The organism is Brevibacillus migulae (assembly GCF_004521915.1).
Taxonomy (GTDB): Bacteria; Bacillota; Bacilli; order Brevibacillales; family Brevibacillaceae; genus Brevibacillus_F; species Brevibacillus_F migulae.
Window position 1 is genome coordinate 1 of record NZ_SDKD01000017.1, and the last position, 57,050, is coordinate 57,050.

At 46.7% G+C, this 57,050-nt stretch carries 61 protein-coding genes (1 of these 61 running past the window's edge); 55 read left to right on the plus strand and 6 right to left on the minus strand.

Annotated elements, in window-relative coordinates:
- Positions 1-621: 621 nt before the first annotated feature.
- From EIZ37_RS18020 to EIZ37_RS18030, 3 genes are all read left to right on the plus strand, one after another.
- Complete coding sequence (locus tag EIZ37_RS18020) at positions 622-2,172, plus strand: YifB family Mg chelatase-like AAA ATPase (RefSeq protein ID WP_134686168.1); 1,551 nt, start codon at positions 622-624, stop codon at positions 2,170-2,172.
- 330 nt (positions 2,173-2,502) lie between these two features.
- Positions 2,503-3,948 (plus strand): hypothetical protein, encoded by a 1,446-nt coding sequence (locus tag EIZ37_RS18025; protein ID WP_134686169.1) that lies wholly within the window; start codon positions 2,503-2,505, stop codon positions 3,946-3,948.
- 34 nt (positions 3,949-3,982) lie between these two features.
- Positions 3,983-4,570: a PsbP-related protein gene (locus EIZ37_RS18030; RefSeq protein WP_134686170.1), complete on the plus strand. Its 588-nt coding sequence runs from the start codon at positions 3,983-3,985 to the stop codon at positions 4,568-4,570.
- Positions 4,571-4,754: 184 nt separating this feature from the next.
- On the opposite strand, the gene EIZ37_RS18035 is transcribed toward EIZ37_RS18030, so the two are convergent.
- A complete protein-coding gene (locus EIZ37_RS18035) occupies positions 4,755-5,450 on the minus strand; it encodes a hypothetical protein (RefSeq protein WP_134686171.1) in 696 nt (231 codons plus the stop codon).
- Between the two features lie 124 nt (positions 5,451-5,574).
- Positions 5,575-6,669, minus strand: coding sequence for a polysaccharide deacetylase family protein (locus EIZ37_RS18040; protein ID WP_235828095.1), 1,095 nt, complete (start codon positions 6,667-6,669; stop codon positions 5,575-5,577).
- Between the two features lie 371 nt (positions 6,670-7,040).
- Between EIZ37_RS18040 and EIZ37_RS18045 the strand changes: the two genes are divergently transcribed.
- Genes EIZ37_RS18045 through EIZ37_RS18060 form a run of 4 tightly spaced genes read left to right on the plus strand, consistent with a single transcriptional unit; the run spans position 7,041 to position 11,947 of the window.
- Positions 7,041-8,546 (plus strand): spore germination protein, encoded by a 1,506-nt coding sequence (locus EIZ37_RS18045; protein ID WP_134686173.1) that lies wholly within the window; start codon positions 7,041-7,043, stop codon positions 8,544-8,546.
- Positions 8,547-8,581: 35 nt separating this feature from the next.
- Entirely contained in the window at positions 8,582-9,682 is a 1,101-nt protein-coding gene (locus EIZ37_RS18050; protein ID WP_167568977.1) for a GerAB/ArcD/ProY family transporter, read from the plus strand.
- Positions 9,669-10,826, plus strand: a complete 1,158-nt coding sequence (locus EIZ37_RS18055; RefSeq protein WP_134686175.1) for a Ger(x)C family spore germination protein — start codon at positions 9,669-9,671, stop codon at positions 10,824-10,826. The genes EIZ37_RS18050 and EIZ37_RS18055 overlap by 14 nt, the downstream gene beginning before the upstream one ends.
- Before the next feature lie 20 nt (positions 10,827-10,846).
- Complete coding sequence (locus EIZ37_RS18060; RefSeq protein WP_167568979.1) at positions 10,847-11,947, plus strand: GerAB/ArcD/ProY family transporter; 1,101 nt, start codon at positions 10,847-10,849, stop codon at positions 11,945-11,947.
- An 86-nt stretch (positions 11,948-12,033) separates the two neighbouring features.
- Here EIZ37_RS18060 and EIZ37_RS26060 read toward each other — a convergent pair whose 3' ends face one another.
- The 3 genes from EIZ37_RS26060 to EIZ37_RS18070 all read right to left on the minus strand — a co-directional run bounded on the left by EIZ37_RS26060 (position 12,034) and on the right by EIZ37_RS18070 (position 13,255).
- Positions 12,034-12,201: a hypothetical protein gene (locus EIZ37_RS26060; RefSeq protein ID WP_167568982.1), complete on the minus strand. Its 168-nt coding sequence runs from the start codon at positions 12,199-12,201 to the stop codon at positions 12,034-12,036.
- A 352-nt stretch (positions 12,202-12,553) separates the two neighbouring features.
- On the minus strand, positions 12,554-12,781 hold the full coding sequence (locus tag EIZ37_RS18065) for a hypothetical protein (protein WP_134686177.1): 228 nt from the start codon (positions 12,779-12,781) through the stop codon (positions 12,554-12,556).
- A 114-nt stretch (positions 12,782-12,895) separates the two neighbouring features.
- Complete coding sequence (locus EIZ37_RS18070) at positions 12,896-13,255, minus strand: MmcQ/YjbR family DNA-binding protein (protein WP_134686178.1); 360 nt, start codon at positions 13,253-13,255, stop codon at positions 12,896-12,898.
- Between the two features lie 126 nt (positions 13,256-13,381).
- On the opposite strand from EIZ37_RS18070, the gene EIZ37_RS26065 reads away from it, so the two are divergent.
- Positions 13,382-13,549 (plus strand): hypothetical protein, encoded by a 168-nt coding sequence (locus tag EIZ37_RS26065; protein ID WP_167568985.1) that lies wholly within the window; start codon positions 13,382-13,384, stop codon positions 13,547-13,549.
- Between the two features lie 77 nt (positions 13,550-13,626).
- Here EIZ37_RS26065 and EIZ37_RS18075 read toward each other — a convergent pair whose 3' ends face one another.
- Positions 13,627-13,947, minus strand: coding sequence for a DUF3846 domain-containing protein (locus EIZ37_RS18075; RefSeq protein ID WP_134686179.1), 321 nt, complete (start codon positions 13,945-13,947; stop codon positions 13,627-13,629).
- Between the two features lie 159 nt (positions 13,948-14,106).
- Here EIZ37_RS18075 and EIZ37_RS18080 point away from each other — a divergent pair, with 159 nt between their 5' ends.
- The 47 genes from EIZ37_RS18080 to EIZ37_RS18310 all read left to right on the plus strand — a co-directional run.
- On the plus strand, positions 14,107-14,424 hold the full coding sequence (locus EIZ37_RS18080; protein ID WP_134686180.1) for a YbjQ family protein: 318 nt from the start codon (positions 14,107-14,109) through the stop codon (positions 14,422-14,424).
- Positions 14,425-14,441: 17 nt separating this feature from the next.
- Entirely contained in the window at positions 14,442-14,771 is a 330-nt protein-coding gene (locus tag EIZ37_RS18085; RefSeq protein ID WP_134686181.1) for an SCP2 sterol-binding domain-containing protein, read from the plus strand.
- A gap of 414 nt (positions 14,772-15,185) precedes the next feature.
- Complete coding sequence (locus EIZ37_RS18090) at positions 15,186-16,205, plus strand: hypothetical protein (RefSeq protein ID WP_134686182.1); 1,020 nt, start codon at positions 15,186-15,188, stop codon at positions 16,203-16,205.
- A gap of 210 nt (positions 16,206-16,415) precedes the next feature.
- Positions 16,416-17,576: an ADP-forming succinate--CoA ligase subunit beta gene (sucC, locus tag EIZ37_RS18095; protein ID WP_134686183.1), complete on the plus strand. Its 1,161-nt coding sequence runs from the start codon at positions 16,416-16,418 to the stop codon at positions 17,574-17,576.
- A 46-nt stretch (positions 17,577-17,622) separates the two neighbouring features.
- Complete coding sequence (gene sucD / locus EIZ37_RS18100) at positions 17,623-18,534, plus strand: succinate--CoA ligase subunit alpha (protein WP_134686184.1); 912 nt, start codon at positions 17,623-17,625, stop codon at positions 18,532-18,534.
- A gap of 104 nt (positions 18,535-18,638) precedes the next feature.
- The gene (dprA, locus tag EIZ37_RS18105; protein WP_134686185.1) at positions 18,639-19,754 is read left to right on the plus strand and encodes a DNA-processing protein DprA; all 1,116 of its coding nucleotides are present in this window, start codon (positions 18,639-18,641) and stop codon (positions 19,752-19,754) included.
- An 83-nt stretch (positions 19,755-19,837) separates the two neighbouring features.
- Complete coding sequence (gene topA, locus EIZ37_RS18110; RefSeq protein ID WP_134686186.1) at positions 19,838-21,916, plus strand: type I DNA topoisomerase; 2,079 nt, start codon at positions 19,838-19,840, stop codon at positions 21,914-21,916.
- 20 nt (positions 21,917-21,936) lie between these two features.
- Positions 21,937-23,244, plus strand: coding sequence for an FADH(2)-oxidizing methylenetetrahydrofolate--tRNA-(uracil(54)-C(5))-methyltransferase TrmFO (gene trmFO / locus EIZ37_RS18115; RefSeq protein ID WP_134686187.1), 1,308 nt, complete (start codon positions 21,937-21,939; stop codon positions 23,242-23,244).
- A gap of 70 nt (positions 23,245-23,314) precedes the next feature.
- On the plus strand, positions 23,315-24,244 hold the full coding sequence (gene xerC / locus EIZ37_RS18120) for a tyrosine recombinase XerC (protein WP_134686188.1): 930 nt from the start codon (positions 23,315-23,317) through the stop codon (positions 24,242-24,244).
- Positions 24,245-24,248: 4 nt separating this feature from the next.
- A complete protein-coding gene (gene hslV, locus EIZ37_RS18125; protein ID WP_134686189.1) occupies positions 24,249-24,794 on the plus strand; it encodes an ATP-dependent protease subunit HslV in 546 nt (181 codons plus the stop codon).
- A gap of 17 nt (positions 24,795-24,811) precedes the next feature.
- Positions 24,812-26,209, plus strand: a complete 1,398-nt coding sequence (gene hslU / locus EIZ37_RS18130) for an ATP-dependent protease ATPase subunit HslU (protein ID WP_134686190.1) — start codon at positions 24,812-24,814, stop codon at positions 26,207-26,209.
- A 26-nt stretch (positions 26,210-26,235) separates the two neighbouring features.
- The gene (gene codY / locus EIZ37_RS18135) at positions 26,236-27,015 is read left to right on the plus strand and encodes a GTP-sensing pleiotropic transcriptional regulator CodY (protein ID WP_134686191.1); all 780 of its coding nucleotides are present in this window, start codon (positions 26,236-26,238) and stop codon (positions 27,013-27,015) included.
- Positions 27,016-27,359: 344 nt separating this feature from the next.
- Positions 27,360-27,764 carry a flagellar basal body rod protein FlgB gene (gene flgB, locus EIZ37_RS18140; protein WP_134686192.1) on the plus strand — a complete coding sequence of 135 codons (405 nt, stop codon included), beginning with the start codon at positions 27,360-27,362 and terminating at the stop codon, positions 27,762-27,764.
- Between the two features lie 6 nt (positions 27,765-27,770).
- Positions 27,771-28,232, plus strand: coding sequence for a flagellar basal body rod protein FlgC (gene flgC, locus EIZ37_RS18145; RefSeq protein ID WP_134686193.1), 462 nt, complete (start codon positions 27,771-27,773; stop codon positions 28,230-28,232).
- Positions 28,233-28,246: 14 nt separating this feature from the next.
- A complete protein-coding gene (gene fliE, locus EIZ37_RS18150; protein WP_134686194.1) occupies positions 28,247-28,552 on the plus strand; it encodes a flagellar hook-basal body complex protein FliE in 306 nt (101 codons plus the stop codon).
- 31 nt (positions 28,553-28,583) lie between these two features.
- Entirely contained in the window at positions 28,584-30,170 is a 1,587-nt protein-coding gene (gene fliF / locus EIZ37_RS18155) for a flagellar basal-body MS-ring/collar protein FliF (RefSeq protein WP_134686195.1), read from the plus strand.
- 13 nt (positions 30,171-30,183) lie between these two features.
- Positions 30,184-31,197 carry a flagellar motor switch protein FliG gene (gene fliG, locus EIZ37_RS18160; RefSeq protein WP_134686196.1) on the plus strand — a complete coding sequence of 338 codons (1,014 nt, stop codon included), beginning with the start codon at positions 30,184-30,186 and terminating at the stop codon, positions 31,195-31,197.
- Complete coding sequence (locus EIZ37_RS18165) at positions 31,181-32,011, plus strand: FliH/SctL family protein (protein ID WP_134686197.1); 831 nt, start codon at positions 31,181-31,183, stop codon at positions 32,009-32,011. Before fliG ends, EIZ37_RS18165 begins: the two co-directional genes overlap by 17 nt.
- Positions 31,998-33,320, plus strand: a complete 1,323-nt coding sequence (gene fliI, locus EIZ37_RS18170) for a flagellar protein export ATPase FliI (protein WP_134686198.1) — start codon at positions 31,998-32,000, stop codon at positions 33,318-33,320. The genes EIZ37_RS18165 and fliI overlap by 14 nt, the downstream gene beginning before the upstream one ends.
- On the plus strand, positions 33,320-33,766 hold the full coding sequence (fliJ, locus tag EIZ37_RS18175; protein ID WP_134686199.1) for a flagellar export protein FliJ: 447 nt from the start codon (positions 33,320-33,322) through the stop codon (positions 33,764-33,766). Before fliI ends, fliJ begins: the two co-directional genes overlap by 1 nt.
- Positions 33,767-33,780: 14 nt before the next feature.
- Positions 33,781-34,671, plus strand: a complete 891-nt coding sequence (locus EIZ37_RS18180) for a MotE family protein (protein ID WP_134686200.1) — start codon at positions 33,781-33,783, stop codon at positions 34,669-34,671.
- A 57-nt stretch (positions 34,672-34,728) separates the two neighbouring features.
- Entirely contained in the window at positions 34,729-36,123 is a 1,395-nt protein-coding gene (locus tag EIZ37_RS18185; protein WP_134686201.1) for a flagellar hook-length control protein FliK, read from the plus strand.
- A gap of 19 nt (positions 36,124-36,142) precedes the next feature.
- Complete coding sequence (locus EIZ37_RS18190; protein WP_134686202.1) at positions 36,143-36,544, plus strand: TIGR02530 family flagellar biosynthesis protein; 402 nt, start codon at positions 36,143-36,145, stop codon at positions 36,542-36,544.
- Positions 36,545-36,641: 97 nt separating this feature from the next.
- Positions 36,642-37,448, plus strand: a complete 807-nt coding sequence (gene flgG / locus EIZ37_RS18195) for a flagellar basal body rod protein FlgG (protein WP_134686203.1) — start codon at positions 36,642-36,644, stop codon at positions 37,446-37,448.
- 84 nt (positions 37,449-37,532) lie between these two features.
- Positions 37,533-37,751 (plus strand): flagellar FlbD family protein, encoded by a 219-nt coding sequence (locus tag EIZ37_RS18200; RefSeq protein WP_134686204.1) that lies wholly within the window; start codon positions 37,533-37,535, stop codon positions 37,749-37,751.
- 16 nt (positions 37,752-37,767) lie between these two features.
- Complete coding sequence (locus EIZ37_RS18205) at positions 37,768-38,226, plus strand: flagellar basal body-associated FliL family protein (RefSeq protein ID WP_134686205.1); 459 nt, start codon at positions 37,768-37,770, stop codon at positions 38,224-38,226.
- 44 nt (positions 38,227-38,270) lie between these two features.
- Positions 38,271-39,266 carry a flagellar motor switch protein FliM gene (gene fliM, locus EIZ37_RS18210; RefSeq protein WP_134686206.1) on the plus strand — a complete coding sequence of 332 codons (996 nt, stop codon included), beginning with the start codon at positions 38,271-38,273 and terminating at the stop codon, positions 39,264-39,266.
- Positions 39,259-40,569, plus strand: a complete 1,311-nt coding sequence (gene fliY, locus EIZ37_RS18215; RefSeq protein WP_134686207.1) for a flagellar motor switch phosphatase FliY — start codon at positions 39,259-39,261, stop codon at positions 40,567-40,569. Before fliM ends, fliY begins: the two co-directional genes overlap by 8 nt.
- A gap of 32 nt (positions 40,570-40,601) precedes the next feature.
- The gene (locus EIZ37_RS18220; RefSeq protein ID WP_134686208.1) at positions 40,602-40,964 is read left to right on the plus strand and encodes a response regulator; all 363 of its coding nucleotides are present in this window, start codon (positions 40,602-40,604) and stop codon (positions 40,962-40,964) included.
- 3 nt (positions 40,965-40,967) lie between these two features.
- Positions 40,968-41,657 carry a flagellar biosynthetic protein FliO gene (locus EIZ37_RS18225; protein WP_134686209.1) on the plus strand — a complete coding sequence of 230 codons (690 nt, stop codon included), beginning with the start codon at positions 40,968-40,970 and terminating at the stop codon, positions 41,655-41,657.
- A 23-nt stretch (positions 41,658-41,680) separates the two neighbouring features.
- Positions 41,681-42,412 carry a flagellar type III secretion system pore protein FliP gene (gene fliP / locus EIZ37_RS18230; protein WP_407921153.1) on the plus strand — a complete coding sequence of 244 codons (732 nt, stop codon included), beginning with the start codon at positions 41,681-41,683 and terminating at the stop codon, positions 42,410-42,412.
- A 42-nt stretch (positions 42,413-42,454) separates the two neighbouring features.
- The gene (gene fliQ, locus EIZ37_RS18235) at positions 42,455-42,724 is read left to right on the plus strand and encodes a flagellar biosynthesis protein FliQ (protein ID WP_134686210.1); all 270 of its coding nucleotides are present in this window, start codon (positions 42,455-42,457) and stop codon (positions 42,722-42,724) included.
- Positions 42,725-42,729: 5 nt separating this feature from the next.
- Entirely contained in the window at positions 42,730-43,512 is a 783-nt protein-coding gene (gene fliR / locus EIZ37_RS18240; protein ID WP_134686211.1) for a flagellar biosynthetic protein FliR, read from the plus strand.
- Positions 43,509-44,606, plus strand: a complete 1,098-nt coding sequence (gene flhB, locus EIZ37_RS18245) for a flagellar biosynthesis protein FlhB (protein WP_134686212.1) — start codon at positions 43,509-43,511, stop codon at positions 44,604-44,606. Before fliR ends, flhB begins: the two co-directional genes overlap by 4 nt.
- Positions 44,607-44,697: 91 nt before the next feature.
- Entirely contained in the window at positions 44,698-46,680 is a 1,983-nt protein-coding gene (gene flhA / locus EIZ37_RS18250) for a flagellar biosynthesis protein FlhA (RefSeq protein ID WP_235828101.1), read from the plus strand.
- On the plus strand, positions 46,680-48,038 hold the full coding sequence (flhF, locus tag EIZ37_RS18255; protein ID WP_134686214.1) for a flagellar biosynthesis protein FlhF: 1,359 nt from the start codon (positions 46,680-46,682) through the stop codon (positions 48,036-48,038). Before flhA ends, flhF begins: the two co-directional genes overlap by 1 nt.
- Entirely contained in the window at positions 48,031-48,894 is an 864-nt protein-coding gene (locus EIZ37_RS18260) for a MinD/ParA family protein (protein ID WP_134686215.1), read from the plus strand. Before flhF ends, EIZ37_RS18260 begins: the two co-directional genes overlap by 8 nt.
- A gap of 36 nt (positions 48,895-48,930) precedes the next feature.
- Positions 48,931-50,031, plus strand: coding sequence for a protein-glutamate methylesterase/protein-glutamine glutaminase (locus EIZ37_RS18265; RefSeq protein ID WP_134686216.1), 1,101 nt, complete (start codon positions 48,931-48,933; stop codon positions 50,029-50,031).
- A gap of 17 nt (positions 50,032-50,048) precedes the next feature.
- Positions 50,049-52,085, plus strand: coding sequence for a chemotaxis protein CheA (locus EIZ37_RS18270; protein ID WP_134686217.1), 2,037 nt, complete (start codon positions 50,049-50,051; stop codon positions 52,083-52,085).
- A gap of 15 nt (positions 52,086-52,100) precedes the next feature.
- The gene (locus EIZ37_RS18275; protein WP_134686218.1) at positions 52,101-52,580 is read left to right on the plus strand and encodes a chemotaxis protein CheW; all 480 of its coding nucleotides are present in this window, start codon (positions 52,101-52,103) and stop codon (positions 52,578-52,580) included.
- 1 nt (position 52,581) lies between these two features.
- Complete coding sequence (locus tag EIZ37_RS18280) at positions 52,582-53,217, plus strand: chemotaxis protein CheC (RefSeq protein ID WP_134686219.1); 636 nt, start codon at positions 52,582-52,584, stop codon at positions 53,215-53,217.
- On the plus strand, positions 53,204-53,689 hold the full coding sequence (locus EIZ37_RS18285; protein ID WP_134686220.1) for a chemotaxis protein CheD: 486 nt from the start codon (positions 53,204-53,206) through the stop codon (positions 53,687-53,689). The genes EIZ37_RS18280 and EIZ37_RS18285 overlap by 14 nt, the downstream gene beginning before the upstream one ends.
- Before the next feature lie 4 nt (positions 53,690-53,693).
- The gene (locus EIZ37_RS18290) at positions 53,694-54,071 is read left to right on the plus strand and encodes a hypothetical protein (RefSeq protein ID WP_134686221.1); all 378 of its coding nucleotides are present in this window, start codon (positions 53,694-53,696) and stop codon (positions 54,069-54,071) included.
- Positions 54,072-54,088: 17 nt separating this feature from the next.
- Positions 54,089-54,877, plus strand: a complete 789-nt coding sequence (locus tag EIZ37_RS18295; protein ID WP_134686222.1) for a FliA/WhiG family RNA polymerase sigma factor — start codon at positions 54,089-54,091, stop codon at positions 54,875-54,877.
- Positions 54,878-54,935: 58 nt separating this feature from the next.
- Positions 54,936-56,339, plus strand: a complete 1,404-nt coding sequence (locus EIZ37_RS18300; protein ID WP_134686223.1) for a DUF342 domain-containing protein — start codon at positions 54,936-54,938, stop codon at positions 56,337-56,339.
- 52 nt (positions 56,340-56,391) lie between these two features.
- The gene (locus EIZ37_RS18305) at positions 56,392-56,718 is read left to right on the plus strand and encodes a hypothetical protein (protein WP_134686224.1); all 327 of its coding nucleotides are present in this window, start codon (positions 56,392-56,394) and stop codon (positions 56,716-56,718) included.
- Between the two features lie 43 nt (positions 56,719-56,761).
- A protein-coding gene (locus EIZ37_RS18310; protein WP_134686225.1) for a DUF6115 domain-containing protein crosses the window boundary here: on the plus strand, positions 56,762-57,050 show its 5' portion. It continues 227 nt past the right edge of the window; 289 of the gene's 516 nt are visible here — the first part of the coding sequence; it begins with the start codon at positions 56,762-56,764; its stop codon lies beyond the right edge, outside the window.

A 57,050-nucleotide genomic window follows, 5' to 3' on the forward strand; every position in this document is an offset into this window, starting at 1 on the left:
TTCAATTGATGATTTTGAGGAATTTTAGATTGATGTTGACAGATTATCGTAATTGAAACGAAATAAGTTATTGTCAATTACCCTGGTTTTTCCTCTTATATGAAAAGAAACAGGGTTTGACAAAGAGACATCTTTTTAATGATGTATCTTTGTCATTTCCTATTCTCAAGCTCCGCCAAATACTTCAGAAATTTCATATATCTAAAGCAGCTGAAAGTTACTTTATGATTAGATCATTATTCCAAAAAAATTACATCATCCATCTGAAGGTTGTGATTAAGACCGTTAGTCGATTGTGAATACTATTCAGTTTTTATTTTTATTTGTAGGGAAGGGGTGTGGATATAACTTAGGTTAATCTCAGTTTGGTTCTTGATTTCCTCATAACGATCTAAAGATCATAAAATCCTTAAATTTAGTAAGTACAGTAAATGGGCTGGAACTGAATGTGTTGAGTTAAAAATGACCAAAGTGAAAAAAGAGAGGAAATGGAGCTTTAAAAAACCAATTTTGTTTCACCAGAAGTTCAATCTCAAATAGCAAACAAAAGTTAAACTCACTAATAAATATTTGCATCACTCCTGTGTCTTTTCCTACGATACAGAAAAGGAGTGAAGGAACGTGTACGCACAAACATTTTCAGGAACGGTATATGGAATAGACGGTCTACTAGTAACGGTAGAAGTAGATATTGCAAATGGTTTGCCCCAATTTGAAATAGTCGGCCTCGGCGGATCCGCCATAAAGGAAGCACGGGATCGCGTCCGAGCGGCACTGCGCAACAGCGGCTATGATTTTCCAATGCAAAGAATAACGGTCAATCTGGCCCCAGCAGATTTACGGAAGGAAGGATCGGGGTTTGACCTCTCCATTGCAATGGGTATCTTGCTCGCTTCCCAGCAAATCAAGCAACGCGAGGAGAAGATTTTATTTCTAGGGGAAATGGCATTGGACGGCACATTGCGTCCGGTTACAGGCGTATTGCCAATTCTTTTGCAGGCCAAAAAACAAGGCTATACCCATGTCATTCTTCCCGAAGCCAATCGTGAAGAAGCCTCGCTTGTCGATTTACACATCCTGCCTGCAGCATCGTTACATGACATTGTCCGGGTATGGAAGGAAGAAAAGCTCGTTGAATGCGTAGAAAGTAGTCAAATACGCGCACACAAAATCAGTCTGGCAGAGGTTGCAGGGGAAACGCCAAAGTCATACGATTTTTCACATGTATACGGACAAGCCCATGTGAAGCGAGGACTGGAGGTAGCTGCTGCCGGGTTTCATAACGTACTGTTGGTTGGGCCCCCAGGCTCCGGAAAGACAATGCTCGCCAATTGCCTTCCTACCATTATGCCGGAAATGAGCATGGAAGAGGCATATGAAGTCACAAAGATTTACAGTATTGCTGGTCATCTGACTCGGAGAAGCGGCCTGATCCAGGAACGGCCTTTTCGAGCGCCGCATCATACGGTTACACAGGCAGCGTTGGTCGGAGGAGGGAATCAAATCCCGCGTCCAGGAGAGTGCAGCCTTGCCCATGGAGGCATTCTGTTTCTGGATGAAATGCCCGAATTTTCGCGATACGTCCTGGAAGTATTGCGGCAGCCGATTGAATCCGGGCAGTTAACCATCGGGCGTTCCAAACAAGTTTTCACGTACCCCGCACGTTTCCTATTGGTCGGATCGATGAACCCTTGTCCGTGCGGGTACTTTGGGACTCGTGAGCAAAAAGAATGCTCCTGCACTCCGCAGCAGGTTCAAAAATACCGATCGCGCCTTTCCGGGCCATTGCTAGACCGTATCGACATCCATCTGGAGGTGCCAAGGGTCTCTGTAGAGGATATGGATCGGCGAATCGAGGAAGAATCGTCGAGCGCAATCAGGATGCGCATTGAGCAGGCAAAAACGATACAAGAAAAACGTTTTTCACATCGTCCCCATCATCCCTTTAACAGTGGCATGAACGGGCGGGATATTCGTTCGTATATCCGACTGGGAAAGGACGCTCGGGACATGCTCCGTTTAGCCTTCGAAAAGATGGGGCTAAGTGCGCGTGCTTATGATCGAATATTGAAAGTGGCTCGAACAGTGGCTGACTTGGAAAAGTCTGAACAGGTCGAAGCTTCTCATGTGGCAGAAGCGATACGCTACCGGGCTTTGGATCGTGAACTTTAGAATAGATGTAGATTTAAAGTAGTAACCAGAAAATTGCGTATGTAGTGCTATTTCGTTAGTCTATCTTAAACTCCATATGAATTCATTTTCTTTGTAAAAGCACCATTTTAAGGTGCTTTTTTGTTTATGAGAAAATATGTGAACAAAACTTCACAAATCTAACCCTGTAAATATTTGTCGAAATTAAGAGGCTTAATTCTATGAAGAAATGGGTGAATATTAATGTCGAACTATGTAAATAAATGACGTTTTTTAATTCTATGTTAAAAAATGGGTCGATAGTATTATGAAAATGTACTAATTATATTCCATAATGTGGGGGTAAAGGGAATGGCAGTATCTCGTAGTGAACGTAATGAAGACAGAAGAGATGCAAGATTAGACAAGGCAATAGCACAGGCGGCTCAGCAAGCAAAACTTCAAGCTGAAACAAAAAAAGCAAGTACATCAAAAACAAGTAGCACATCTCAAGTTGAAACAAACACATCAAAAACAACAACCACAAAATCTGTCGCAGTTGTAGATAAAGTTGAAATTAGTGATGCAGCTAGAAAAGCACTAGAACAGAGTAAGAAAACATCTAATAGTTCTACAAGTAGTAATAGCTCTGCAAGCAGCACAATAACAACAACAACTAGTACGAATAGTTCCAATATTACTAAGACAACTACGGAAGTATCACAACAAACGGATCATTCAAAGCTAAAGCTTATGCAAGTCGAGATAGGAGCAGGAGTTGGCGGTAGTAAAACACAGCCCAAACTTTCATCACCAATAGATGCAGCATTAGATACAAGCTGGATAAAAAAAGAAATCAATAAAAACGTTGAAAAAAATGATAAGGAAAAAACTAAAGTTACTACTGGGGGAGGAAATTCGACAGTAAATAAGCCAGTGACCACTAACTCAAGTAAGCCTAATGAAAAAACATTGCCTCAAGCAATGGGCGAAGCAGCTATTGGAGGACAAATAGGTGGATTGGGTACAAAAGTAGCAGAACAAGTTGGTAAAACAATTTTGGGCAATTCTCCAAGTGTACCCAAAGTGGGTACATATGGTAATTTAATAGCAACTTCAGTAGATGTTTCGTATAGTATTTCACAAAATCTTTCCCAAGGTAAGCCAGTAACCGGAACAGTTACCAAATCTATTCCCCAAGCAGTTACAGAAGCTGGAACCAGTATGGCAATGCAAGGAGCAGGTTATGCAGGAACAGCAGCATTGTTAACCGGAACGGGACTGAGTACAGGTGGAGTCGGTCTCGTTGCTGGAGGAGTCGCATATGCGACAAGTGTAGTAGATGCAAAATTGGGTATTTCCGGAAAAGTTGCTGATGCAGCTGAGCTAGAGAATAAACGCATTAAAGAAGTTGGGAAAGAGATCAAGGAATATATAGATCGTGATAAACAAACGGGATACGGAGACTTATCAAGTAAAGACAAAGGAAAAGTTGATAAGGCAATAGAAAATATTGCGAAGGAAAATCAAAAAATAAAAGAAGCGAAAGAAAAGTGGTTAGAAGCTGATAAAGCTAATGATATAGAGGGAAAAAAAGCAGCAGAGAAGGAGGCCAAAGAAGCTCGTGAAAGAGGAGGAACTCTTGGCAAGGAAGATAAAGTTGACAAAGTGAAAGAACTAAATGACAGGATTAGGGAAGCAAAAGAACGATGGAAAGATGCAGATAATATTAAGGATCCAGTCGAAAGACAAAAAGTAAAAGATAAAGCCCACGATGATGCGAATAGAGCTAGATCTCAAGGTGGAACGTTGTTATAATAGGTCATCACACATTTAGAATAGTAGTTACTAAATGAAATTTTTATCACTTATTGCTCTATTTATGAAAGGATTTGAAAAAATGCATCATAGACTTTCTATTTTGTTAAGTTCACTAATTATCGTATTTCTATTATTCGGGTGCGAAAGTAATGGTCTCACTTTTAAAAACTATGTAGACACCAAAAATAACTTTTCTATTAATTACCCAAATAATTGGTCAGTTAAGAGCGACGATAATGGTGTTCAATTCCTTTCTGCAAGGGAAAACATGCAAGACTTACCGTTGGAAAATATTTATATTCAAAAGGTTGAACTTCCATTTGAAGCAAACAAACCAATTGAGGAATACAAAGAAGAAATAGTAAAATCTATGGTTGAAAAATCACCTAACTTACAAATAGAAAGTACGAATAGCAGGAAAGTAAATATATATCCTGCGTTAGAAGTGGTAGTAAAAGGGAATGTGAACGGGCACGATTATAAGGTGAATACGATTTATATATTGAACAAAAAATCAGCCTATGTTTTAGGGGTATCTGTCCCTATGAGTAACGAAAAACAGTATTGGGATGTCTTTAATCAAATGCTTACTTCCTTTACAATAGTGGACTCAAAATAGGGATAGAAAAATCCTGTCGCGTATTGTGGACGGGATATTTCTTTATATTAGCGAGATCAAAAGAAACAGCATTATTTAATGGGGGCAACCAAGGATAGATCTTAATTCGAGTGAGATAACGAGGGTATTGCAAATAAGTAAACCAAAGAGCTCTTTTCTCTTGACGAGGAAGAGCTCTTTGGTTTTATTGGATATTAAACGTACTGAGTATTTGATCAAATTCTATTAATTCTTGAGGGTTTAATTTAGTTTTGTCAATGAAGAACTCAATGACAATAAAGTCTGACCCATTTTGAATCAATGCTGTTTTAACGAAGGCATCAGGCAATTCACATTCAACTACTTTTGCCTTTCTATCGGCATATGTTACATCGACTGGCTCCTTTGAAAACTCTCCATCAAGTTTTGATTTCTCAGCAATGTACTTTCCCATAAAAGTGTTCAAATCTGTATTTTCATCGGTTGTTACCTCAAGTTGTACCCCTTTATACCAATTGCTGTATCTTTGTTTGGTTCTTGTTTGATAGGATGGTCTCCAGTTACCATTTGTAATAATTTGATAAAAGCCAGTTTTTGTTGAAACATCAACATAACGTGGGCCACCAATACTCAAAGTGTTAGAATTCGGATCATATTTGGTAGATGAGTTTAGCCCAAAGGTTTCTAATATAGTATTAGCAGGAAGATAAATTTGATTGTTGTACTTAATTGGAGGAATATTGGGATGAAATCTAATGTCCTCACCATTCAGATTGAGCTTAAGTGTAGGATCTAAAAAAGCTTTGATCTCTTTCAGTGATGTCTGTGCAGAAACTCCAACTATACTACCACCCAAAAACGTTGAAGCTAGGAGTAAGGCGAGGGTAGACTTTTTCTTCAATATGTATCACTCCAAAATTTTAAAATAATCCTAAATATGAAAAAGTATAACATTAAGTATGATTTTTGTCGGCTCTATTGGCTTCAATCCCATTATATACCAGTATACTCAAGGGGCTAACCCTTTACGGTTGCGCCCTCACCGGATCGATGACCTCAGCAGCATCGAAAAGGGGCAGCAGCTTGTCTCTTTGCGTCTGCAGAGCGATCCCGTCGATATGGCGCCGGTCCATCATAAACGAATCTTGTTTGTACTTGCTGTATGGAGCAGGGCCAACTGAACAGAGTGCCGTGAATCCAGCTTTCACTAAATACCGATATTTGTCGCTATCTGTGTCGACACGGCTGCCGTACGGATAAATGTAGACTGGCGTGTGGCCAATCAAGGTTTCCACTTCCCGTTTCCATTGCTCGGTATCATCCATCAGACGTTTCAGGCTGACCTTTCGCGCATCCAGATGTCCGTATCCATGGGAAGCAAATGACCAGCCTGTTTCCTTCAGTCTGCGGACAACGGCCAATGCTTTTTCTTTTTCTGCCGCGTACTGCGGCGATCCAAGCAGATTGGTACGGTATCCGAGAATTCCTTGATAGCCCGTCAAAGCAATAGTCGCTTTTGCGCCCTGATGGGAAAAGTCAGGGTGCTGCTCGACAAATCGGTCCAATAGGGGAATGATCTCGTTCTCATAGGAAACGACCCCCTTTCCTTTACTGTCCACCGAATAGGTCGCCACATTGCCTTTCTGATCAAGGATCAGTTTAGAGACATTGCCATTGGCGAGCATGTAATCGTAATAATTCAGGTCATCGATCGAAATGACTAATGGCTTTTTCCCTTTCGGAAGAAGCAGTGTTTTGTTGACGACTTCTATTTTTTCGTTGTTGATCTTTTCTTCGAAGAGCGATTGGATGTCTACCAAGATATAATCGCGCTGGTACAGCGTCTCGATGATTTTGTTGAATTCCTTTGTCGTGACAAACCAATCGTTGTAGCCCTTGGCCATCCGGTCGCCGTCAAACGCGCGTTCCGGATAGGCGATCAGCGGATGAAAAAAGATGTGTTCTACCGCACCTTTATAAGGCACGAGCTCCTGTTGAACGTTCTCGGTCGCCCGATTCACGAGGAGCCTCGTCTCCTGTATATTTTGCCCGTGAACATGAGAAGCAACATTGCACAATGCCATGACAGCGATAAATCCCGTTACGACCATTTTCCGCATGATTATCCCCTTTTCGTCAAAACCTTCACACAGTTTGACGTAAAAGCGAAGCCGATCGTTTCTTACCAAATGGTCATGCACAGCCGGGAACAACATTTCCTATTCGATTAAGCCTTATAAAGAAGCAATGAAAATTGAGGGCATGTCGCGCAGAGACAACGCTTGATGAGGGAATCATTTTGCAAGAAACAAAATGAAAGAGGAGTTCACAGTCAAACAGAGGTATGCCATAAAGACAGCGGGTTGTTGGTGCACGAACGATTATTCCTCCGATGCTAAGCGCTGTTTTGCTAAGCTTCGCTTATGCATACAATCCTCCTTTCTGGAAAAAAATACAGAAAGTCATCGAAGCCAGAGGGAGATTGGTCAGCATGAGTAAGCAGTCCCAGCTATCCGAGCAATCTTTCACGGGAAATCTCCTTTCAAACCGAGACATGATCATGAACAGGATCGGTCACAACAGCGACGTCGTAGTACGTGACTTTTATTCAGATGCGATGGGAACGCAAGTGATGATTATCTATATTCATTGCTTGGTAGACAAAGGTACGATCAATAATCAAGTGATTCGAGCCTTACAACAAGGACAAGCACATACTCCACATCAATCGGCTGCTGCTGATCAGGGCACAAATCCAAAAGAACGTTTGCAGCAAATCATCCAGCTCGGAAGAATGAATGCAGTGCGCACGTTGGCAGAGTGTATCGATGAGATCCTATCCGGGCAAACCGCTTTGTTTACAGAGGGAATGGAGGAGGCAATCCTCCTTGGAACCTGTAGCTGGAAAACGCGCAGCATCGAGGAGCCGGTAACCGAATCGGTGGTAAGAGGTCCGCGCGAAGGGTTTGTTGAGGATTTAGAAACCAATGTGTCGTTGCTGCGAAGAAGAATTCGTAATCCCGATTTTTCCATGATTAATTATCATATTGGCAGACAAACAAGGCGAAACCTTGTCATTGTCTACTTAAGCAACATCACCAATCCGCTTCTGGTGAAAGAAGTGCAGCGCAGGATTGAGCTCATCGATATAGATGATGCACCTGAGTCAGGTTTTATTGAACAACTGATTGAAGATAACCCATGGTCCCCCTTTCCGCAAATTCAAAATACCGAGCGTATCGACAAAGTGATAGCCTCTCTTCTGGAAGGGCGCGTGGCCATTTTATTGGATGGGACACCGTTCGTACTGCTCGCCCCGGTAACTTTTCCCATGCTGCTGCAAGCGCCTGAGGATTACTATGATCGCTGGTTCGTTGGGTCTCTAATCCGCATGCTGCGTTATTTGCTGGTAATCGCTGGTTTATTCCTACCGTCGCTCTACATCGCACTTGTCTCTTATCATCAAGGGTTGATTCCCTCCAAACTGGCGATATCCATCACATCCAGCCGGGAAGGGGTGCCATTTCCTACGATCATTGAAGCGCTGTTGATGGAGATCACCATCGAAGTGCTGCGCGAAGCAGGGATTCGCCTCCCAAAACCAATCGGTCAGGCGGTTGGCATCGTGGGTGGTTTGGTAATCGGGCAATCAGCGGTACAAGCAGGGATAGTGAGCCCTATCATGGTGATTATTGTCTCTTTCACGGCGATTTCTTCATTCGCGATTCCCAGTTACAGCGTAGCGATTGCGATTCGTATCCTTCGCTTTACGATGATGGTGGCGGCGTCTGTACTTGGGCTATACGGAATGGTTTTGGCGCTGCTGTTGATCTGCAGCCATGTGGTCAAGCTGAAAAGTTTTGGTGTGAACTATATGGGTGCGTTTGTCCATAGCAAATCGAGCGATTGGAAGGACACCTTTCTACGACTTCCGATTTTCATGATGAAAAGGCGACCTCATTTTTTAAGGGCCAAAAATCAGAAAAGGCAATCCTAGCAGTAGTTACCCCAAGATTAGGGAAGTGGTTGGTATTGGAGAATCATTTTTCTGAGAAATTTACAACGGCGCAAGTAGCGTCGGGAGTTGCATCCACGATCTTTGGAGCAGGAATCGTTACGCTTCCGCGGTCGGCGGGTGAAGCAATTGGTACACCGGATGTGTGGATGAGCCTTCTCTTTGGAGGAACCATCTGCATAGCTCTGGGAATCGTTTGTGCGAAGCTCTGCCAGCGCTATCCCGGCCTTACCTTCTACGATTACAGTTCGCAAGTAACCGGGAAGCTGATCGGGAGCGTGCTTACTATCTGTTTTGTCATCTACTGCCTCCTGGTTGCAACCTATGAACTGCGGATGAATGCGGAAGTGGTGAGACATTATTTGCTGCAAAGGACACCCATCGAATTTACCACTTTCTGTTTTATGCTGATCAGCGTGTACCTCGTCTTAGGCGGGCTCAATCCCATTGTAAGGTTATTGGAGCTACTGCTTCCCGTAACCACAATCGTCCTGTTTGTGGTTATGCTTCTCGGATACCGGAATTTTGAACTGGAGAATCTTCGGCCCTTGCTGAGTGAGGGGATAAGTCCGGTTTTAAAAGGGCTCCATTCGACTGCCACACCTTTTATCGGCTTTGAAACGATTTTATTTTTTACCGCTTTTATGCGTACTTCTCGAGATGCAAGCAAGGCAGTCGTTGTAGGAATTGCCATCCCGATCATGATCTACTTATGCACGTTATTAATCGTCATCGGCACCTTGTCTGTCCAAGCGGTCAAAACATTAACATGGCCCACCATTGAAGTGATTCGAAGCATTGAATTCCCGGGCGCTTTTTTCACCAATTTTGAGATTCTGTTTATCACGGTATGGGTCATTGAAATGTTTACGACGTTTGTCGTTTTTTATTTTCTCGCCAGCTTAGGGATGAATCAGTTGTTTCGTACCCCTATCAAGTATTTTCACTATGGTTTTTTTCCGGTGGTTTATTTTCTTTCTTTCTATCCCAGCAACTTGGATGAAGCCTTTCAATTGGGTGATATCGTTGGCTATTTGGCGATGGTGTTTGCCGGAGCCATCCCGTTGATTCTCCTCATCATTTCCTATCTAAAGGACGGATCGCGTGTTGAAAAATAAGTGGATGGTTGTTCTTGTTTGTCTTCAGCTGCTCTTTCTCACCGGATGTTGGGATCGTAGAGAGATCGAGGACATGGGGATGGTGGTGGGGCTCGCCATTGATAAAGGGAAGAAAAAAGGCGAGATCATCCTGACTAACCAATTTGTGAATACCATTGAGGGGACAAAAGAAGAACCTGGGGTCAGTAATTACTACAACATCAAAACAACCGGTGGTGCCATGATGGAAACGGTAAAGAATGTTTCCAATCTGACGGACAACTCCCCGTATTACACCCATCTCAAAGTGATCGTGATTGGCGAAGAAGTGGCTGCTACCACCAATTTGATGGAAATCACCAACTGGTTTTTACGCCACCATGAGTTGAGACGAACCATTCAGATTATCATTGCCAAAGGCAAAGCCGAGAAAATACTAACATCAAAACTGGAAAAAAGGACGATACCCGCAGTGGAATTGTGGGGCATGACGCAGAATATCCGAGAAACCAAAAAAATGCCGCGATTCGTCACACTTGGGGAGATGGGCATAAAAATGACAGATGAAATGAGCTTTCTTGTCCAGTCGGTGGTTCCTCTCCAACAGGGGCTAAAAATGGCAGGTGCTGCAGTCATTAGCGGCAAAGAAAGAAAACTGATCGGCTGGCTTACTGATGAGGAAATGAACTGGGCGAACTTTCTTGTCAATCAGCGAAAAGGAAAGGAAGGCGGAGTTATCAAGGTCCTTGATGAAAAAACGAAAAAACCGATTGTGTACAACAACCAAAACATAAAACGAAAAATCGTCGTTTCCAGGAAAAATGGAGACCTCTCTTTTCTGGTGAAAGTCTACACGGAAGGATACTTACTGGAAGATTGGTCGTTAACAGAGAATTCATTTGAAAATAACTATATACGGACCGTTGAAAAACAACTGACAGCCGAGCTTAAGAAGCAAACAACCAGCGTACTAAACAAAATGCAGAAAAAGTTGAAAGCAGACGTATTCGGTTTTCGCACACAGCTTCGGATTGACGATTATCCTACCTGGAAAAAGCTAAAAACGAATTGGGACACGGAGTTCAGCAAAATTCCAATCGAAGTTCAAGCAGAAGTAAAGATTCTTGAATTCGGCGGTAAAGGAAACAAGCTGCCGAAGAGATAGGAGCATGGGAGGGAAGCCAGTTGGAGCTAAGGCAGGATGAGAAAATCACAACCTCTCAAGCGGTCATTGGGATAGCGACTTTCGTACTCGGCTCGGAAATCGTCATTCTCCCAAGAGTTGCAAGCGATGCGATCGGAACGCCTGATGCGTGGATCAGCATATTTCTTGGTGGGGTGATCAGCACTTGCCTTGGAGTCGTATGCGCAAAATTAAGCCTTCGTTTTCCAACAAGCAATTATTACGAAATCAGCCCCAAGCTCGTGGGAAAACCAATCGGATTTTTGGTCAATCTCATCTACATCTTTTCGCTCATGATGACTGGCGCTTATCAGGTTCGTATTCAGGCGGAGGTAGTCAGGCATTATTTATTGGACGATACCCCAATTGCATTTACGGCTATTTGTTTTTTAGCGGTGAGCACCTATTTGGTATTAGGGGGAATGAACCCCATGTTTCGTTTATTTGAACTGCTATTCCCGCTTTCGACTTTCGTGTTTTTCCTTGTCATGGTTCTCTGTTTGCAAGATTTTCAGATCGAGAATTTTCGCCCTGTTCTGAGTGAAGGAGTACTGCCTGTCCTGTTGGGGTTGAAAGCGGCATCTCTTCCTTTATATGGGTTTGAAATCATATTGTTTTTTACCCCGATCATGAATGAACCGAAAAAAGCGGTGAAAGCTGTGGTTGCCAGCAATTCGATTACCATATTGGTCTACGTGACCGTTCTTGTCATCGTGATTGGGAATCTATCATCGGAAGTGGTGAGAACGTTAACCTGGCCAACCATTGAAGTCATACGCAGTATTGAAATCCCTGGCGCATTCTTTTCGAATTTTGAACTGTTTTTTATTGTGATATGGGTGATCGAGATGTATACAACCCTTGTTGTTTCCCACTATTTTTCCAGCTTGGGCATTAGCCAACTGTTTTCGATCAAGATCAAGTACTGCTATTTTATTGTCATCCCTTTGATCTATTGGGTCGCCTTTTATCCAAAAAATATCAATGGCGTGTTTTCGCTTGGGGACATCAATGGGTATATCGCCATTTTTATCTCGGGCATTGTACCGGTGCTGCTGTTGCTTATCGCAAAATTGAAAAGCTGGAGAGGGCAAAATGTCTGATAACGGAAGTAAAAGTAGGAGAAAGCAAAATCAACTTTTTCATCTATATGAAATGGAGCCTCCACCCGATCGGTGAAGGCTGTTGGTTACTCAACGGAATTCTTCATAGAAGCACGCTCTCCCGGAGGAGAAAACATTTGATTTTGCTCCCGAGCAATGGCAGAAGACGACTCGGGCGAGGTCTTCTGTACAGCTTCAGCTGCTTGATTCACAGTCATTGCCGCGGGGGTTTTTCGCTCATCCTGTTTTGCCATGAACTGGTCACCTCCTCAACACATATAATTTGCACATCTCTATGTAAGAGTATCCGCCTGGAAATGGATTCAGGAGCGGAGCTGGACACGCAAAAAAAAACCCATAACCAAAGGTCATGGGCAAATAACGGTTTAGGGATAGTAATTCGTAAAACGAATATACTCATTCTAATCGAATTCGATTGAAGAGTCATTAGGCTGTCTCAGGTTCTTGAGGAAAAAAAAGAAAGACAACCATCTTCATTATTGGCCGCCTTTCATCCCCAAGGACAACATAACTAGAAATTGTTGTCTATTATTGTATTCGGTAATTTACAAAAAAAGTGTAATAGCCAAATGTTGGATGTAAGTCTTAACGTCTATGCCGAAACATCCACACCGCCAGTACGAATAAGACGGCCGCGATTGCGATCAACCACCATTTTCCTTTTTGTTTTTGCGGCTGCTCGATTTGATGCACTGATTCTTCTGGTTGCTTGCTTTGCTGGCGCAAGTAGAGCGGAATTTGGGAAGAAACAATGGCGACCACTCCCGTGAATATCCAAAAAAGCATCGTTTTTTTTGCGCGATTATTTTCCACGGTAAACCTCGACCTCCCCTTTTCCTCAGTATTCCCAACTTTGTCTTCATAACAAAGGAAAGAGGAGTGGAGATAATCCGTGCAGGGAGCAGTCTTGGGATTGAGTAAGTGCTGTTAGAAGGAGGAGGAAATCTGTTCTCGTTCTATTTTTCTTAATCCCTTGAATACCAAGCGATACGACAATTCAATCATGCCCAAAATTTCGCCATCTGGCACGCTTCCATCCAATGTAACGGTATTCCAGTGCCTTTTATTCAGATGGTATCCAGGTGTAACAGCAGGGTATTGCTTCCGGTATAATTCCGCCAGCTCCGGTTCACATTTCAGACTCAGCTGTAATGAGCCTTCTCGTTCTGCTAACAGCGCAAACATTTTCTCGCCTACTTTAAACACATGAATATCTGCTCCAAATGGAAAGTCTTCCCTGCTTCCTTTTTTCTCTAGACAAGTCTGACGAATTCCTTGAAAATCCATGACTAATCCTCCCGACTTTTTAGCACTGATCGCGATATTTTCTTCCTTCCATCATAGGAGTAGCCACTTTTGAAATACAACTCATTTTTTTGCGTTTGGGAACAATAGCTGCAGGAGGTGAAGAACATGTCTCTCGGGAATGAAGATAAGAGCAAAAGGCCGGAAATGGGGTATGACGGAAGCAATATGCATGGATATTCGCTTTCCAAAAAAACAAATAGCTTAAGCAAATATGCAGGGAATGGCACCGTGGAACCGGAAAAGCAAGGCGAAAAAGTAAATGAACTAGGATAGGGAACCTTGTGTAGGGACAGGCAACTTTTGGGGAATTAGGCTGCCCTCTGCCAGATAGCGGGAGAGGGCGCTGTTGCTTAAGAATGAGTGAGTTCGGCTTTATCGCGCAAGACGGAGGAACGCAAAGTAAGTAGATCATTTTCATCCAGTCCAACATATTTACCCTCATTGTTCATTTTGGTAATTACAAACGGACCTTTGATCATCCCTTGGGAAAAGTGCGTATTCAAGGGGAGATCCTTCTCGTTGCTATTTTGATTGGCATACAGGATCAGTCCGTTTCCAAGCTGAAGACATTCCAAAGGACCGCCAACCAACTCCTGCAGCTGATCTTTCTGCATTGCCGTTTCCATTATTTTCAGTGGCTCTCCTGGATATGCGATCAACATTTTTGGCATGGGTGGGATCCCTCCGTTTTGATTATGCGGAACCGTATAGGTGATAATGTATCCATTGGTGTTCTTCCTTAACGAACGATCAAGATTTCCTTTTGTAACTTCTTAGGTTATCCGCCATAATGAGGATAGCAGCGCATACATACGAGGGAGGTTTTAGACATGATTGTAACGACGACCAGTACCCTTCAGGGGAAAGAGATTGATACCTATTTGGGAATCGTTTCCGGAGAGGTAATCCTGGGTGCCAACGTGGTTCGTGATTTTCTGGCAGGTATTACGGATATTATCGGAGGACGAAGCGGGGCTTACGAAAGCAAGCTGGCTGAGGGCCGAGATCTAGCGATTGAAGAAATGAAAAATAAAGCCGTCCGCTTAGGGGCAGATGCGGTGATCGGTGTTGATCTAGACTTTGAAACCCTCCGTGAAGGCATGATGATCTGTGTGGCTACAGGGACTGCGGTAAAATTGAAAGCATAAATGGGAGGAACCTGTGCATGGGCGTAAAGGAAGTACTCGCTGCATTAGCGGATAAAATCAATGGGAATCCAGAGGGAATTGGCAGCCTTCGCGGTGTGTTTCAGTTTGATCTGAGTGGGGATGATGGGGGCATTTATCAGGTTGCCTTTACAGAGAAGGCTGTCTCCTATGGAGAAGGTGCAGCGGATGAGCCGATATGTACACTGACGCTGTCGGACGCAAATTTCTTAAAGCTGGTTAGCGGTGACTTGAATCCGACGACAGCTTTTATGATGGGGAAACTCAAAGTAAAAGGCGATCTCGGTCTTGCTTTAAAATTGCATGGCGTTTTGCAAAAATATCAATAATACAGATAACAGCGGCAAGTTTTTACTGCCGCTGTTTATTTCCCGAAGCTACTCACAGCATTTAACGATTGGCTGATTGGCGATATACTTTTTCAAGTGAAAGGAAAGCTCCCGCGGATAGTCTAGTACTTCCGAAAGATGAATGATTTTGTCCATCGATTGATCCCTCCGTTCCCTCATAATCCAAGTATATAGGAAATTGAAAAAAATGGAAAAGGAAAAATAGACAAAAAAAACTCGGTCCAAATGAGACCGAGAAAAAGAAATACGAACGTCTATTATTGTATCGGAATTTTAATTAACTTTATTAAATGATTTCTTAACAAATGATACATACCTGTATGGGAATCTCGATAGAAGACAGGCTGAAAACTCTTCCCCGCAGATGAGTAAAAGTGAGGAGGAACACTCATAATGCCTCTCATGCAAAAGTACGTAGCACTGATGATTGGATGCTTGCTGTTGACTTCATGTGCAACAGCATCCCAGCATAGCCGATTTGATCGTAACCTCGAAGAAATTGATCGCGTCTCCGTCCTTTCATTGGATGGGCAAGAAATAGAGCTTCCCTTGGCCATTTTTTTGGGAGAATTAAAAAGGCAAGGGCTCCATCTTGAGCCATCCGATGAGGAATTTCATCGCGATGAAATGATGTATACATTGCTCGTCCACCGAAGAAGTGAATCGCCACTTGTGATTCAAGTCGGAAAAAATGCGTCCCAATTTGGAAATACCACTTATATAGGGGAAGGCGCCAAAAATTTTTATCGATGGATCCGCAAACTTACGGCCGAATCGCTTTTTTCCTCCAGACTGCAGGAGGGTGAAATCCGTGCTGAAGATCTCAATCGGGAAAGAATGCTTGAATTCCAGCAACGAAATGAGCTCGAACCACTTTTACAAAGGGCTGTATACCATGCAAGCGAGGAATCACGAGTCTATCCGTTATATCCCGACTATCGTCTGAAGCTTCATTACGAAGACCGAATCACGGAGGTTCGTATCCTGACGCCAACGTTGGCTGCAGTCAATTTTGGCAGCGATATTTTTTACTATGAAATGCCAAAAACCGTGCATGACCGAGTGGCGGAGTGGCTATCCCCGCAAATACTTACAGGTTTCCAAATGGAATTGTTGTTCCAATCGAACCTTTGGGAAATCATACGAGAAGGGGACCTCCACCATGCTGTCATTTGGGATATGGAGAAAACTCCTGACAAGAAAACCTACACCCATCAGATGGTCCGGGTATTCCTGGACGGGATTCCACTTGCAGTGAAGCCAACACAACCAGGTGCAGAACGATTTCGCTTTTATGTGAGCAGCGGGGAAAAAAAGCAAACAATTATCGTCTATGATCATCATTTTGTTTTGTATGATCACGTTTATCAGCTGCACGACATAGGAAAAACCATAGAAAGCTTGCTCAAATGAGCAGAAAATGAACGAAATTGGGTTCATGAGCATAGGAACTTTTGGTGAGGCTAAAGGAGAGTATCGGGAATGACTACCACTTTTCCGATTTTTGTCGTAGAATAGTAAACGTTGCACGATAGTTTCGGCAGGATTTGCAAATTCTAACGAGAATAAATCTTGTTGGGCTAATGACTGCCTATCTTTTTTACTGCCATAGGAGGATGGAGAATGAACATTCACGAGTATCAAGGCAAAGAGATACTTAAGCAGTATGGGGTAAAGGTGCCAGAAGGACGCGTTGCGTTTACCGTTGATGAAGCGGTAGCTGCAGCGAAAGAGCTGGGTACCCCTGTTGTCGTAGTAAAAGCGCAAATTCACGCGGGTGGCCGTGGTAAAGCGGGCGGCGTGAAAGTGGCAAAAAATCAAGACGAGGTTCGTACATACGCGGAGCAAATCCTCGGCAAGGTATTGGTAACTCACCAAACCGGACCTGAAGGAAAAGAAGTGAAGCGCCTGTTGATCGAACAAGGATGCGATATCAAGAAGGAATACTACGTAGGTCTCGTTGTGGACCGCTCTACTGGACGCGTCGTCATGATGGCTTCCGAAGAGGGTGGTACCGAGATTGAAGAAGTAGCTGAACATAGCCCGGAAAAAATCGTCAAAGAAGTAATCGATCCGGTTGTTGGCTTGACTGGCTTCCAAGCTCGTCGCATTGCGTTTGCAATCAACATTCCAAAAGAATTGGTAAACAAGGCTGTTGGGTTCATGCAAGGCCTGTACCAAGCTTTTATCGACAAAGACGCTTCCATCGCGGAAATCAACCCATTGGTTGTTACCGGTGACGGGGAAGTTATGGCGCTTGATGCCAAGTTGAACTTCGACAGCAACGCGCTGTATCGTCATCCTGAAATCCTGGCTCTCCGCGATTTGGATGAAGAAGATGAAAAAGAAATCGAAGCTTCCAAGTTCGATCTTTCCTATATCGCTCTTGATGGGAACATCGGTTGCATGGTAAACGGTGCTGGTCTGGCTATGGCTACCATGGATATCGTGAAGTTCTACGGCGGAGATCCTGCGAACTTCCTCGATGTTGGCGGCGGTGCAACGGAAGAAAAAGTTACCGAGGCTTTCAAAATCATTTTGAAAGATCCAAAAGTAAAAGGGATCTTCGTGAACATCTTCGGCGGTATCATGAAATGCGACATTATCGCAAACGGTGTTGTCGCTGCAGCTAAACAAGTACAGCTGGATCGCCCGCTGGTTGTTCGTCTGGAAGGAACCAACGTTGAACTCGGTAAGAAAATCCTGAACGAATCCGGTCTCAATATCGTTGCTGCTGAATCGATGGCTGACGGTGCAGAGAAAATCGTTTCGCTCGTGAAATAAACCCGTTTGATTAAAGCGACACGGAAAAAAGGTGGGGTAAAACGCGATGAGTATTCTTGTAAATAAAAATACAAAAGTCATTACGCAAGGGATCACTGGTAAAACGGCTCTGTTCCATACTCGCCAAGCGGTTGAATACGGAACGCAAATTGTTGGGGGGACTTCTCCTGGCAAAGGCGGAACAGAAGTAGACGGTATTCCTGTATTTAACACCGTAGCGGAAGCAGTAGCAAAAACAGGAGCAAATGCTTCTGTGATCTACGTACCGCCTGCAGGTGCTGCGGAAGCCATCATGGAAGCGGTAGATGCTGAACTTGACCTGGTGATTTGTATCACAGAGGGCATTCCGGTTCTCGACATGGTGAAAGTGAAACGCTACATGGAAGGCAAAAAGACTCTGCTTGTAGGGCCTAACTGCCCGGGCGTAATCACTCCAGGCGAGTGCAAAATCGGGATCATGCCAGGCTACATCCATACTCCAGGTAAAGTGGGTATCGTTTCCCGCTCTGGTACATTGACTTATGAAGCGGTACATCAAACATCCACTCGCGGTATCGGCCAGTCCTCCGCAGTAGGGATCGGTGGGGACCCGGTTAAAGGTCTGGAGTTCATCGATGTTCTCCGTCTCTTCAACGAAGACCCAGATACAGAAGCGGTTATCATGATCGGTGAGATCGGTGGTACTGCGGAAGAGGAAGCGGCTGAATGGGTAGCTGCCAACATGAAAAAACCAGTGATTGGCTTCATTGGCGGTCAAACTGCACCTCCAGGAAAACGCATGGGCCACGCAGGTGCCATCATTTCCGGCGGTAAAGGAACAGCTGCTGAAAAAATCAAGAAAATGGAAGAGTGCGGCATTCGTGTTGCGAAAACTCCAGCCGTTATCGGTGAAACACTGGTAGAGGTACTGAAAGAAAAAGGAATGCTGGAAAAAGTGATCACAGCTCCTGTGAAGTAATAACTGAAAAAAAGGAAGAGGGTGTCCCAAGGGCGCTCTCTTCTTTTTTGTTTCCCCCCACTTACTGTTTATATAATAGAAGAAAAAGGACAGAGGTGGAAAAAATGGGGAAGTGGAGTGGGCTGGAGGAGCGGGATTGGTTGTATTCGCTCAGTAAAATCCCGGGATTAGGGAGAAAAAGCATCATTATGCTATATGAACAGCGGAAGAGCTTTTCCGCCATTTCCGAGCTTTGTCGAAACAGCGATCTTCAGGAGTTTCCCTTTTCCGATAAAATACGACAGCTGGTAGGTAAGCACTTGACACCGGAGCAAGTGGAGAAGGATAAAGTCGAAAGAAGCAATGGGTCCGTCTCGTTCATCACCATCCTTGATCGAGAGTATCCTGAATGGCTGCGGCAGATTCCCGATCCGCCATTGATCTTGTATTATCGTGGGAACCTGGCGTACTTGCATCAACCGATCATTGCAATCGTCGGTTCTCGAAAACCGACTGTCTATGGAAAGGACACGTGTGCAGCCATCAGCAAACAGCTCGCAGAAGCCGGAATGGTCATCGCTTCGGGGATGGCTTATGGGGTCGATGCGGAAGCTCATCGCACAGCTTTGCGCATGGGTGCCCCTACGATCGGCGTATTGGGTTGTGGCATCGATCAGATTTATCCGTCAATGCATCGGACACTTTACCAGGAGGTCGAGGAGAAAGGGCTGCTTCTTTCTGAGTATCCTCCCGGAGCGCCACCGGTTCCCGGTTATTTTCCGGAGCGGAATCGCATTATTAGCGGGCTTTCATTAGGCGTGGTTGTCGTGGAAGCTGCGGTGAAGAGCGGATCGTTGATTACGGCCCAGTTTGCGCTGGAGCAAGGTCGGGAAGTATTCGCGGTGCCGGGCCCGGTCTTTTCACAGCTAAGTGCAGGTCCGCATAACTTGATCAAAGAAGGAGCAAAGCTAGTAACAGGGTGGCAGGATATTTATGAAGAGATTGCACATATGATCCCGGGTGCCGCTCAAGATCCGGTGTCTGAGGAAGCTCCTGTATCGCTTTCTCCGAGCGAAAGCGCCTTGCTGGAACGGATTGGATATGATCCGATTCTTTGGGACGAACTATTTGCGTCTCTTGAATCATCCATGCGTAGGACAATAGACGTGGATCTGATTCAATTGGAAGGAAAAGGATACATCGCCAGCATGCCAGGAGGCTTCTACACGCGTCGTAAGTAGGGTTTGCGAATACGTCGTGTTTGACAAATGGAAAAGCATCATCAATAATAGGGGAGATTATTACCTCAAGGGGGAGGAAAAAAATGGCTGATACCCTCGTAATTGTCGAATCCCCGGCGAAAGCGAAAACGATAGGAAAATATCTAGGAAGTAAATATATCGTCAAAGCCTCCATGGGTCATGTCAGAGACCTCCCAAAAAGTCAAATGGGCGTTGACGTTACGCGTTCTTATGATCCCAAATATATAACCATTCGTGGAAAGGGCGATGTGTTAAAGTCGCTCAAGGATGCTGCGAAAAAAGTGAAGAAAGTCTATCTCGCAGCCGACCCGGACCGCGAAGGAGAAGCGATTGCTTGGCATTTGGCGCAGTACCTCAATCTGGATTTGGACCAACCCATCCGCGTTGTGTTTAACGAGATTACGAAGGACGCGATCAAAGAAGCATTTAAGCACCCGCGCCATATCAATATGGACTTGGTGAATGCCCAGCAGGCGAGGCGGATTCTCGACCGCCTTGTGGGGTACAACATTAGTCCGTTGCTGTGGAAAAAAGTACGGAAAGGGCTTAGCGCCGGCCGTGTCCAATCCGTCACGGTAAAAATGATCATCGATCGTGAAAATGAAATTCGTAATTTTGTTCCGGAAGAATACTGGACAATCACCAGCAAGCTTCTTTCCGATGGGAAAGCATTTGAAGCAAGATTCCACGGAGTGGGAGATGAAAAGGTCGAGCTTCATTCGGAGGAAGAAGTCAATAAGATCCTCGAACAAATCAAAGGTCAGTCTTATGTGGTGAAAAAGGTTCAAAAGCGGGAGCGCAAGCGTAACCCAGCGCAGCCGTTTATTACCAGTTCGCTGCAGCAGGAAGCAGCACGTAAGCTCAACTTTCGTACGGCCAAGACCATGATGATCGCTCAGCAGCTGTATGAGGGGATCGATCTTGGCAAAGAAGGTACCGTGGGTTTGATCACCTATATGCGTACAGACTCGACGCGCATTTCGGTAACTGCCCAAACAGAGGCGAAGGAATATATTTTGGAACAGTTTGGTCCAGAATACGTGCTTGCTGAAGCCCGTGATCCAGCCAAAAATGAGCGAGCACAGGATGCGCATGAAGCGATTCGTCCGACGTCGGTGATGCGTACGCCTGATTCAATCAAAGAATTTTTGTCCCGCGATCAGCTCCGGTTGTATCGTCTCATCTGGGAGCGTTTTCTGGCCAGCCAGATGGCATCGGCAATCCTGGATACAATGAGTGTAGACATTGATATAAACGGTGTACTGTTCCGGGCATCCGGTTCGAAAGTAAAGTTCCCCGGCTTCATGAAGGTCTATATTGAGGGGAATGATGATAGTGGCAATGAAGACGAGTCTTTTTTGCCGCCGATCGAGGAGGGCCAAATCCTCGTTGAGCAAAGCATCGAGCCCAATCAGCACTTTACACAGCCTCCTCCGCGATATTCGGAAGCGCGGCTGATCAAGACATTAGAAGAAGGCGGAATAGGCAGGCCGTCTACCTATGCGCCAACCTTGGAAACGATTCAAAAACGCGGCTATGTCGCTTTGGAAGAAAAACGATTTGTGCCGACGGAATTGGGCGAGATCGTGATCTCATTAATGGAGGAATTTTTCCCGGAGATTCTGGATATCGAATTTACGTCTCAGATGGAATCCGAGTTGGATGAAATCGAAGAAGGCGTGATCGAATGGGTGAAGGTACTTGACCATTTTTATCCGGAATTTGCCAAGCGTTTAAAAGTTGCCGAAGAAAAAATGGAAGAAATCGAGATCAAAGACGAGATCGCCGATGAGAATTGTGAGCTTTGCGGGAGACACATGGTTTACAAGATGGGGCGTTTTGGAAAATTCCTCGCATGCTCGGGTTTCCCGGACTGCCGCAACACGAAGCCGATTGTAAAGGAAATCGGTGTGGCTTGCCCATCGTGCAAGATTGGCTCGATCATCGAACGAAAAAGCAAAAAAAGCCGTATCTTCTATGGTTGCAACCGCTATCCGGAATGCGAATATGTCTCCTGGGATAAGCCGATTGCCCGTCCATGCCCGAAATGTGGACAACTGCTGGTCGAGAAGAAACGCAAAAAACAAGGTGTCAGCATCGCCTGCACAGCGTGTGATTATCAGGAAGAAGCAGATTCCTAAGTGTTTTGGAGGAAACCATCATGACCCAACAAACGTATGTAACAGTAGTGGGAGCTGGTCTGGCTGGAAGTGAAGCCGCTTGGCAAATCGCCCAGTCAGGCGTACCTGTCAAATTATATGAAATGCGGCCGAAACAACAGACACCCGCTCACCACACCGATAAATTCGCTGAATTGGTTTGCAGCAACTCCCTTCGTGCCAATTCTCTGACCAATGCAGTGGGCGTTTTGAAGGAAGAAATGAGACGGTTGGATTCGGTCATTATCACTGCAGCTGATAAATGCGCCGTACCTGCAGGCGGCGCATTGGCTGTAGATCGCCATGAGTTTGCTGGCTATGTGACTGATACTATCCGTAATCATCCGCTGATTGAGATCATGACGGAGGAAATCACGGAGATTCCAGAAGGCATCGTGGTGATTGCGACTGGTCCGTTGACTTCCCCGGCTCTGTCGGAACGCTTGAAAGCCTTGACCGGAGAAGAGTATCTCTATTTTTATGATGCCGCCGCTCCTATCGTGGAGAAAGATTCACTTGATATGGAAAAGGTCTTTGTGGCATCGCGCTATGACAAGGGTGAGGCGGCCTACCTGAACTGCCCGATGAATGAAGAGGAATTTGACCGTTTTTATGAAGCGCTCATTTCCGCGGAGACCGTACCCCTGAAGGAGTTTGAAAAGGAAATCTTTTTTGAAGGGTGCATGCCGATTGAAGTGATGGCCAAGCGCGGCCGTCAAACCATGACATTTGGGCCGCTGAAGCCAGTGGGGTTGACAGATCCGCGGACCGGAAAGCAGCCGTATGCAGTGGTGCAGCTGCGTCAAGACAACAGTGCCGCCACCTTGTACAACATCGTTGGTTTCCAGACGCATTTGAAATGGCCGGATCAAAAGCGGGTATTCTCCTTGATCCCGGGGCTCGAAAATGTAGAGATCGTCCGCTACGGGGTGATGCACCGCAATACGTTCATCAACTCGCCGAAGCTGTTGCATCCTACGTACCAGTATCGCGACCGCGAGACGCTTTTCTTTGCGGGACAGATGACCGGAGTCGAAGGGTATGTGGAGTCGGCGGCATCTGGCTTGGTCGCCGGATTGAATGCGGCAAGGCTTTTCAAAGGAGAAGAGCCTTTGCGTTTCCCGCCTGAAACCGTGATCGGCAGTATGGCTCATTACATCACGACAACTGATGCCAAGCATTTTCAGCCAATGAACGCAAACTTCGGTCTATTGCCTGAGCTTCCTACGCGGATTCGCAACAAAAAAGAAAAGAATGAGCAAATCGCTCAGCGGGCATTAGACACAATTCAGAATTTTACACGGAAATGACACAATTTTAGTTGATAATCAAAATTCCATTGTGTTACTATTAAGTTGCCTTTGGGAGAGTGCATCTGAGATGGACATTTCGCAACAAACATCCACACTGATTGAACTTTTTTCTCGATATCTGAAAGTGGAGAAGAATGCTTCGCGTTATACGCAAGACCAATATGTTGCAGATATCCACGAATTTGTCGCCTTTATGGAACAGCACCAAATCTCTGCATTTGCTGCTGTTTCTTATTTAGATGGGCGCTCCTTCCTTGCTCATTTGACGAAACGTGGATTGTCACGGAGAAGCATTGCACGGAAGTTGTCTAGCCTGCGCAGCTTTTACCGATTTTTAATGAGGGAAGGCTATCAGGAGGAGAATCCGTTTCAGTCAGTGTCAACGCCAAAAAGGGAAAAAAAGCTTCCTTCCTTTTTATACCCGCAGGAGATTCAGCGTTTGCTTGAGATGCCTGACGATTCCACCCCTTTGGGACAAAGGGATCGAATGATTTTCGAGCTTCTCTATGCAAGCGGAATCCGTGTAAGCGAGCTTGTCACGCTTTCGGTAGATGCCATCAATCTTTCCGTAGGAGTTGCTCTGGTATTCGGAAAAGGGGCAAAGGAACGATATGTCCCGATCGGAAGTTATGCGATTGAAGCAATCAGGAAATACCTAGATGTAGGTAGAACGAAACTGTTGAACGGAAAGAAAGACGCGGGTCATCTGCTCTTGAATTACCGTGGGGAACCATTATCGGATCGGAGTGTTCGGCGAGTGGTCGATAAATATGTGGAAGAAGCCGCGCTATCAGCAGGCATCACGCCGCATACGTTCCGTCATACCTTTGCCACGCACATGTTGAACGCCGGAGCCGATTTGCGGACCGTCCAGGAATTGCTGGGTCATGTCAACATATCGACTACTCAGGTATATACGCATGTGACCAAAGAGCGATTGAGAAATGTGTACGATTCCGCGCATCCGCGAGCGCGTACGACCCGGGAGGTGAAATAATCGTATGGAACAATTTCATGCAACCACGATATTTGCCATTCATCATCAGGGTGGAGCAGCGATGGCTGGAGATGGCCAAGTAACCTTCGGAAACAGCATGGTCATGAAAAATGGGGCAAAGAAAGTGCGCCGGTTGTACCGGGGAGAAGTAGTTGCCGGATTTGCCGGTTCGGTTGCGGATGCCATTACGCTCTTCGAAAAATTCGAGGGGAAACTGGAAGAATACCATGGCAACCTGCAGCGTGCAGCAGTAGAGCTTGCCAAGGAATGGCGCTCGGATCGTGTGCTGCGTCGCTTGGAAGCCATGATGATCGTCATGAATCGGGAGCATCTGCTCTTGATCTCGGGTAATGGTGAAATTATCGAGCCGGATGACGGCATCCTAGCGATCGGTTCAGGCGGAAGTTTCGCTCTGGCTGCAGGCAGAGCTCTCAAAAAGCATGCTCCTCATATGAGCGCAAAAGAAATCGCTGAAGCTGCCTTGCTGACGGCCGGAGAAATTTGTGTGTTTACGAATACGAATTTAGTGGTAGAAGAGTTGAATAGATAAGCTGGGAGGTCCTGCTGATGAATCTCGAGCATTTAACACCCCGGACTATTGTCGATCACCTCGATAAATATATCGTAGGTCAAGCCAATGCGAAAAAAGCAATAGCGGTTGCTCTGCGTAATCGTTATCGCCGAGGATTGCTCCCAGAAAGCATTCGGGAAGAGGTCGTACCAAAAAATATCCTCATGATTGGACCGACTGGAGTCGGAAAAACAGAGATTGCCCGCCGAATCGCCAAATTGACAGGCGCTCCTTTTATCAAGGTAGAAGCCACCAAGTTTACCGAAGTCGGTTATGTCGGGCGCGATGTTGAATCCATGGTTCGAGATCTGGTCGAGTCGGCCATTCGCAATGTAAAAAATGAGAAGATGGAATCGGTAAAGGAAAAAGCAGCAAAGCTGGCGGACGATGTAATCGTACATACACTCGTGCCTTCTCGCAAGCAAGCGAACAACTTCAAAAATCCGCTTGAGATGCTTTTTGGCAATCAACAGCAAACGTCCACACCGGCAAATGACGCAGAAGATGCATCGATTGAACAGCAAAGACGCCAGGTTTCTTGGCAGCTGGCTGCAGGTCAACTGGAAGAGCAGATGATCGAGATTGATGTAGAAGACCAATCCCCGTCGATGCTGGATATGTTCCAAGTGCCCGGTGCTGAGCAAATGGGCATGCAGATGCAGGATATGCTGGGCAGCCTGATGCCGAAGCGGACGAAGAAACGAAAATTGCGAATTAAAGATGCACGAAAGGTATTAATCCAACAAGAAGCGCAAAAACTGGTTGATATGGACGAAGTGATTCAGGAATCCATCCATCGCGCAGAACAGCATGGCATCATCTTCATTGATGAGATTGATAAAATTGCTGGAAAAGAAGGACGCTCCGGCGCGGATGTTTCGCGCGAAGGTGTGCAACGAGATATTCTGCCGATTGTCGAAGGATCCACGGTCATGACCAAGTATGGGCCGGTAAAAACCGATTACATGTTGTTTATTGCAGCTGGAGCTTTCCACATGGCGAAGCCGTCGGATTTGATTCCGGAGCTGCAAGGACGGTTTCCGATTCGTGTCGAATTGACCAGTCTCCGTGTAGAAGATTTTGTTCGTATTCTGACGGAACCGAAGAACGCGCTGATCAAGCAATATGTGGCTCTGCTTGAGACAGAAGGTGTGAAAGTGGAATTTACTGCGGCGGCCATCGAGGAAATTGCGAAGCTGGCCACAGAAGTGAACCAGTCCACCGATAACATTGGAGCAAGAAGACTGCATACCATTCTTGAAAAGCTGTTGGAGGACCTCTCCTTTGAAGCGCCCGATATCCATCTGGATGTGGTGCAGATTACACCAGAATATGTTCGGGACAAATTAGGCACGATTGTAGGAAATCGTGATCTGAGCCAATACATTTTATAATGAGAAACCTGTAGGAGGAAACCAGGATGGATTTGCTATCCAAAACCAGAAGAATTAATCGTATGCTTCAAAAATCAGCGGGTCACGCTGTTAATTTTAACGAGATGTCCGAAGTCCTGCGCGATGTTATTGAAGCCAATACATTTGTATTGAGCAGAAAAGGCAAATTGCTGGGCTTCGCAATCGCTCAAGAGATTGATAATGAGCGGATTCGCAAAATGCTGGAAGAACGCCGGTTCCCGGAAGAATACAGCGTGAACCTGCTGAAAGTGGAAGAAACATCGGCGAACCTCGATGTGGATAGCCCGTACACAGCTTTCCCGATCGAAATGAAAGAAGTATTCCGCACCGGTTGGACGACAATTGTGCCAATCATGGGCGGAGGAGACCGACTGGGATCCCTTATCCTGGCGCGTCTGAATAATCAATTTGTGGAAGATGACCTGATTCTCGCTGAAGTGGGTGCTACTGTAGTAGGTATGGAAATCCTGCGTGAGCGTGCCGAAGCGATCGAAGAGGAAGCGCGCAGCAAAGCAGTTGTACAAATGGCGATCGGCTCGCTTTCGTACAGTGAATTGGAAGCGGTGGAACACATTTTTGAGGAATTGGAAGGCAAAGAGGGCTTGCTGGTCGCATCCAAAATTGCTGACCGCGTAGGCATTACTCGTTCTGTCATCGTGAATGCGCTGCGCAAGCTGGAAAGTGCCGGCGTGATTGAATCTCGTTCTCTTGGAATGAAGGGAACCTTTATCAAAGTTCTGAACGAGAAACTGCTGCCTGAATTAGAAAAATTGAAAACTTCCTAAGCAATTGAGACCAACAGCGCATATAATTCCAGGGAAAAAGCCAGGGTTATCCTGGCTTTTTTCAATGGAAAGTGATCGAAAAGTCCCAAAATCACGCAACTCTACTTGAAAAAACATATGCCTTTTGAATCAATTCTTATGGACTAAACCCAAGATTTCCCTAGAAATGCAATACTAGCAAGGGATAGTACTGATTTCTTTCCATAAAGATTATGCTTTTTTATATTTGGAGAATTTGATATTATTATGTCGTAATTTAATAGAGTATCTCTGTCGAATTAGCGAGAATAATGACAAATATGTAAGGAAAACAGTAAAAAAGACCGAGAAGGAGGGGATAGGGCATGATCAATACGGAACAAATTCGTATGTTGGAACGATCTCTTGATGCAGCAACGTTGCGTCAACGAACCATTGCCAATAATATCGCGAATCTTGATACCCCTCATTTCAAAAGCAAACAGGTTGTCTTCGAAGACTTGCTGCAGCAAGAATTGAGCGGTTCAGCACCATCCTTGCAAGCGTACCGAACCAACTCGCGCCATATTGCTTTTGGAGCACAAACAGAGGGACCAATTGCCCGGGTCGTTTCTAATCCAAATGGAATCGTGCAGAACAACGGTAATGATGTGGATGTTGAATATGAAATGAATCAGCTGGCGAAAAACCAAATCTGGTACAACGGTCTTACGCAAATGACCAATGGATACTTCACGAAAATTCGATCAGTTCTGGAAGGAGGGAAATAATAACCGATGAGCATGTTTCGGGCAATGGATACCAGTGCTTCAGCATTGACGGTTAACCGCCTTCGTCTTGATACGATTTCGGCAAACGTGGCCAATGCAAATACAACACGGGCCAGAATGGTAAACGGCGTATGGGAGCCGTATCGTCGTAAAATCGTGGAGGTTTCCCCCCAATACAATCAATCCTTTGATAATTTGCTGGAAGCAGCGATTGGGAATGTGAGTGGGCGTGTTGAACAGGGGGTACGTGCAACAGCGATTAAGGAGGACACGACAGCGTTCAAACGCGTGTATGATCCTGAACATCCTGATGCGGATGCGGAAGGCTATGTACTGCTGCCAAACGTAGACATGATGAAAGAAATGGTAGATATGATTTCTGCCTCGCGCAGCTATGAAGCAAACGTTACCGTGCTGAATGCTGGTAAAAGCATGATGATGAAAGCCTTCGAAATTAACGGAAGATAAGGAGTGAGTGAATCATGGATGTGAAAAGTCTTGCTCCCATTGGTAAACTAGCATTCACACAACAACCGCAACCAGTCACCGCCACTCCTGCTGAAGTCACCAAGTCATTTGCCAACTTTCTGACGGACGCAATGGATGAAGTGAACAAGGCCCAGGTGGAGTCAGCAAAACTCACAGAAGCGTTTGCTGCGGGAAAAGTTGAGGATGTCCATCAAGTGATGATTGCTAGCCAAAAGTCAACAATCATGCTGCAGACTGCAATGCAAGTGCGTAATAAGGTTATTGAGTCCTATCAAGAAATTATGCGCATGTCGCTGTAATGATTGTTGATATACATTGGCGAGGTGAATCATGAACGAACGTCTATTAAAATACAGAGACTTAGGACTAGAAAAATGGAATGGACTAACAAACAAAAGAAAATGGCTAATTGTTTCGGTTGTATTATTTCTACTCATTTCTCTTGGTCTATACATATACATCGCATCTCAGCCCGTTTACAGAGCGCTGTATGACCAGAGATTGAGTGAGCAAGAAGTCGGTACGATTCGACAAGAACTCGAAACGATGGGTGTCCCTTACCGGATCACAGGAAATGGGACTGGCATCGAGGTTCCTGAAACACAGGCCCAAGATGTCATTGTTGAATTGGCAGCCCAAGGGATACCGAGTGAAGCCGGCATCAATACCGAGATTTTTTCGGGGACTGGTTCGTTTGGGATCACGGACCGACAGTTTGATGTGTTGGAGAAGGATGCTCTGCAGAAAGAGCTTCAGGAAATGCTCGAACACGTACGCGGCGTAAAAAACGCACAGGTCATTTTGACCTTGCCGCAAGAAAGCGTCTGGGTCACTGAGACACCTGATCAAGCTACGGCATCCGTTATCGTGGAAGTAGAGCCTGGAACAAGACTTACACCTGAACAAACCCGGTCATTATACTATATGGTTTCTAGAAGTGTGAAACAGCTTCCGCTGGATAATATCACGATAACAGACCAATACTCGAATTTGTTGGAACTTCCGGATGCCAACACAGCTCAAGCTTCCTTGACCGAGTATGAACAACAAGAGAAGATCAAAGCTGAAGTGGAAAAGAAAATCCAGCAAAACCTGTACAATCTGCTTGGTACCATCATGGGACGTGACAAGATCGTCGTCCACACTGCGGTAAAAATGAATTTTGCGAAAGAAACGCGTGTGGAAAATCGTGTCGAAGCGCCAGACAAGGAAAATAATGAAGGTCTGATTATCAGTGCGCAGAAATTGTCAAAAACGTTCAATGGAACCGGAACACCGCCTGGAGGAGCTGCTGGCACAGGCCAAAATGATGTTGCCGCATACCCAGGAGGCGATCAGCAAGGTACAAACAGCGAGTACGAAGAATTGAACGACACAGTCAATCGTGAAGTGGACCGCATTACAAGAAACATTACGGAAAGTCCGTTTCAAATTGAAGATATTGCGATCAATATCGGGGTAGAGCCACCGGATGGCGGACAGCTCGATGAACAAACCATCGCCAGCATTCGCCAAGTTTTGGGGAATGTGGTCCGTGTAACGCTGAGCGAAAAAAATCTCAACCAGGAACAAGTGGATCAACGGATTTCCGTATTCCCGCGTTCTTTCTCCGGTAAAGTGGTTGCTGAAGAATCTTCTCCATTTAGCTCCGGATTGCTCTATGGAACAGGTATTGTAGCATTACTGGCTCTTGGTGCAGTCGCATTCCTGATTTTCCGTCGACGCCGCCAAGTGCAGCAGCAGGGAGGTGCGGATGATTTTCCAGATCTACCGTCACCACAGCCATTTGAAGTGCCAGATCTCCAGTATGCGGAAGACAGCGATGAAGTGGTGGTTCGTAAGCAATTGGAAAAATTGGCGCGAAGCAAGCCGGACGAATTTGTCGTCTTGCTCCGTACATGGCTAGCTGAAGATTAGGGAGTGAAGACTGATGGCCCGCGGCGGCAAAGAATTGACAGGAAGGCAGAAGGCTGCAATTCTTCTCATATCACTTGGGCCGGAAGTATCCGCACAGGTGTTTAAACACTTACGAGAAGACGAAATCGAACAATTGACATTGGAAATCGCCAATGTCAGAAAAGTGGATAACGACGAAAAAGATCGGATCTTATCGGAATTCCACCAAATTGCGGTCGCGAAAGAAGTGATCGCACAAGGCGGCATCACCTATGCCAGAGAAATTTTGCAGAAGGCATTGGGTGATAGCAAAGCGATGGACATCATCAATCGCTTGACTGCCAACCTGCAGGTGCGTCCGTTTGACTTCGCCCGTAAAGCAGATCCTGGGCAGATCTTAAACTTTATTCAAAATGAACACTCGCAAACGATCGCTCTGGTCTTGTCCTATCTGGATGCTGAACAGGCAGCGATGATCCTGTCGTCTCTCCCGCAAGAGCGTCAAGCGGACGTAGCAAAGCGCATTGCGATGATGGACAGTACGTCGCCAGAAGTCATTTCGCAAGTGGAACAGGTCCTGGAACAAAAGCTCTCTGCGACGGTTACACAGGACTACACGCAAGCGGGTGGTATTGAAGCGATCGTGAACATCTTGAACGGCGTTGACCGTGGTACGGAACGCACGATTCTCGATTCGCTCGAAATCCAGGATCCCGAGCTTGCTGAAGAAATCAAGAAGCGCATGTTTGTCTTCGAAGACATCGCATCTCTCGACAATCGTTCCATCCAGCGCGTTATCCGCGATGTGGAGAATGCAGACCTTATGCTCTCGCTCAAAGTGGCGAGCGAAGAAGTGCGCGATGTGGTCTTCCGCAATATGTCCAAACGGATGGCGGATACATTCAAAGAAGAAATGGAGTTCATGGGGCCAGTCCGTCTGCGCGACGTCGAAGAAGCACAGTCTCGCATTGTTGCTACCATTCGCCGCTTAGAAGAGGCGGGTGAGATCATCATCGCACGCGGCGGAGGAGATGATATCATTGTCTAGGATCATCAAATCGACACGTTACGCGACTACGGAAGAGGCCTTAATCCTTTCTGTGAAAGCACCTCCACTACCTAAGACGGAAGTTTCGCAGGAAAGGTTGCAGCAATTTGAGCAGGAAATGGAAAAAATGCAAAATGAAGCCGAATCGATCCTCCGAGATGCAGAAGAAACCGCTGCGAGAATCTTGGAGGACGCGGCTTTGCAGGCTGATCAAATGAAGCAGCAAGCTCTTGCTGAAATCGAGGCATGGTGGGCGCAAAAAGAAGAAGAAGCAAATCTGTTGTTCCAAGAGGTGCGTTCCACAGCGCAAGATGAAGGATATGCAGATGGTCTGGAAGCTGGCAAGCAATTTGTCATATCCGAAGAGCAGGAGACGATTTTGCAGGCGAAAACTATCCTGGAACAAGCCTATCAAGAAAAAAATCAGATTATTGCGGAGGCAGAACCTTTTCTGGTTGACCTCAGCATGGAAGTAGCGAAAAAAGTGGTGGAAGCGGAATTATCTACTTCTCAGGATAAGATTTTACAGATGGTACAACGAGTGCTTCGCCGTTCCCGTGTACATGGACAGATCACTCTGTGTGTCAATCATCGCTATTTTGATTTTATTGAGGATCATCGTGAACAACTCCTCGCTTTGCTGGATGGACAAGCTGAGCTTGCGATTTTTCCTGACTACACCGTACAAGATGAAGGCTGTGTGATCCGCACGCCGCTTGGCAGTGTAGACGCGCGAGTCGACACACAATTACAAGAGATCAGACAAGTTCTCATGGATATTGCCCGAGGAAGTGAAAAAGATGAGCATGCTTGATCTCTCGAAATATATCCAGGCGATTCAGCACATGGATCCGGTCCGTATCAATGGCAAGGTTACACAGGTGGTCGGATTGACGATTGAATCCCAAGGTCCGGAGGCCAAACTTGGCGAGGTCTGTCTCATTTATTCGCAGCAAAATGAGGAACCGATCATGGCAGAGGTTGTCGGATTCCGTGACAACAAAGTACTGCTTATGCCTTTGGGTGAAGTGTCTGCGATCGGACCAGGCTGTGATGTAGTAGCGACGGGCAAGCCATTGATGGTAAAAGTGGGTACAGAAATATTGGGGACGGTCCTGGATGGCCTGGGACGCCCGATGATCGGGAAACCACTCCCATTAGGACTTACCTCGGTACCAACGAACAATCAACCACCGAATCCATTGCTTCGTCCGCGGATTCAAGAACCACTGAGTGTGGGCGTTCGGGCGATTGATGGACTCATCACGGTAGGAAAAGGCCAGCGTGTTGGTATTTTCGCAGGCTCTGGTGTAGGGAAAAGTACATTGCTCGGGATGATTGCCCGGAATACAACGGCAGATGTGAATGTCATCGCATTGATTGGTGAACGTGGACGTGAGGTAATGGAGTTTATCGAACGCGATCTGGGGGAAGAAGGATTACAAAGGTCTGTTGTTGTCGTCGCAACCTCCGATCAGCCCGCGATGATCCGTATCAAAGGCGCCATGATTGCCACAGCGATCGCAGAATATTATCGCGATCGGGGGCTGAATGTCATGCTGATGATGGATTCCGTCACACGTTTTGCCATGGCCCAGCGGGAAATCGGACTAGCTATCGGTGAACCCCCTGCCACGCGAGGATATACGCCTTCTGTTTTCGCCATGCTGCCCAAATTGCTGGAGCGCGCAGGGACTGCCAATAAAGGAAGTATCACCGCATTCTATACCGTATTAGTCGATTCCGACGATATGAATGACCCTATCGCTGATGCGGTGCGTGGGATTTTGGACGGTCATATTGTACTGGACCGCAAAATCGCACAAAAAGGGCATTTTCCGGCTATTGATGTATTGGCAAGCGTGAGTCGTGTCATGAATGAAATCTGCACAAGCCAGCATCTTGACGCGGCAAGGGAACTGAAAAAGTATATGGCTACGTACAAGGATGCGGAAGATCTCATCAATATCGGTGCGTACAAAATGGGGACCAACCGAGAAATTGATGCAGCCATCCGCTATCGCGAGTCCATCCGGGAATTCACCGCACAAGGGACGCACGAACCAGCTGATCTGAAGACGACGATCAATGCCCTGACAGCTCACTTTGGAGGCGTACGTTGATGAAGAAGTTTCAGTATTCTCTTCAAAAAATCCTTGATTTGAAAGAAAGAGAAAAGGAACAAGCCGAATGGGCGTTTGGGAAATCGATGCAGAAGAAGAACGAAGAAGAAGAAAAGCTCATCCGCATGCACGAGCGCAAGGAAGAGCTCACCCAACATCTTTTTCGCGTGCAGACAGGTGTTTGCTCTGCTGCCCAATTGCTTGACATTACCCGTTATCGCCAGACAATGGATCAAGCGATCGCCAGCCAACAAAAAACATTGTTCGGTTGTGAGCAGGAGCTGGAAGTTTTCAAGCAGAGATTGACTTCGAAAATGCAGGAATCACAGCTCTGGCAAAAACTGCGCGAAAAAGCAAAGGATTCATTTGATGAAGCGGAAAAAAACCGGGATCAGAAGGAAATGGACGAAATCGGACTTAACCGCTATTTGCGCAAAACGATGTAGAGAGGAGGGGCAATATGGAAGAGATCCAGGAAGAGAGAGGATACAGTAAGTGGGAATGGTTTTTCTACATGATTTTTATACCGGCATTATTTGCAGCTCTCTTGGGTGGGGTACTGTTGTCACTTCTCGGCGTAAATGTGGTAGGGAAAGCACTGAGCATGGCAAATCAAATCCCCTATGTAGAAAAAATCGTTCCCGATTCCAGCGTTGAGGTGAAGCCTGATCAAGCTGATAAGGAGAACATGGAGAAACAGCTGATTACCGCACAGAGCGAGTTGGCAAAGAGCAAGCAGGCCGTGAGCACCATTGAGGCGGAAGCTGCGAAAAAGGACGCAACCATTCAATCCCTGCAAAAACAGGCGGAAGACTTGCAGAAAATGATGGAAGAAAAGCGTGCTTCAGAGGAAGAGCGACAAAAGCAGTATGCGGACTTGGCCAAGATCTATACCACCATGTCAGCTAGTAAGGCAGCACCTATTATCGAGAATCTTTCTACGGAAGAAGCAGTAACCGTCCTGTCCAAGATGAAGCCGGAGCAACGCGCTGAGATCTTGGCCAAAATGGATCCCAAAAAAGCAGCGGATACCTCCATTTTGATTAAAGATACCGTTATTAATGAAAATGATGATATAGCTGCCATGCAGCAAAGGATTCAGGCACTGACAAAAGCATTGAGCGAAACACGTCAAGATTCCACCAGCCTTGATTCGCTGATCACGACATTCTCGCAAATGCCTGCCACAGAGTCTTCCTTGATTTTGAAATCGCTGATGACAACGAATCAAAAACGGGCGATTTCCATTTTAGCCGGCATGGCCAATGATAAGCGCGCACAAGTATTGGCCGAGATCGCAAAAGAAGACGATAAATTGGCGGCAAAGATCACCAGCGAGTTGCTTCGATAGGCGATTTGATCGTCTGTCGTTCCTATAGCAACAAAACATGTATAAGGAGGTGGACACATGAATGTAGCGAATCCAATGGCTGTACAAGCTGCAGGTATGCCAGCAGCAGCCCAAGGACAAGCTGTTTCGGCACCAGCGCAGACGCTCACCGGGCTATTTGCGATGGAGATGGGGAACGCCTTGCAAGGAATGCCGCAATTAGCTGAGCTCCCACAGTTTGCAGAGGGATTATCCGAGGATGATATGGAAGCTTTGTCTAACTTGATGGCGATGATCCAGGCTTTGTTTGCGAACGACAATCCGCAGCAGCTCCAGCTCGAAGGTGAAGGCTCTGAACAGCTAAGTGCTGACGCTCTACAGGCTTTGCAAACCTTGATTGCCAAGTATGGGGGGGCTTTGGAAGGACAAACGGGTGCTGCAGTTACTCAGACTGACAAGCAAGCCGTTGTCACTGCATTCATGAACCAGGGACTGAGCCAGGAAGAAGCAGAGACATTTACGAATATGCTGCTTGCAATGGCAAAGCCGGTGAATGGGCAAAAAAGTGCAGGACTCGAAATGGTAACGAAGCAAGTGCATGAACTGTTTGAAGCATTAGGGGTAGAAGTCAGCAAAGAGGACAAAACGCAATCTGCGGGTAAAAATCCGATGATTCAGCAAGCAGCGTCTTTGGCTGCATTTCGCCTGAGCCAATCAGTGCGTACAGGTGAGCAGCGAAACACCTCTGATGCGCAAACGATTCAAAATTTGCAGATGAATCAAGCGTTATCGAAGTATCAAGCAGAAACCGGCATTCGCAATATTTCCGCTAAAACAGTGGAAGCGCAAGGATCTTTGTCTACGGGAACCCAAGTGACATCTCCAGCGGATGGACAGCAATCGCAGCCAATGACGGCTCCTGTTGTCACTCAAGGGAACCTGATCGATGGGGCTGCCGGGGAGCAAACGGCTGTATCCTCCAGACACGTAGTCCATGCTGATCAATTTGCCACCGAGATGAGCGATTTGTTTGTGAAGCAGATGAAGCTGGGCACGTTCCGTGGTTTCTCTGAAGCGAAAATCACCTTGAATCCGGAATCACTGGGCCAGGTGGATGTGAAGCTTACCTTGCAAAACGGAATGCTGACAGCGCATTTTACCGCGGAAACGAAAAACGGGAAGGAATTGCTGGACAATCAAATGTCCCAGCTGCGAACAGCTTTGATCAATCAAGGATTGCAGGTAGATCGCCTTGAAGTATCACAGCCGCAACAACAGCAAAACGCAGCTTTTGCTTTCCAACAACAGCAACGAGAGCAGGCTCGTCAACAACAAAATAACCAAAATCAGCAGCAAAAGAACGATGGAGAACAGGCTGAGTTCTCGATTGATCAGCTGGTTGAAGGAACGGGAACAGTAGATCGCACGCTTACCCGTATGCGTGGCTTGCGAAATGTTGAGTACACCGTTTAACAGATGAGGAGGAGACACCATGGCGAATTCATTCCGTGTTGGTCAACCCTTTTTTCCTCCAAAGCCGCCTGGTGTAACTAGACAACCTGTATCCAAACCCGTCGAAAAGCCCTTTCAGCAGTGGTTAACCGAAGCAGTAGCAGGAGACTCCAAACCGTCATCCGCCACCGCGCTAAGTTTTAGCCAACATGCTCTGCAGCGGCTGAAAGACAGAGGGATTCAACTGAGTGAAACAGATATGACGAGATTGGAACAAGCCGTCCAGAAAGCGGCAAATAAAGGAGCAAAAGAATCACTGGTTATGATGGACAGCGTGGCTTACGTGGTCAGCGTTGTGAATCGCAAAGTGATTACTGCGGTCGATGCGGGACACATGAAAGATAATGTGTTCACCAATATTGACAGCGCGATTTTTGTATAAAGCATAACGACAGGGCCGGCCCTCCTAGAGGAAGCCCTTGGATTACCGACTGATTGAGGTATTCCGCTATTACGTTACCACGAGAGGGAGATTGTAGATGATCCGTTCTTTGTACACTGGTGTATCAGGTTTGCGCGGGTTTCAAACAAAGCTTGACGTAATTGGCAATAACATTGCGAACGTAAATACGGTTGGTTACAAAAAGAGCCGCGTGATGTTCCAGGATGTATTGAGCCAAAACATCAAAGGCGCAACGGCTCCTTCTGAGGAAGGAAGAGGCGGGGTTAACCCGATGCAAGTTGGCTTGGGTTCTCAGGTAGCTTCCATTGAGATGGCTTTTACTGCCGGTAGCCCGATGACAACGAATCTGCCTACAGACCTTTCCATTGAAGGCGACGGATTTTTCGTTGTGAGCGAAGGCGCAGATGGCCCAACGTATTATACACGTGCGGGTAACTTTACCCGAGATGCCAACGGGTACTTGGTTAACTCCCAGGGACTTTATTTGCAAGGCGATACCGGTAACATTCAAATTCCGCGTGCCGATTACACTTCCTATTCAATTGGCAAAGACGGCAGCGTAGTGGGTGTCACTCCTGACGGTGAACTCGAAACAATCGCGACCGTCTATGTAAAAACGTTTGAAAACCCTGCTGGTCTCCAGAAGGTGGGGAACTCCCTGTACCAGAACACATTGAATGCTGACGGTGAAGGCGCTACAGAAGCTGCAACTCCAGCAGAGCTTGGCGTGAACATCATCTCTGGTCAATTGGAAATGTCCAACGTTGACCTGTCCGAAGAGTTCACTGAAATGATCACAGCACAACGCGGTTTCCAAGCGAACTCTCGTATCATCACTACATCCGACAGTGTGCTTGAAGAATTGGTCAACCTGAAACGATAAGGTTTCAGCTTAGCAGGGTAATGTGAGCAAGAAGAGGGGGAACCGATCCCCCTCTCCATATCGATCTTAACGAGGTAACTTACCATGATCGAATTAACCCGATTTAATGGAACGACATTTTTTCTGAACATCACGCACATTGAATCTGTAGAAGCAACACCGGATACCGTGATTACGCTGACGAATGGCAAAAAGTTCCTTGTCAAGGACAAGGCTGAAACGATTGCTGCTCGCATCAGCGAATTCTATCAGCAAGGAACACCCAAAACGGTCGTCCCTCGTCCCATAGACGATTCCATATAATAGCGGGAGGAGCACTATGTTTAAAAACAAATTGTTTAATATGGCTCTCATTATCATTATCGCCATAACTTTATTGGGTGTTGTCTCCTTTGTACTGTGGCAAACCTACTTATCACCTGCTGCCCAAACGGAGCAACATGAAGAACCGAAGGAAGCAGAACCATTAACTGCCGATGAAATGCAAGAGTTTACCGTTGACACAGGTGAAATTACAACCAATTTGGTTACCAACAACTACATTATCGTGCGTTTCAGCATTACGGCAGATAGTGCGGATGGAAAAGAAGAGTTGACCAAGCGCTTGCCGCAAGTGAACCAAATCATCATTAAAGCACTGGCTGGACTGTCTCCGGATGACATCAAAGGAACCGAAGGCATCAACAAGCTGGAAGCGAAAATTATGAATGAGGTCAGTTCCATCATGCTGGAGGGCAAAATTGTGCAGGTTATTACCACAAAAAGAGTGTTGTCCTAAGTGTAATCAGATTGTTAAATACATAGGTAGGGAGGTGACGAAATATGGCCGAGGTTCTCTCACAGAGTGAAATTGACGCATTACTGGCTGCTCTCTCATCGGGAGAAATGGATGCCAACGAGCTGAAAAAAGAAGAGACCGAGAGAAAGGTAAAAGTTTACGACTTCAAAAGGGCGTTACGCTTCTCGAAGGACCAAATACGCGGGCTTACACGAATTCACGAGAACTACGCCCGGTTGTTGACAACCTATTTCTCAGCGCAGCTTCGCACCTTCGTACAGATCAGTGTCGCTTCCGTTGATCAATTGCCATATGACGAATTTATTCGATCCATTCCGAAAATGACGATTCTGAATATTTTCGAAGCACCGCCGTTGGAAGGCCGCATGGTAATGGAGGTAAACCCGAATATTGCTTATGCGATGCTTGACCGACTGCTAGGTGGACAAGGAATTATTCCCGACAAAATGGGCGCCCTGACCGAAATTGAAACAACGGTCATGGAAAAAGTGTTTGGAAAAGCATTGGACAGTTTCCACGAAGCCTGGAAACAAATCATTGAACTGGATCCGTATCTGGAAGTCATGGAAATGAATCCACAGTTCATGCAGATCGTCTCCCCGAACGAAATTGTTGCCGTAATCTCGTTTAGTACGAAGATCGGTGAGACAACCGGGATGATCAATCTCTGTCTGCCGCACGTCGTACTGGAACCAATCATGCCGAAGCTTTCCGGACAATATTGGTTTGCTACGCAAAAGAAAACGAGAGATGAGCAAGAGAAGATTAGGTTGGAGGAGCATGTCAAAACAGCAAAACTACCGATTATCGCCGAGTTGGGAACTTCTACGATCACGGTTGGCGAGTTCCTTCAATTAGCCAAAGGTGATGTAATCCAGCTGGATCAATCGATTGACAACAAACTGAAGATCAAGGTTGGAGAAAGGCTGAAATTCTTGGGACAGCCAGGAACCGCGAAGGGACGCGTCGCAGTACAGATTGACGAAGTCCTCGAGGAAGGGGAGGAGAACATTGAGTAGGGACATGTTGTCTCAGGACGAAATAGACGCGCTCTTGCGCGCCAATAGTTTGGTTGGGGAAGATGAAGAGGAACCAGGTGTAGATGTGAACAGCTTGCTCTCCGCTTTCGAGCAAGATGCGTTGGGTGAGATCGGAAACATTACTTTCGGAAGCGCTGCAACAGCGTTGTCCACCCTGTTGAATCAAAAAGTCGATATTACAACACCGACGGTTACTTTGGTAAAACGCTCGACATTGGAGGATGAGTTCCCTCGTCCTCACGTTGCGATTCATGTTCAATATACAGATGGTTTTGAAGGGATCAATCTGTTGGTGATTCGCGTAGAAGATGCTGCGATCATCGCCGATTTGATGATGGGCGGAAACGGCCAACCGACATCCACTGAAATGTCTGAGCTGCATATCAGTGCGGTACAGGAAGCGATGAACCAGATGATGGGTTCCGCAGCTACCTCGATGTCTACCATCTTTAATCAGTTTGTAAATATCTCACCTCCTGGCATTGATGTGATGGATCTTGCGAATGGAGAAGGTTCCGAGAATATCCCAACGGGTGATACGTTGGTAAAGATTTCTTTCCGCTTAAAAGTGGGGGAACACGGTGAGTTGATCGATTCTTCGATCATGCAGCTGCTCCCAGTGCCATTTGCAAAAGCCATGATTGATATGCTGATGGGAACAGGCGCAAGTGCAGAGGCGGAACCAGCACCACAGGCAGCAGCTGCGCCAGCGCCAGCAAGCCAGCCGCCACAAGCGCCACCACAGGCAGCTGCACCTCAAGCGCAGGTTCCACCGCAAGCACCGCCTGCTCAACCACCGGTGGATCCATATGCTGCATACGGCCAACCGCCGCAAGCGGGAGGATATCCGCCATACCCATATCCGCCGTATCCACCATATCCGTACCCGCCGCAATATCAGCAACCACCTGCTGCGCATATGCCGCAGCAATATGGTGGTATGGTTGGAAGTCAGTCAGCGGCAAACGTACAAACGGCACAGTTTTCACCGTTGGGCGCAGGACGACTTCCTGTAGAAGAGGAACAAAACCTGAACTTGCTCCTCGACATTCCATTGCAAGTGACGGTAGAACTCGGACGTACACGGAAAGTGATCAAGGATATTCTCGAGCTCTCCTCGGGTTCGATTATTCAGCTGGATAAGCTTGCAGGGGAACCAGTTGATATTCTTGTCAATAACAAACTGATCGCGAAAGGCGAGGTAGTCGTTATTGACGAAAACTTCGGGGTAAGGGTAACCGATATCATCAGCCAATGGGATCGCGTACAAAAACTTCAGTAATTTTTTCCATATATTAAGGGAGGAACTAACCAATGTCTAACAAAGTGTTGATCGTGGATGATGCAGCTTTCATGAGAATGATGATTAAAGAAATTCTGACCAAAAACGGTTTTAACGTGGTAGGGGAAGCTAGCGACGGCGCGCAAGCTCTTGAAAAATATAAAGAATTAGGACCAGACCTGGTTACAATGGATATCACCATGCCAGAAATGGATGGAATCACAGCATTGAAAGAGATCCGCAAAATTGATCCGAATGCACGTATCATTATGTGTTCAGCGATGGGGCAGCAGGCCATGGTAATTGATGCGATCCAAGCGGGCGCGAAAGACTTTATTGTAAAACCATTCCAAGCAGATCGCGTTATTGAAGCGATCAAGAAAACACTGGGATAAATAATGAATTTCCGTAAATTTGGAGGCACCCTGCTGAGCATTTGCTGCGTCATCCTGCTGTTGGTTGGATTCCATCCTGCAAACGCGTACGCAGACGAAAAAACGTCCGTCTGGGACACACTCCAAAATCCATCCGCCGTCAAACAATCTGACGGCGGCACTGCATCGCAGCCGGAGAGTGCACCGCTTGCTTCGAACGAGTCTCCGAGCGGTTTTATGCTTTTCCTGCAAGTTGTGTTTTCATTAGGATTAATTATTGTGTTAATTTATCTCTTGCTTCGCTTTTTGGCGAAGAAGCAAGTGGGAAACAATCAGAGTGGACCGATGCGTGTGGTCAGCAGCCTGTCGATGGGAAGCAGCAAAAGCCTGCATATCGTGATGATAGGTGATTCCTTATACATTTTAGGGATTGGTGACAGCATACAGCTCATTCGCCATATTCCGGCGGGGGATGAGATGGATCTTTTGCTTGCAGAAGCGGAGATCAAGGCGCAAGCGAAAACACTGCCTGATTGGTTCCCTTTCTTACGAGGGAAGAAAGACTCAGACATAGAGCTTCCATTCACGGACCAGCCTGCCTCTGATGCGCAGTCCTTCACGGAGCTGCTCGAACGTCAATGGGAAGAGGTAAATCAAGACAAGCATTCCAAGGCAAACTGGCAAGATCGTGACAACGGGGGTGGGAGAGCGTGAAGAAGATCATGCCGCTACTGCTTATGCTTCTCGCCATACTCGCGCTTCCATCCATCGCATCTGCAGCAGCGAACGTACCTCTGATACCGAATGTCGATTTGAAGATCGGCGGGGGGACGGGAAGTCCGGAAGATACTTCTACGGCAGTCCAATTGCTGCTGATGTTAACCGTGCTGTCAGTCGCGCCTGCCATTCTGTTGTTGACCACCTGCTTTACCCGAATTGTCGTGGTATTGTCATTTGTTCGAAATGCGCTTGGCACACAGCAAATGCCACCCAACCAAGTGCTCGTTGGTTTAGCCCTGTTTATGACGTTCTTTATCATGAGTCCGACGTTGGCCCAGGTCAATGAAAAAGCGGTACAGCCATTTATCGCGGGCAAGGTCACACAGGAACAAGCGTTAACAGCAGCGGCCATCCCGATGAAAGAGTTTATGGCAAAGCAGACGAGACAAAAGGATTTGGCGCTTTTTCTTCAATATACAAAAGCGGAACAGCCCAAATCAGTGCAGGATATCCCGTTAACCGCTCTGGTGCCGGCCTATGTCATCAGTGAATTGAAAACGGCCTTTCAGATTGGCTTCATGATCTTTATTCCGTTCCTGGTCATTGACATGATCGTCTCAAGTATTTTGATGGGGATGGGGATGATGATGCTGCCGCCAGTCATGATCTCGTTACCGTTTAAGATCTTGCTGTTTATCATGGTCGACGGCTGGTATCTCGTCGTCAAATCATTGCTGTTAAGCTTTTAATATCGAAATGATGGTTGCCAACACAAGAAGGAGGAGACAAGCATGACACAAGAATTGCTCATGCAAATCGCGCAAGGTTCCGTTTATACGATCTTGCTGGTAACGGCGCCTGCTCTCGGTGTGGGTCTGCTTGTAGGTCTGCTTGTCAGTATCTTCCAAGCGACGACCCAGATCCAAGAACAAACACTGGCTTTTATTCCGAAGATCGTAGCCGTTTTAGCTACTATTATTATTGCGGGACCTTGGATGTTGCGGGTAGTGGTTGAGTTCGCGATGAACATCTTTGGCAACTTGCACAAATTTGTAGGCTGATCCGGATGGAATTGATCTATCATTACTTGCCGATCTTCTTACTCGTGTTTGTTCGCATGACGTCATTCTTTGTGACCGCGCCGATTTTTTCAACGAGAGGCGTTCCCAATCAAGTGAAGATTGGATTGGGTTTTTTGCTCGCTGTTGTCAGTTTTTCTTATATACCAACGACAGCAACGATCCCGCTCGATCTATTTTTTATCATTTATGTCCTGAAAGAAGTGCTGGTCGGTTTAATTTTGGGATTCATCTGCGAAATGGTCTTCTTCACGATTCAAATCGCGGGTGGCCTCATGGATATGCAGATGGGGCTGGCGATGGCGAATATTATCGACCCCCGAACTGGCGCATACGTACCGATCACAGGTACATTTAAAAATATTTTAGCTACACTGTATTTTCTCTCCATCAACGGCCACCACATGCTGATCAAAGGGATGATCAGCAGCTACAAAGCGATACCGGTAGATCGTATGTGGGCTGCGTTCGGAGATGAACAAGTGTTCATGCATGCTGTAAAAGTATTCAGCAACATGTTCGCAGGAGCCATGCTAATGGCAGCGCCCATTGTCGTTGCGTTATTCCTGGTAGATCTCTCTCTTGGTATTATCGCCAAATCCGTCCCGCAATTTAATATCTTTGTGGTAGGTTTACCGATAAAATTGATTGCCAGTTTTTTACTGCTCGTTGTAGTCTTCCCGGCATTCTTTATCGTACTTAGTGGTCTATTTGAAAAGATGTTCATGGCGATGGCTGAGATGATGACATTATTGGGGGGATCGTCATGATAGGTCCCAAATTGCTCTTACGGCTTGACCTGCAGTATTTTAACGGAGAAAAAACAGAGAAACCAACACCCCAAAAATTGCAAGACGCCCGCAAGAAAGGGCAGGTCGCCAAAAGCCCGGATTTATCGCCTGCTTTTGTCCTCGTTGCAGTTTTTGGTGTATTGATGATCTTTGGTTCCTCCATGTATGACTCGTTTTTGCGAATCATGAGGGAGTCCTTGACAACCTATACGACATGGCAAGTGACGCAGGATAATCTCTCCGTCATCACCATGCAGATCTTGAGAGAGGCCGCCAAAATTGTGGGACCGATTCTAGGGATCGTTTTGGTGATCGGACTTGCTGTCAATTACATGCAAGTAGGTGTGCTGTTTACGACAGAACCGTTGATGATGAAATTGGAAAAGTTAAATCCGATCCAGGGGGCCAAGCGAATATTCGCACTGCGCTCACTGGTCGAGCTGCTCAAATCCTTGCTGAAAATCTCTGCGGGGATCCTTGTCGCCTACATGGTGTTGTGGGATGTCAAGGAAGAGGTAGTGAGGCTGTCACTGACGTCACTGGAAAGTGTTCTTAGCTTTGCGGCGATGGAAGCCGTAAAAGTAGGGTTGTATGTCGGTGTCCTGCTCATCATCCTGGGTGCATTCGATTTCTTCTATCAGAAATATGAACACACCAAAAACTTGCGGATGTCCAAGCAAGACATTAAGGACGAGTACAAAAAATCCGAAGGGGACCCGTTGATTAAAAGCAAGATCAAGGAACGCCAGCGTCAAATGGCCATGCGCCGGATGATGCAAGAGGTTCCGAAAGCGGATGTAATCATTACGAACCCCACCCACTTTGCGGTGGCAATCCAGTATGAGGCGGGCACGATGACTGCTCCCACGGTGATTGCGAAAGGACAGGATTACGTAGCGCTGAAGATCAAGGAAATTGCGAAGAAAAATGGTGTCATTACGATGGAAAACAAGCCGCTGGCGAGGGCGCTTTTCAGCCAAGTGGAAATTGGACAGCAAATCCCGGAGGACATGTTTAAGGCAGTCGCTGAAGTATTGGCCTATGTCTATAAACTGCAAGGAAAAGTAAAGTAGGCTTCACGCACAAATTCTTATAAAGAAAGGAGGAGACGAGGTGAGATTCAAAGAGCTTGGCGTCATTTTTTTCGTCATCAGCATCGTAGTCATGATGGTGATCCCGTTACCAACTGCCTTGCTTGATTTGTTGCTGATCTTGAACGTATCCCTATCCTTGACGATCTTGCTCGTCTCCATGAATACAAAAGAAGCGCTGGATTTTTCCATCTTTCCAACGCTGCTGCTCGTCACAACGTTATTTCGACTGGCTTTGAACGTGTCGACAACCCGAAATATTCTCTCGCATGCGGAAGGCGGAAAAGTCATTGAAGCTTTCGGTAGCTTTGTAGTCGGGGGAAATCAGGTTGTCGGCTTTGTTGTATTTTTAATCCTGGTCATTATCCAATTTATTGTCATTACCAAAGGTTCGGAACGTGTAGCAGAGGTTGCAGCACGTTTTACATTGGATGCGATGCCCGGTAAACAGATGAGTATTGATGCCGATTTGAATGCCGGCATGATTAATGAGCAGGAAGCACGTTCCCGCCGCCAAAAAATCGAGCGGGAAGCGGACTTTTATGGAGCCATGGATGGTGCGAGTAAATTCGTAAAAGGGGATGCCATTGCCGGGATCATCATTTTCGTGATCAACATTATCGGCGGATTTATCATTGGTATGCTCATTCATGATATGAGCTTCAGTGAAGCATTGTCCAAGTTTACGCATATGTCGATCGGGGACGCGCTCGTCAGCCAAATTCCGGCGCTTCTCATTTCGACCGCGACCGGGATTATTGTCACGCGAGCAAATTCCGAAGGTGGTTTAGGGCAAGATATTACGGAGCAAATCTTTAGCTCGCCGCGGTTGCTGTACATTGTGGCCGGAGCGATCACGTTGTTAGGTCTGTTCACACCGATTTCTTTACTGCCTGTAGCACCTATCGCAGCCATTCTTGCTTTTGCCGGCTGGAAAATGTCTAAGAAGCAAAAAACGAAAATGGCCGAAACTGCTTTTCATGAAGAAGAACAGCAAATTGAAGAGGTGCGCAGTCCCGAAAGCGTGGTCAACCTGCTTCAGGTGGATCCCATTGAGTTTGAGTTCGGTTATGGCTTAATTCCTCTGGCGGATGTAAAACAAGGCGGTGACTTGCTGGACCGCGTGATTATGATTCGTCGCCAATGTGCGCTGGAACTGGGGATTGTCGTTCCAGTGATCCGTATCCGCGACAATATCCAGCTGCGCCCGAATGAATATGTAATCAAAATCAAGGGCAATCAGGTGGCCAAAGGCGAAATTCTGCTCGATCACTACTTGGCGATGAGCCCTGGCTTTGATGACGATAACGTGATTGGTATACCAACTACGGAACCTGCGTTTGGATTGCCTGCATTATGGGTAACAGAAGAGCATAAGGAAATCGCTGAGCTGTCCAGCTATACGGTAGTGGATCCGCCATCGGTTGTCGCAACGCATCTCACTGAGATCATCAAGCGTCATGCGCACGAGCTGCTGGGACGCCAAGAAACGCGGGCGTTGATCGATAACATTCGTGAAACGATGCCGGTGTTGGTGGACGAACTGATACCTGGTCTCCTGTCGATTGGCGACGTACAGAAGGTATTGCAGAAGCTGTTGAAAGAAAAAATTTCGATTCGCAACCTCAGCATGATTTTGGAAGCATTAGCGGATCAAGCCGTTTATACCAAAGACACCGATGTGTTGACCGAGTATGCACGCCAGGCGCTTTCGCGGCAAATTACCCTGCAATTTAGCGAGCAAGGACAACCGCTGCGCGTGATTACGGCTGGACCTGGTCTGGAAAAGGCAATCTCGGAGCGGGTAGAACAGACGGAGCAAGGAACCTATCTCGCCATCGACCCGGAAACTTCTCAGCAAATCTATGAAAACTTGACTGAACAAGTGAACAGAATGGTCAATGCTGGTCAGCAACCGATTATTCTCGCTTCACCTGCAATCCGGATGTACATGAGACAGCTGATGGAGAGAATGATGCCGGATATTCCAGTCATCTCGTACAGTGAGTTGGAGCCCCATGTTGAAGTTCAAAGTGTTGGGATGGTGAATATCTAGTGAGAGTGAAGCGATATATCGTCGATTCGATGCCGGAAGCGATGGAAAAGATCAGGATTGAGCTGGGGAAAGATGCCATCATCTTAAACAGCAAACCGATCAAAACGGGTGGCTTTCTGGGGATGTTCAGCAAACAACAGATTGAAGTGATTGCGGCTGTCGAAGAAAAAAGCATCGGGCAGTCAAAGGCAGAAGCAGCCAGCAAAAAGGAAAGAACGGTTGCAACGGTGCCAGTACCGAGTGCGGCACAGGCGTACCGCAAGTCTGGCGGAGGAGAATCAAGCATCCGCACACTGGAGAGACCAGTAGCACTGGAGACGCAAGCCCCCATTATGCAACCAGTTGCTGCCCAGCCGCTTCGGCAAGAGAGCGCTCCCATAAAAACCATGCCGATGCAGCCTGTGCCTGAAGACCGACCTTTACACAGCAGTGGACTGACGGCACCTGCTCGCCCGCAGGTGCAACAGACCGTGTCTGAACAGCAAGATTTGGCACAAGAACTGCGCGATATGAGAGAGATGTTTCGAAAACTGCTGTTAAAGGGAAATGATAAGCATCTTCCTTCTTCCCTCGCACTTGTTCGTGATCGGTTGCTTGAGCAGGAAGTGGAAGAGGAGCTCGTATCAACGATTATTGGCGACTTGCTGAAAAAATTCGAGCAGCCGGAAGAAACGACAGAGGAAGAGGCATTGCAGGCGGCCATGGATTTGGTACGAGGGAGAATCAGTAAACACAATGAGGCTCCGGCTCGAATTGAACGCACTGCGAAATGCGCATTTTTCTTTGGGCCGACCGGTGTGGGGAAAACCACTACGATTGCCAAGCTTGCGGCTGAATGCATGCTGAAGGAAAAACGGAAAGTGGGCTTTATTACTTCGGATACGTTTCGGATCGCCGCTGTTGAACAACTAAGGACCTATGCAAACATCTTAAACGTGCCGATGGAAGTCGTATTTTCGCCAGGGGAAATCGGACAAGCGCTGGAGAAGCTGCGGCATTGTGACTTGATCCTCGTGGATACGGCTGGTCGCAACTATCGAAATGATGAGTACGTCACCGCGATCAAGGAGCTTTTGGATTACGGAGAAACAAGCGTGCATTATCTCGTGTTGAGCCTGACCGCCAAATACAGCGATATGAAAGCCATTGCGAGCAACTTCTGCGATATTCCAAATGCACGGGCGATCTTTACGAAGGCGGATGAAACGAAGGCGTATGGTCCCATCTTGAACATCGTTGATCAGTATAAACTGGCGCTCTCGTATATTACGACGGGGCAAAATGTTCCCGATGACATTGTCCTGGCAACCCCCGAACGAGTGACCAAAATGATCATGGGGGACGATACGTATGCATGATCAAGCAGCGCAGTTGCGGGAGCGCTTGCAGCGAAGCGCTCAGGGGCGTTCAACCCGTTTAGTAACAGTTACCAGCGGCAAAGGCGGAGTGGGTAAGTCCAATTTCACCTTGAATTTTGCGCTCGGACTCATCGAACGAGGACAAAAGGTCGTCATTTTCGATGTTGATGTCGGATTTGCTAATCTGGATGTACTGATGGGGATCTCATCCAAACACAATTTGCTGGAATTGCTGGAGCCAGGTCGTACTGTTTCCGACATTATGGAAAAAGGGCCAAATGGATTGGAGTTCATTCCCGGCGGTTCCGGCTTTACACAGCTGATGCATCTGGATGACGAAAAATTGGACACCCTCTTCTCGCGATTGGAAGATTTGCAGGGATATGCGGACACGATTTTGTTTGATACAGGGGCAGGGGTTTCGAATGAATCGATGCGTTTCATGCTGGCATCTGACGAAGTTCTCCTGGTAACGACACCGGAACCGACGGCGATCACAGATGCTTACGCTGTCATCAAAATGATTCATTCGCAAAATCCGAAGACAAACATCCAGCTTGTGATTAACCGGGTAAGTACGGAAAAGGAAGGAAAAAGCACAGCTGACAAGCTTTCCTTGGTGGCCAAACGATTCCTCGACATGGAATTGACCACGCTGGGGTATGTAGCGGATGACGCAATTGTAACCAAAGCGGTCAAACAGCAAAAGCCATTTCTCCTTACCTATCCGCACTCACAAGCTAGCAAAGGGATTCGTGATCTGGTCAACAGCTATCTGCGGGTTGAGCGAAAGCAACCAGATGCGGTTAGCGGGATACGAGGATTCCTTACAAAAATGAAGCGATTCATTCGATAAACGCTCATTAGGATCGATGAAGGGAGCTGCAGCAACATGAGTAAAATTCGGGTTCTTGTCGTCGACGACTCAGCCTTTATGCGTAAGGTGATTTCCGATTTATTAAACCAGGACCCGTCTATAGAAGTAATCGATCGTGCTAGAAATGGTATCGAAGGGATCGAAAAGGTCAAGCAATTGAAGCCTGATGTAGTGACGCTGGATATCGAAATGCCATTGATGAATGGACTGGATGCTCTGCAGCATTTGATGAAGGAATGCCCACTGCCAGTTGTCATGTTGAGCAGTTTGACCAAGGAAGGCGCGGATGCAACGATTCGGGCGTTGGAATTGGGGGCGTTCGACTTCATCACAAAGCCGTCCGGATCCATTTCTCTCGATATTCATAAAGTAGCCGATGATCTGCTGGAGAAAGTGAAGGCAGCCGCACAGACAAAGGGTAAACAGCGAAGCATACATATACCGCCGATCAAAAAAGTGGCACCGACTACTTTGGCGAAAGCTGCTGCCCCTGAGCAAAAAGCACCAGTTTCAAAAGAACCGCCGCGAGCCATGGGAGGAAGGGTAGCCAAATTGGTAGCAGTAGGGACTTCAACAGGCGGACCCAAAGCGCTGCAAACATTGCTGACTGCTCTTCCTGCCAGTTTGGATGCGCCGCTCGTGATTGTTCAGCACATGCCGCCGGGTTTTACAAAATCTTTGGCACAACGACTGGATACGCTTTGTGCGATTCGGGTAGTAGAAGCAGAGGACGGACAATGGATTGAGCCAGGCACGGCATATATCGCTCCGGGTGGCTATCATTTCGAAGTTCACCAGTCCGGGGATCGCTTAAAAGTGCACCTCCACCAAGCCGAGCCAAGAGGTGGACATCGACCTTCCGTCGACATCTTGTTTGAATCTGTAAGTGGATTGACAAATTTGAAAAAATGGGCAATTATCATGACAGGCATGGGTAGTGATGGGACCAAGGGCCTAAAACAAATGAAGGAAAAAGATCAGGTTTTCAGTATAATTGAAGATGAATCAAGCTGCATCGTATTTGGGATGCCAAGAGCAGCAATACAAGCAGGATTGGCCGACAAGGTAGTCCCATTGGAAAAAATAGCGGAAACGCTGGTCAAGCTTGTCAACTGACTGGGAGGTGGATGTAAATGGACATGAATCAATACTTAGACATGTTTATCGAAGAGTCAAAGGAGCATCTGCAGGCAATTAACTCCAATCTTCTTGTGTTGGAGACAGAGCCGGACAACATCCAGATTGTGAATGAGATTTTCCGATCTGCCCATACCTTAAAAGGAATGGCAGCAACGATGGGCTTTGAGGATATGGCTAGCTTGACCCATGAAGCCGAAAACGTACTGGATATGATTCGTAACCATAAACTGAACATTAACAGCGACATCATGGATGTGATTTTCCAGAGTGTCGATTTGATTGAAGGAATGGTGTATAACATCATCGAAGGCGGCGATGGATCAGCCGACGTATCAAAACCGGTTAGTCTGCTGCGTGCCATTGTCTCCGGAGATATGGCGGTAGTCGCGTCCGGACAAGCTGCTGCGGAAAAAGAGGTAACCGCTGCGGCTGCGGAACATCATCATGATTTGGATGAATTCGCGCTTACGGTGATGCGCCAATCGAAAGAAGCGGGCAACAATCTGTTCTGGATCAAGGTTACGCTGCAGGAAAGCTGTATGCTTCGTGCAGCAAGGGCCTATATGGTGTTTGACCAGCTGGAGAACGCTGGTGAGATCATCAAATCGACACCGTCTGTAGAGGACTTGGAAAACGAACGCTTCGATTATGAATTCGAATTGATTTACGTGACCATGAAGTCCTTGGAAGACATTAAGAAAATGGTCGAGAATGTCTCCGAAGTGAAAGAAGTGCTGATCAAAACCGTCGAGGTAACAACTCCTCAAGTCCAAGTGGAAGAAGCGAAAAAAGAAACCGCCGCTGCTCAAGCGGTGGAAAAGAAACCGGCTGCCGAAGCAAATGCCGCTCCCGCGGGTGCTGCGAAAAAGGTGTCGACCGGGAAAACGATTCGTGTGGATATTGAGCGCTTGGACATCCTGATGAACCTGTTCAGTGAGCTGGTCATCGATCGCGGTCGTCTTGAGCAGCTGTCCCGTGAGATCGGCCGGGGCGAGCTTTCCGAGACGGTTGAACATATGAGCCGCATCAGCGGTGATTTGCAAAATATCATTCTCACCATGCGCATGGTACCGGTTGAACAAGTATTTAACCGTTTCCCTCGCATGGTGCGTGACTTGGCCAAAGATTTGAACAAAAAAGTCAATCTGGAAATATTCGGTGCCGAAACCGAGCTGGATCGTACCGTCATCGATGAGATTGGTGATCCGCTTGTTCACCTGCTGCGCAATTCCATTGACCATGGGATCGAAATGCCTGCGGAACGCAAAAAGAATGGAAAGCCAGAAGAAGGCACTGTCCAATTAAAAGCGTACCACAGCGGCAACCATGTGTTCATTGAAGTGAAAGACGATGGCGCAGGGATCAGCAAAGAAGGCGTCCTGAAAAAAGCCATTGAGCGCGGAATCGTCAACCCAGCTACGGCTGAAAATTTGAGCGACAAGCAAATCTATGAATTGTTGTTTGCTTCCGGCTTTAGTACAGCAGAAGTCATTACCGATATTTCTGGTCGCGGTGTAGGTCTTGATGTTGTGAAGAACAAGATCGAATCCCTCGGCGGCAGTGTAAGTGTTGATTCGGTGCGCGGCGAAGGAACAACCTTCCTCATTCAGCTGCCGCTTACGCTTTCCATCATTTCGGCGATGCTGGTGCAAGTGGAAAATGAAAAATATGCTGTACCACTGAGCTCCATCATCGAAACAGCCGTTTTCCGCAAAGACGAAATCATGCTGGCTCATCGCCAAAAAGTGATCGACTTCCGCGGTCGCGTGGTACCTCTCGTATCGCTGAAAGGCATTTTCCAAGTGCCTGACCAAGGAAATGGCAGTGACGATGATGAAGTAGCGGTAGTCATTGTGCGTAAAGGCGAGAAAATGGCCGGTCTGGTTGTTGATTCCTTCATTGGTCAACAAGAGGTCGTACTCAAATCGTTGGGCAAATATCTGGTTAACGTCTTTGCCATCTCCGGCGCAACGATCCTGGGAGACGGTCAAGTCGCGCTGATCATCGATTGTAATGCACTGATTAAATAGAGGAGGGGCTGCATCATGTTGGAACAGAAAGAGATCATCGGGGAAGTAAAAGTCATTGTGTTTCGCTTGCAGGACGAAGAATACGGAGTGGAAGTGAATCAAGTCCTCTCCATCGAAAAATTGGACCACATTACACGCGTACCGCGCACACCTGCATTTGTGAAGGGCGTGATCAATCTGCGCGGGGTAGTGACGCCAATCATTGATCTGCGCAGCCGTTTTGGTCTGGAAGAGGCATCTTATACAGAAACCACACGCGTCATTATCGTGGCTGTGAATGAATTGGAAGTTGGCTTAATCGTGGATGCAGCAAATGACGTGATCGATATTCCGGTAAATGCCATCGAACCGGCGCCAGAGGTTGTCGGCGGCGTAGAAGCGGTATACCTGCGAGGAGTGGCGAAGCTGGAAAAGCGTCTCCTGATTTTGCTGAATCTCGATAAGGTATTGAATACCGAAGAAATGAAGCAACTTGATACGTTAGAGGTTAACTAAGATGAGCTTCTTTTCCAACTTCGGTGAATTCCAAATTGATGTTTTGCGTGAAGTGGGCAATATCGGTGCGGGCAATGCTGCTACAGCATTGTCCAAACTGATTCAAAAAGAAGTGGATATGAAAGTACCGCAGGTGAAAATTCTCGAATTTGACGAGATTGCCGATTTTGTCGGCGGAGCCGAGGCTTTGGTCGTGACTGTGTTTTTACGGGTTGAAGGGGATTGTCCTGGCAACATGTTCTTCATCGTCGATTATGCCTCCGCCCGTAACTTGCTGCGAAAATTATTTGGTATCCAAGAGACGGTGGAAGCTGACGAGCAACTGTCTGAGATGGAACTGTCAGCCTTGCATGAAATTGGCAATATTTTGGCGGGCTCCTATCTATCCTCTCTTGCTGACTTTACCAATCTGAATATGCAACCGTCAGTGCCTGCCTTGGCAATCGATATGGCGGGGGCCATTCTCAGCTATGGTTTGATTGAATTGGGGAACTCTGGTGATTTTGCGCTTACGATTGATACGGCATTTTTTGAAGGAAATGAAGAGGTGGAAGGCCACTTCTTTTTGCTCCCTGATCCGGAGTCATTGAACAAATTATTTTCTGCATTAGGAGTTCCTTTAGATGGAAATTATTAAAATAGGAATGGCTGATTTAGGAGTAAGCAAATCTCCGGATCGATTGCGAACGACGGGTTTGGGCTCGTGCGTGGGTGTCGTTCTCTATGACGCTTCCAAAAAAATTGCGGGTATGGCACACGTCATGCTCCCCGATTCGTCTCTGGCGAAAGGCAACGAATTCAATATCGGGAAGTATGCGGATACGGCAATCCCGCAGTTGATTAAGGAAATGGAACAGGCCGGATCGTCCGTAAAAAATCTGATTGCAAAAATGGCTGGCGGAGCACAAATGTTTTCTTTCCTATCGGGAAATGATACGATGAGGATAGGTCCGAGAAATGTCGAAGCTTGTAAAACAATGTTAAAAGAGGCGGGTATCCGGATTGTCGCAGAAGACACAGGGGGCAATTGCGGACGTACCATTGAAATGGATCCGGAAACGGGGATCCTGCAGATTCGCACAGTAAATCAAGGTGTTAAGGACGTATAGAGAGATGGCAGGTACAATTGCAGTCAACATTACTTTAGGAATCATCGCATTTGTAATTACGATGGTAACGGCACTTTCAGGAAACGTGTTTTTGGTTTCCATTGAGCGTGCCGTCTATGCCTTTCTTTTGTTCTTTCTATTGGGCTATCCGATTCGCTGGGTAACCGGAATGATCCTTTCTTCGCCTGCGGAAAAAGAACCAGCAGGCAGCCAAATCGATTTGGTGACGCCGGACGATAGCGAAGGGGATAGCGCACAGAAAGAGGAAGAAGAGTTAAAGGAAGCCTTCACACCATTCACAGCAACTCGCATTGAGCGAAAAGACGAAGAAACAGACCCGACAAATATCGCAAACGTGATTAGGCGGTTAACTGACGACTAAAGGTTGGTGATTTGCGAATGACTCGACTCAACCATCAAGACAAAGCTAAAGAATTCGACAAATGGATCCTATGGAAGCAAGAAGGAGATAAAGACGCAGAGTTAGATCTCATTACGCGCTTCTTGCCGCTTGTCACGAAGGTTGCCAACAAATTAGCGATTGGTTTACCTAATACGGTTGATAAAGATGATCTCATTAGCTTTGGGCGTTTTGGTTTACTAGATGCCCTGCAAAAATTTGACTATACACGCGGGCTGCAATTTGAGACGTATGCGATGTGGCGTATCCGCGGTGCAATGATCGACGGATTGCGAGAAAATGATTGGATTCCACGTACGGTCCGCGACAAAGCGAAAAAGATCGAAGAGGCATATATCTACCTGGAGCAGAAAAACATGCGTACACCGACTGATTCGGAAGTATGTGAATACTTGGGACTAACTGAAAAAGAATTGCAGCAGGTTCTTTTTGACACCTCCCTTGCCTCCATGGTTTCCATTGATGAATCCGTAGGGGATGAGGATGAGCAGAAAACGGCGCGGCATACGTATTTGGTGGACGAGCTTACGCCGAGGCCAGAGATGATCGCCGAATCAAATAATATGAAGGAAGTGCTCTCCAAAACGATCGACAAGCTGCCAGAGAAGGAACGTTTGGTAGTTTCCTTGTTTTATTTTGAGGAGCTGACCTTATCGGAAATTGCGGAAGTGATGAATTTGTCGCCATCGCGTATTTCACAATTGCATTCCAAAGCCATTTTTCGATTGCGTTCTTCTTTAACCAGATGGAAGTCACAACTCATGTAACAGATATCTTTATGGATAAGGGATAGAGAGAAAGCTAGCGTGAGAGAGGGGTAAGAAAATGGAGAACAGCAACTATACGCTGACGGTGACAGTGGCTCAAGACAAAATGGAAGCACAAGTCCTCCTTCAGTCTGAAAGCGGTGACATCAAAGTCTCTGAACGTGAAATCAGGGATGCTCTGTCTGCCCAAGGCGTCCGCTATGGGATTGTAGAGGAGACGATACAAAGACTGTCCGAAAACGCCGGCCAGTATATAGGGATACCGCTTACCATTGCTAGTGGCACTCCGCCTGTAGACGGTACGGATGCACGAGTCGAATACATATTTGCAAAAGAAGCGAGCGGTGAGATCCGGCCGAAGGAAATGGAAGATGGCCGTGTTGACTATTATAATGTGACCCACATCGCAAACGTTACGAGAGGTCAACTGCTCGCGCAGAAATACCCACCCGAACCAGGGAAACCTGGGATCGCCGTAACCGGAGAACAAGTTGCTCCCAAGCCGGGAAAAGAGGCTACAATTAAAGTAGGAAAAAACGTCGTCTTGAATCAGGACCGCACGCTTTTGTACGCGGCAATCGACGGTTTAGTATCGTTTACCGACAACGACAAGGTAAACGTTTTTCCCGTTTTTGAGGTAAATGGCGATGTAGACTTTGGAGTGGGAAATATTGATTTCGTAGGGACGGTTGTGGTTCGGGGCAGCGTTCCCAGCGGTTTTCGGATCAAGGCAGCCGGAGATATCCGCATTCTCGGATCGGTTGAAGGCGCGGAGCTGGAAGCTGCCGGATCTGTAGAGATCAAGAGCGGGATCGTCGCGCAGGATAAAGGTCATGTCATTGCAGGGGTAAATGTCGTGACGTCCTTCATTCAAAATGGCAATGTAACCGCCGGGCGAGATGTAACGGTATCGCAGAGCATCATGTTTTCTCAGGTGAAAGCGGGGAAAAATGTGCTCTGTAACGGTCCGAAGGGAATCATCATCGGCGGAACGATTCAGGCTGGAGAAAGAATCGTGGCCCGAGTCATTGGAAACTCCAGTGCGACCCCTACTGTGTTGGAAGTCGGAGTGAAACCTGAGCTGCGCGCGGAAATGACGGAAATCACCAAAGAGCTGCAAACCACATATGAAAGCATGCGCAAAACCGATCAGGGACTGAACGTGCTGGATCAAATTCTGCAAGCAACAGGCGAACTGCCGGCCGATAAAAAAGTCATGCAAGTCAAGCTGACCAATACGCGCTTGATTCTGGAAAAAGAATTGAAGCGTTTGGAAGCGCGGAAAAAAGAAGTGGAAGCCCAGCTCATTGGAGACTCTCCTGCATTGGTAGAGGTCAACAGCTTGATGTACCCGGGAATCAAGCTCGTATTCGGCAAGATGGTTCGTTTCATCAAACAAGAGTTTTCACGCACAAGATTTGTTGTCCTTGACGGGGAAATTCGGACCGCGACACTGATCTAATCAAAGCTCCAAGAAAGAGTGGGCATGCTCTTCATGAGGGGAGTGTTCAGCGATGAGCTTGAAAGCGGTAGAATTGCAAATCGCTTTGCCGCGTACACAGGAAGCGGGCAAAATCCAAGAACAAGTCCAATATCGGCAAACACACGAGCAGCAGGCGGCTATTGACCAACGAAATGAGCAGGATCAAGCCATGCGGCAGCGTACAACCGACATAAACGAAACCGATAAAGGACAGATTAGAGATAAACAGGATCGACAAAGAAATCGCAAGCAAGATCAAGAACAGCAGCAAAAGCAACAACAAAAAAAAGATGGACACGGACGAGGATATCAGATGCGTGATCCATTCCGTGGTCGGCATGTAGATATTTCGCTGTAAATACGAGTGTCTGCAAACCGCATAGAAAGAATAGGTGAGACGGATGGAGCAATCTTACTATCTCCTGCTTGGTGCCGGAGCACTCATAATGATTGCGGCTTTGTTTCTGAAAAAAAGCAGCAGCGCCTCTGCGGTTGAAGCAACGACCGCTGTCAACAGGCAAGCAGATCGAGCCGAGATGGAGAAAGCGCTGCAGCGTTTTGTAAAGCAAGTGAAGGATGAAAATGATCGTCTGAGTGGAGAAGTGCGGGCTACACGCCAAGAGCTTCAACAGCTGATAGCGACGGTTGAAGCGCGTGTACAGACGGCAGAAATGATGATCACGCAATTAT

What these genes read in the sequence shown, in the direction of transcription:
- EIZ37_RS18025 (WP_134686169.1), top strand. Translation starts at nt 2,503, where the DNA reads ATGGCAGTATCTCGTAGTGAACGTAATGAAGACAGAAGAGATGCAAGA.
- EIZ37_RS18030 (WP_134686170.1), top strand. Translation starts at nt 3,983, where the DNA reads ATGAAATTTTTATCACTTATTGCTCTATTTATGAAAGGATTTGAAAAA.
- EIZ37_RS18040 (WP_235828095.1), bottom strand. Translation starts at nt 6,669, where the DNA reads ATGCGGAAAATGGTCGTAACGGGATTTATCGCTGTCATGGCATTGTGC.
- EIZ37_RS18045 (WP_134686173.1), top strand. Translation starts at nt 7,041, where the DNA reads ATGAGTAAGCAGTCCCAGCTATCCGAGCAATCTTTCACGGGAAATCTC.
- EIZ37_RS26060 (WP_167568982.1), bottom strand. Translation starts at nt 12,201, where the DNA reads ATGGCAAAACAGGATGAGCGAAAAACCCCCGCGGCAATGACTGTGAAT.
- EIZ37_RS18070 (WP_134686178.1), bottom strand. Translation starts at nt 13,255, where the DNA reads ATGGATTTTCAAGGAATTCGTCAGACTTGTCTAGAGAAAAAAGGAAGC.
- EIZ37_RS26065 (WP_167568985.1), top strand. Translation starts at nt 13,382, where the DNA reads ATGTCTCTCGGGAATGAAGATAAGAGCAAAAGGCCGGAAATGGGGTAT.
- EIZ37_RS18075 (WP_134686179.1), bottom strand. Translation starts at nt 13,947, where the DNA reads ATGCCAAAAATGTTGATCGCATATCCAGGAGAGCCACTGAAAATAATG.
- EIZ37_RS18080 (WP_134686180.1), top strand. Translation starts at nt 14,107, where the DNA reads ATGATTGTAACGACGACCAGTACCCTTCAGGGGAAAGAGATTGATACC.
- EIZ37_RS18085 (WP_134686181.1), top strand. Translation starts at nt 14,442, where the DNA reads ATGGGCGTAAAGGAAGTACTCGCTGCATTAGCGGATAAAATCAATGGG.
- EIZ37_RS18090 (WP_134686182.1), top strand. Translation starts at nt 15,186, where the DNA reads ATGCCTCTCATGCAAAAGTACGTAGCACTGATGATTGGATGCTTGCTG.
- sucC (WP_134686183.1), top strand. Translation starts at nt 16,416, where the DNA reads ATGAACATTCACGAGTATCAAGGCAAAGAGATACTTAAGCAGTATGGG.
- sucD (WP_134686184.1), top strand. Translation starts at nt 17,623, where the DNA reads ATGAGTATTCTTGTAAATAAAAATACAAAAGTCATTACGCAAGGGATC.
- dprA (WP_134686185.1), top strand. Translation starts at nt 18,639, where the DNA reads ATGGGGAAGTGGAGTGGGCTGGAGGAGCGGGATTGGTTGTATTCGCTC.
- topA (WP_134686186.1), top strand. Translation starts at nt 19,838, where the DNA reads ATGGCTGATACCCTCGTAATTGTCGAATCCCCGGCGAAAGCGAAAACG.
- trmFO (WP_134686187.1), top strand. Translation starts at nt 21,937, where the DNA reads ATGACCCAACAAACGTATGTAACAGTAGTGGGAGCTGGTCTGGCTGGA.
- xerC (WP_134686188.1), top strand. Translation starts at nt 23,315, where the DNA reads ATGGACATTTCGCAACAAACATCCACACTGATTGAACTTTTTTCTCGA.
- hslV (WP_134686189.1), top strand. Translation starts at nt 24,249, where the DNA reads ATGGAACAATTTCATGCAACCACGATATTTGCCATTCATCATCAGGGT.
- hslU (WP_134686190.1), top strand. Translation starts at nt 24,812, where the DNA reads ATGAATCTCGAGCATTTAACACCCCGGACTATTGTCGATCACCTCGAT.
- codY (WP_134686191.1), top strand. Translation starts at nt 26,236, where the DNA reads ATGGATTTGCTATCCAAAACCAGAAGAATTAATCGTATGCTTCAAAAA.
- flgB (WP_134686192.1), top strand. Translation starts at nt 27,360, where the DNA reads ATGATCAATACGGAACAAATTCGTATGTTGGAACGATCTCTTGATGCA.
- flgC (WP_134686193.1), top strand. Translation starts at nt 27,771, where the DNA reads ATGAGCATGTTTCGGGCAATGGATACCAGTGCTTCAGCATTGACGGTT.
- fliE (WP_134686194.1), top strand. Translation starts at nt 28,247, where the DNA reads ATGGATGTGAAAAGTCTTGCTCCCATTGGTAAACTAGCATTCACACAA.
- fliF (WP_134686195.1), top strand. Translation starts at nt 28,584, where the DNA reads ATGAACGAACGTCTATTAAAATACAGAGACTTAGGACTAGAAAAATGG.
- fliG (WP_134686196.1), top strand. Translation starts at nt 30,184, where the DNA reads ATGGCCCGCGGCGGCAAAGAATTGACAGGAAGGCAGAAGGCTGCAATT.
- EIZ37_RS18165 (WP_134686197.1), top strand. Translation starts at nt 31,181, where the DNA reads ATGATATCATTGTCTAGGATCATCAAATCGACACGTTACGCGACTACG.
- fliI (WP_134686198.1), top strand. Translation starts at nt 31,998, where the DNA reads ATGAGCATGCTTGATCTCTCGAAATATATCCAGGCGATTCAGCACATG.
- fliJ (WP_134686199.1), top strand. Translation starts at nt 33,320, where the DNA reads ATGAAGAAGTTTCAGTATTCTCTTCAAAAAATCCTTGATTTGAAAGAA.
- EIZ37_RS18180 (WP_134686200.1), top strand. Translation starts at nt 33,781, where the DNA reads ATGGAAGAGATCCAGGAAGAGAGAGGATACAGTAAGTGGGAATGGTTT.
- EIZ37_RS18185 (WP_134686201.1), top strand. Translation starts at nt 34,729, where the DNA reads ATGAATGTAGCGAATCCAATGGCTGTACAAGCTGCAGGTATGCCAGCA.
- EIZ37_RS18190 (WP_134686202.1), top strand. Translation starts at nt 36,143, where the DNA reads ATGGCGAATTCATTCCGTGTTGGTCAACCCTTTTTTCCTCCAAAGCCG.
- flgG (WP_134686203.1), top strand. Translation starts at nt 36,642, where the DNA reads ATGATCCGTTCTTTGTACACTGGTGTATCAGGTTTGCGCGGGTTTCAA.
- EIZ37_RS18200 (WP_134686204.1), top strand. Translation starts at nt 37,533, where the DNA reads ATGATCGAATTAACCCGATTTAATGGAACGACATTTTTTCTGAACATC.
- EIZ37_RS18205 (WP_134686205.1), top strand. Translation starts at nt 37,768, where the DNA reads ATGTTTAAAAACAAATTGTTTAATATGGCTCTCATTATCATTATCGCC.
- fliM (WP_134686206.1), top strand. Translation starts at nt 38,271, where the DNA reads ATGGCCGAGGTTCTCTCACAGAGTGAAATTGACGCATTACTGGCTGCT.
- EIZ37_RS18220 (WP_134686208.1), top strand. Translation starts at nt 40,602, where the DNA reads ATGTCTAACAAAGTGTTGATCGTGGATGATGCAGCTTTCATGAGAATG.
- EIZ37_RS18225 (WP_134686209.1), top strand. Translation starts at nt 40,968, where the DNA reads ATGAATTTCCGTAAATTTGGAGGCACCCTGCTGAGCATTTGCTGCGTC.
- fliP (WP_407921153.1), top strand. Translation starts at nt 41,681, where the DNA reads ATGCTTCTCGCCATACTCGCGCTTCCATCCATCGCATCTGCAGCAGCG.
- fliQ (WP_134686210.1), top strand. Translation starts at nt 42,455, where the DNA reads ATGACACAAGAATTGCTCATGCAAATCGCGCAAGGTTCCGTTTATACG.
- fliR (WP_134686211.1), top strand. Translation starts at nt 42,730, where the DNA reads ATGGAATTGATCTATCATTACTTGCCGATCTTCTTACTCGTGTTTGTT.
- flhB (WP_134686212.1), top strand. Translation starts at nt 43,509, where the DNA reads ATGATAGGTCCCAAATTGCTCTTACGGCTTGACCTGCAGTATTTTAAC.
- flhA (WP_235828101.1), top strand. Translation starts at nt 44,698, where the DNA reads ATGATGGTGATCCCGTTACCAACTGCCTTGCTTGATTTGTTGCTGATC.
- EIZ37_RS18260 (WP_134686215.1), top strand. Translation starts at nt 48,031, where the DNA reads ATGCATGATCAAGCAGCGCAGTTGCGGGAGCGCTTGCAGCGAAGCGCT.
- EIZ37_RS18265 (WP_134686216.1), top strand. Translation starts at nt 48,931, where the DNA reads ATGAGTAAAATTCGGGTTCTTGTCGTCGACGACTCAGCCTTTATGCGT.
- EIZ37_RS18270 (WP_134686217.1), top strand. Translation starts at nt 50,049, where the DNA reads ATGGACATGAATCAATACTTAGACATGTTTATCGAAGAGTCAAAGGAG.
- EIZ37_RS18275 (WP_134686218.1), top strand. Translation starts at nt 52,101, where the DNA reads ATGTTGGAACAGAAAGAGATCATCGGGGAAGTAAAAGTCATTGTGTTT.
- EIZ37_RS18280 (WP_134686219.1), top strand. Translation starts at nt 52,582, where the DNA reads ATGAGCTTCTTTTCCAACTTCGGTGAATTCCAAATTGATGTTTTGCGT.
- EIZ37_RS18285 (WP_134686220.1), top strand. Translation starts at nt 53,204, where the DNA reads ATGGAAATTATTAAAATAGGAATGGCTGATTTAGGAGTAAGCAAATCT.
- EIZ37_RS18290 (WP_134686221.1), top strand. Translation starts at nt 53,694, where the DNA reads ATGGCAGGTACAATTGCAGTCAACATTACTTTAGGAATCATCGCATTT.
- EIZ37_RS18295 (WP_134686222.1), top strand. Translation starts at nt 54,089, where the DNA reads ATGACTCGACTCAACCATCAAGACAAAGCTAAAGAATTCGACAAATGG.
- EIZ37_RS18300 (WP_134686223.1), top strand. Translation starts at nt 54,936, where the DNA reads ATGGAGAACAGCAACTATACGCTGACGGTGACAGTGGCTCAAGACAAA.
- EIZ37_RS18305 (WP_134686224.1), top strand. Translation starts at nt 56,392, where the DNA reads ATGAGCTTGAAAGCGGTAGAATTGCAAATCGCTTTGCCGCGTACACAG.